This window comes from Streptomyces milbemycinicus (assembly GCF_002154605.1).
Classification (GTDB): Bacteria; Actinomycetota; Actinomycetes; order Streptomycetales; family Streptomycetaceae; genus Streptomyces; species Streptomyces milbemycinicus.
On sequence record NZ_MUNE01000079.1, the window covers coordinates 1 to 43,457 of the forward strand.

General features: G+C 71.4%; 34 protein-coding genes and 2 pseudogenes. 17 read left to right on the plus strand and 19 right to left on the minus strand.

Translation table 11 applies throughout. The features are described from left to right. The first annotated feature begins 1 nt into the window (after position 1). Complete coding sequence (locus CCN51_RS07320; protein ID WP_086859377.1) at positions 2-1,507, plus strand: purple acid phosphatase family protein; 1,506 nt, start codon at positions 2-4, stop codon at positions 1,505-1,507. Between the two features lie 32 nt (positions 1,508-1,539). Here the strand turns inward: CCN51_RS07320 and CCN51_RS59160 are convergent, their stop codons facing one another. The 3 genes from CCN51_RS59160 to CCN51_RS07335 all read right to left on the minus strand — a co-directional run bounded on the left by CCN51_RS59160 (position 1,540) and on the right by CCN51_RS07335 (position 4,771). Beyond that, positions 1,540-1,662, minus strand: a complete 123-nt coding sequence (locus CCN51_RS59160; protein ID WP_014176128.1) for a hypothetical protein — start codon at positions 1,660-1,662, stop codon at positions 1,540-1,542. 472 nt (positions 1,663-2,134) lie between these two features. Next, the gene (gene pruA, locus CCN51_RS07330; protein WP_014176129.1) at positions 2,135-3,766 is read right to left on the minus strand and encodes an L-glutamate gamma-semialdehyde dehydrogenase; all 1,632 of its coding nucleotides are present in this window, start codon (positions 3,764-3,766) and stop codon (positions 2,135-2,137) included. 78 nt (positions 3,767-3,844) lie between these two features. Further along, positions 3,845-4,771: a proline dehydrogenase family protein gene (locus tag CCN51_RS07335; RefSeq protein WP_014176130.1), complete on the minus strand. Its 927-nt coding sequence runs from the start codon at positions 4,769-4,771 to the stop codon at positions 3,845-3,847. Between the two features lie 158 nt (positions 4,772-4,929). Here CCN51_RS07335 and CCN51_RS07340 point away from each other — a divergent pair, with 158 nt between their 5' ends. The 3 genes from CCN51_RS07340 (at position 4,930) to CCN51_RS07350 (ending at position 7,318) form a co-directional block, all read left to right on the plus strand. Next, entirely contained in the window at positions 4,930-6,237 is a 1,308-nt protein-coding gene (locus CCN51_RS07340) for a PucR family transcriptional regulator (protein ID WP_014176131.1), read from the plus strand. A gap of 105 nt (positions 6,238-6,342) precedes the next feature. Beyond that, complete coding sequence (locus CCN51_RS07345) at positions 6,343-6,954, plus strand: hypothetical protein (protein WP_014176132.1); 612 nt, start codon at positions 6,343-6,345, stop codon at positions 6,952-6,954. Between the two features lie 115 nt (positions 6,955-7,069). Continuing rightward, on the plus strand, positions 7,070-7,318 hold the full coding sequence (locus tag CCN51_RS07350; RefSeq protein WP_014176133.1) for a hypothetical protein: 249 nt from the start codon (positions 7,070-7,072) through the stop codon (positions 7,316-7,318). An 88-nt stretch (positions 7,319-7,406) separates the two neighbouring features. On the opposite strand, the gene CCN51_RS07355 is transcribed toward CCN51_RS07350, so the two are convergent. Next, positions 7,407-8,045 (minus strand): TetR/AcrR family transcriptional regulator, encoded by a 639-nt coding sequence (locus tag CCN51_RS07355; RefSeq protein WP_014176134.1) that lies wholly within the window; start codon positions 8,043-8,045, stop codon positions 7,407-7,409. 97 nt (positions 8,046-8,142) lie between these two features. Here CCN51_RS07355 and CCN51_RS07360 point away from each other — a divergent pair, with 97 nt between their 5' ends. The 3 genes from CCN51_RS07360 (at position 8,143) to CCN51_RS07370 (ending at position 12,484) form a co-directional block, all read left to right on the plus strand. Then, positions 8,143-9,825 (plus strand): MFS transporter, encoded by a 1,683-nt coding sequence (locus CCN51_RS07360; RefSeq protein WP_014176135.1) that lies wholly within the window; start codon positions 8,143-8,145, stop codon positions 9,823-9,825. A 242-nt stretch (positions 9,826-10,067) separates the two neighbouring features. Continuing rightward, entirely contained in the window at positions 10,068-11,021 is a 954-nt protein-coding gene (locus CCN51_RS07365) for a glycoside hydrolase family 6 protein (protein ID WP_014176136.1), read from the plus strand. 2 nt (positions 11,022-11,023) lie between these two features. After that, positions 11,024-12,484 (plus strand): pectate lyase family protein, encoded by a 1,461-nt coding sequence (locus CCN51_RS07370; protein ID WP_014176137.1) that lies wholly within the window; start codon positions 11,024-11,026, stop codon positions 12,482-12,484. 56 nt (positions 12,485-12,540) lie between these two features. Here the strand turns inward: CCN51_RS07370 and CCN51_RS60435 are convergent. Next, positions 12,541-12,762: pseudogene (locus CCN51_RS60435) on the minus strand (ATP-binding protein); the annotation flags it as partial. A gap of 89 nt (positions 12,763-12,851) precedes the next feature. On the opposite strand from CCN51_RS60435, the gene CCN51_RS07375 reads away from it, so the two are divergent. The 5 genes from CCN51_RS07375 to CCN51_RS07395 all read left to right on the plus strand — a co-directional run bounded on the left by CCN51_RS07375 (position 12,852) and on the right by CCN51_RS07395 (position 16,969). Further along, entirely contained in the window at positions 12,852-13,703 is an 852-nt protein-coding gene (locus CCN51_RS07375) for a helix-turn-helix domain-containing protein (protein WP_078610435.1), read from the plus strand. A gap of 12 nt (positions 13,704-13,715) precedes the next feature. Further along, entirely contained in the window at positions 13,716-13,913 is a 198-nt protein-coding gene (locus CCN51_RS07380) for a DUF397 domain-containing protein (protein ID WP_014176139.1), read from the plus strand. A gap of 461 nt (positions 13,914-14,374) precedes the next feature. Beyond that, a complete protein-coding gene (locus CCN51_RS07385; RefSeq protein WP_043486684.1) occupies positions 14,375-14,854 on the plus strand; it encodes a MarR family winged helix-turn-helix transcriptional regulator in 480 nt (159 codons plus the stop codon). A gap of 95 nt (positions 14,855-14,949) precedes the next feature. Beyond that, positions 14,950-16,431 carry an MFS transporter gene (locus CCN51_RS07390; protein ID WP_014176141.1) on the plus strand — a complete coding sequence of 494 codons (1,482 nt, stop codon included), beginning with the start codon at positions 14,950-14,952 and terminating at the stop codon, positions 16,429-16,431. Between the two features lie 37 nt (positions 16,432-16,468). After that, a complete protein-coding gene (locus tag CCN51_RS07395; RefSeq protein ID WP_014176142.1) occupies positions 16,469-16,969 on the plus strand; it encodes a TIGR03618 family F420-dependent PPOX class oxidoreductase in 501 nt (166 codons plus the stop codon). A 13-nt stretch (positions 16,970-16,982) separates the two neighbouring features. Here the strand turns inward: CCN51_RS07395 and pdxR are convergent, their stop codons facing one another. Continuing rightward, positions 16,983-18,422: a MocR-like pyridoxine biosynthesis transcription factor PdxR gene (gene pdxR, locus CCN51_RS07400; protein ID WP_014176143.1), complete on the minus strand. Its 1,440-nt coding sequence runs from the start codon at positions 18,420-18,422 to the stop codon at positions 16,983-16,985. A gap of 69 nt (positions 18,423-18,491) precedes the next feature. Here pdxR and CCN51_RS07405 point away from each other — a divergent pair, with 69 nt between their 5' ends. Then, complete coding sequence (locus tag CCN51_RS07405; RefSeq protein ID WP_014176144.1) at positions 18,492-19,100, plus strand: TIGR03086 family metal-binding protein; 609 nt, start codon at positions 18,492-18,494, stop codon at positions 19,098-19,100. Continuing rightward, positions 19,094-19,501 (plus strand): hypothetical protein, encoded by a 408-nt coding sequence (locus CCN51_RS07410; RefSeq protein ID WP_014176145.1) that lies wholly within the window; start codon positions 19,094-19,096, stop codon positions 19,499-19,501. The genes CCN51_RS07405 and CCN51_RS07410 overlap by 7 nt, the downstream gene beginning before the upstream one ends. 73 nt (positions 19,502-19,574) lie before the next feature. On the opposite strand, the pseudogene CCN51_RS07415 reads toward CCN51_RS07410, so the two are convergent. The 9 genes and pseudogenes from CCN51_RS07415 to CCN51_RS07455 all read right to left on the minus strand — a co-directional run. Beyond that, positions 19,575-20,075: pseudogene (locus CCN51_RS07415) on the minus strand (Uma2 family endonuclease); the annotation flags it as partial. Between the two features lie 103 nt (positions 20,076-20,178). Beyond that, a complete protein-coding gene (locus tag CCN51_RS07420) occupies positions 20,179-21,678 on the minus strand; it encodes an MFS transporter (protein WP_014176147.1) in 1,500 nt (499 codons plus the stop codon). Between the two features lie 110 nt (positions 21,679-21,788). Further along, positions 21,789-22,511 carry a TetR/AcrR family transcriptional regulator gene (locus CCN51_RS07425; protein WP_014176148.1) on the minus strand — a complete coding sequence of 241 codons (723 nt, stop codon included), beginning with the start codon at positions 22,509-22,511 and terminating at the stop codon, positions 21,789-21,791. Between the two features lie 287 nt (positions 22,512-22,798). Next, on the minus strand, positions 22,799-24,403 hold the full coding sequence (gene serA / locus CCN51_RS07430; RefSeq protein ID WP_014176149.1) for a phosphoglycerate dehydrogenase: 1,605 nt from the start codon (positions 24,401-24,403) through the stop codon (positions 22,799-22,801). A gap of 247 nt (positions 24,404-24,650) precedes the next feature. Further along, positions 24,651-25,649 carry a ketol-acid reductoisomerase gene (gene ilvC, locus CCN51_RS07435; protein ID WP_014176150.1) on the minus strand — a complete coding sequence of 333 codons (999 nt, stop codon included), beginning with the start codon at positions 25,647-25,649 and terminating at the stop codon, positions 24,651-24,653. Positions 25,650-25,780: 131 nt separating this feature from the next. Next, positions 25,781-26,308, minus strand: a complete 528-nt coding sequence (gene ilvN, locus CCN51_RS07440; protein ID WP_014176151.1) for an acetolactate synthase small subunit — start codon at positions 26,306-26,308, stop codon at positions 25,781-25,783. Positions 26,309-26,342: 34 nt separating this feature from the next. Beyond that, the gene (locus CCN51_RS07445) at positions 26,343-28,199 is read right to left on the minus strand and encodes an acetolactate synthase large subunit (protein ID WP_043486688.1); all 1,857 of its coding nucleotides are present in this window, start codon (positions 28,197-28,199) and stop codon (positions 26,343-26,345) included. Positions 28,200-28,413: 214 nt separating this feature from the next. Continuing rightward, a complete protein-coding gene (locus CCN51_RS07450; RefSeq protein ID WP_014176153.1) occupies positions 28,414-31,398 on the minus strand; it encodes a putative bifunctional diguanylate cyclase/phosphodiesterase in 2,985 nt (994 codons plus the stop codon). A gap of 276 nt (positions 31,399-31,674) precedes the next feature. Further along, positions 31,675-32,685, minus strand: coding sequence for a 2-hydroxyacid dehydrogenase (locus CCN51_RS07455; RefSeq protein WP_014176154.1), 1,011 nt, complete (start codon positions 32,683-32,685; stop codon positions 31,675-31,677). A gap of 73 nt (positions 32,686-32,758) precedes the next feature. Between CCN51_RS07455 and CCN51_RS07460 the strand changes: the two genes are divergently transcribed. The 3 genes from CCN51_RS07460 (at position 32,759) to CCN51_RS07470 (ending at position 35,579) form a co-directional block, all read left to right on the plus strand. After that, on the plus strand, positions 32,759-33,757 hold the full coding sequence (locus tag CCN51_RS07460; protein ID WP_043486690.1) for an aldo/keto reductase: 999 nt from the start codon (positions 32,759-32,761) through the stop codon (positions 33,755-33,757). Positions 33,758-34,130: 373 nt separating this feature from the next. Continuing rightward, positions 34,131-35,312 (plus strand): PQQ-dependent sugar dehydrogenase, encoded by a 1,182-nt coding sequence (locus tag CCN51_RS07465; protein ID WP_014176156.1) that lies wholly within the window; start codon positions 34,131-34,133, stop codon positions 35,310-35,312. Positions 35,313-35,393: 81 nt separating this feature from the next. Then, complete coding sequence (locus CCN51_RS07470; RefSeq protein WP_014176157.1) at positions 35,394-35,579, plus strand: DUF6191 domain-containing protein; 186 nt, start codon at positions 35,394-35,396, stop codon at positions 35,577-35,579. A 182-nt stretch (positions 35,580-35,761) separates the two neighbouring features. Here CCN51_RS07470 and CCN51_RS07475 read toward each other — a convergent pair whose 3' ends face one another. From CCN51_RS07475 to CCN51_RS07495, 4 genes are all read right to left on the minus strand, one after another. Then, a complete protein-coding gene (locus CCN51_RS07475) occupies positions 35,762-38,971 on the minus strand; it encodes a helix-turn-helix transcriptional regulator (protein ID WP_078610437.1) in 3,210 nt (1,069 codons plus the stop codon). A 152-nt stretch (positions 38,972-39,123) separates the two neighbouring features. Continuing rightward, positions 39,124-39,381 carry a hypothetical protein gene (locus tag CCN51_RS07480; RefSeq protein WP_043486694.1) on the minus strand — a complete coding sequence of 86 codons (258 nt, stop codon included), beginning with the start codon at positions 39,379-39,381 and terminating at the stop codon, positions 39,124-39,126. Positions 39,382-39,452: 71 nt separating this feature from the next. Then, on the minus strand, positions 39,453-40,652 hold the full coding sequence (locus CCN51_RS07485; RefSeq protein ID WP_014176160.1) for an MFS transporter: 1,200 nt from the start codon (positions 40,650-40,652) through the stop codon (positions 39,453-39,455). Positions 40,653-41,588: 936 nt separating this feature from the next. After that, on the minus strand, positions 41,589-43,457 hold a 1,869-nt coding region (locus CCN51_RS07495; RefSeq protein ID WP_086859379.1), incomplete at its 5' end, for an MMPL family transporter.

A 43,457-nucleotide genomic window follows, 5' to 3' on the forward strand; every position in this document is an offset into this window, starting at 1 on the left:
GCTGCGCGGCGGCGCCGCGGGGGTGGGGACGGTGGCGGGGGCCGGCCTGCTCACCGGTTCGGCGGGCGCCGTGGAAGCGGGCGCGTCCCCGGCACTGTTCACCGGTCCGTCGCCGACGCTGCTCACCGGCCCGGCCTCGCGGAAGGTGGACGGCGCGCTGGTCGCGCCCTTCGGCCGCCATCTCGCCTTCGGCGCCGACCCCAGGACCCAGATGCGGATCTCCTGGCAGGTCCCCTTCGCCGTCAAGGCGCCGTATGTGCGGATCGGCCTCAAGCCCTGGGAGCTGAGCCGGAAGATCGAGGCCGAGGTCCGCCATCTGCACACGCCCGCGCTCAGCGACAAGCTCCCCGCCGTCGACCAGTACTACCTCCACGCCGCGCTCGACGGGCTGAGCCCTGGCGTCACCTATTACTACGGCGTCGGCCACGACGGCTTCGACCCGGCCGACCCGCGCCACTTCTCCGCCCTGGCCACGTTCCGTACGGCGCCAGAAAAGGCCGAGTCCTTCGCCTTCACGGCCTTCGGCGACCAGGGCGTCAGCTATGACGCGCTCGCCAACGACCAGCTGCTGCTCGGCCAGCACCCCGCCTTCCATCTGCACGCCGGGGATCTGTGCTACGCCGACACCACCGGCCACGGCCAGAAGACGGATGTCTTCGACGCCCGGGTGTGGGACTCCTTCCTCGCCCAGACCGCCTCGGTCGCGGCGAGCGTGCCGTGGATGGTGACCACCGGCAACCACGACATGGAGGCCTGGTACTCCCCCGACGGCTACGGCGGCCAGCTGGCCCGCTGGTCCCTCCCCGGCAACGGCCCCGATCCGCGCAAGGCGCCCGGCGTCTACTCCTTCACCTACGCCAATGCGGCGGTCGTCGCGCTGGACGCCAACGACGTCAGCTACGAGATCACCGCCAACACCGGATACACCGGCGGGGAGCAGACGCGCTGGCTGGACCGGCGGCTCGGACAGCTGCGCGCCCAGCCCGGCATCGACTTCATCGTGGTCTTCTTCCACCACTGCGCCTTCTCGACCACCAGCGCCCACGCCTCGGACGGCGGGGTGCGCGACGCCTGGGTCCCGCTGTTCGAGAAGCACCAGGTGGACCTGGTCATCAACGGCCACAACCACGTCTACGAGCGCACCGACGCCATCCGGGGCGGCCGGGTCGCCAAGCGGGTGCCGGTCGGCGGCAGCGCCGATGCGGTGCGCGACGGCATCGTCTACGCGACGGCGGGCGGGGCCGGGGCGCATCTGTACGAGTTCCCGGTGCCCGACAGCTACGAGGGCCATGTGAAGGACCTCGACGAGGTGAAGACCTTCCACTGGGCGAAGGACGGATCGAAGAACAAGGACACGGTGGAGTGGTCGCGGGTGCGCTACACCGGCTTCTCGTTCCTCGCGGTGGAGGTGCGGCCGGGCCCGAGCCCGAAGCTGACGGTCACGACGCTGGCCGAATCGGGCGAGCGCGTGGACCACTTCGAGGTGGTGCGCACGCCGGGGAAGTGACCGGCGCCTTTCTGCTTGCGTCAGCGCTCTCGTCAGTGGCCGGTGGCGCCGCCGTTGTCGCGGCGGTCGAGGGCGCGCTGCAGCGCGGCAGCGGCGTTCTTACGGTCGGTGTTGTCGGTCTTGCGACGGGTCCTGCGGACAGTCGTCTCAGCCATGGTCGCGTCTCCCTGTGTCCCGAGAGGTGCTGCGGAAGATGCCGGAGGGGCGGGGGCCTGAGTGCGGCAGGGGTCACCTGCGCATGCGCACCGGCCGCGGCCGCCGTCGCTCGATCGAGCGAGACGTTCGGCTTCCACAAAAATAAGGCCTCGGAGGCGGACTGTCCGCACAATTACTCGGACGTCCTACTATCTGAGACGCAGAAACGCGCATGGGCTGGTCGAGGCCAACCCCCGTTCGGCCTCGACCAACCAGTATTCGCGCCGTTCAGAAGGTGCTCACTCGTTGGTTAGCTTCGTAAACTGTCGTGAATAACGACTACTTGGCTGTCAGACGCTAGCACCGCCGCGCCTCCGCCGTCCACGACTTTTCGGCCTGTCACACGCGCCCCTCGTACGCCAACGGCCGCCGCCCGCGCCTTGGCGCGGACGGCGGCCGTTGGGGGTCGGGCCCCAGGGCTCAGCGGGGGTCTCAGCCCATGTGCGGGTAGCGGTAGTCGGTCGGCGGGACCAGGGTCTCCTTGATGGAGCGGGTGGAGGTCCAGCGCATCAGGTTCTGCTTGGCGCCCGCCTTGTCGTTGGTGCCGGAGGCCCGCCCACCGCCGAACGGCTGCTGGCCGACGACGGCCCCGGTCGGCTTGTCGTTGATGTAGAAGTTGCCGGCCGCGAAGCGCAGCGCCTCGCAGGTGGCGGCGGCCGCGGCGCGGTCCTGGGCGATGACGCAGCCGGTGAGGCCGTACGGCGACGCCGACTCCATCTGCTCCAGCATCGCGTCGTACTCGGCGTCCTCGTAGACGAACACCCCGAGGATCGGGCCGAAGTACTCGTCCTTGAAGATCTCGTTGTCCGCGTCGGTGGAGACGAGGACCGTCGGGCGGACGAAGTAGCCCTCGCTGTCGTCGTACGTACCGCCGGCCACGATCTCGATGGTCGGGTCGGACTTCGCCCGGTCGATGGCCGCCTTGGACTTGGCGAAGGCGCGCTCGTCGATGACGGCCCCGATGAAGTGGGACAGGTCCGTCACATCGCCCATCGCCAGGCTCTCCACCTCGGCGGCGAACTCCTCCTTGAAGCCGCTCTCCCACAGCGAGCGCGGGACATAGGCGCGCGAGGCGGCGGAGCACTTCTGGCCCTGGTACTCGAAGGCGCCGCGGGTCATCGCCGTCTTCAGCACCTTGGGGTCGGCCGACGGGTGGGCGACGATGAAGTCCTTGCCGCCGGTCTCGCCGACCAGGCGCGGGTAGGTCTTGTACGTCTCGATGTTGGCGCCGACCGTCTTCCACAGGTACTGGAAGGTCCGGGTCGAACCGGTGAAGTGGATACCCGCGAGGTCCGGATGGGCCAGCGCCACCTCGGAGACGTCCTTGCCGTCGCCCGTGACCAGGTTGATCACGCCCTTGGGCAGCCCCGCCTCCTCCAGCAGCTCCATCAGCAGCACGGCGGCGTGGGTCTGCGTCGGCGACGGCTTCCAGACCACCACATTGCCCATCAGGGCGGGGGCGGTCGGAAGGTTGCCCGCGATCGCGGTGAAGTTGAAGGGCGTGATCGCGTAGACGAACCCCTCCAGCGGCCGGTGGTCGCTGCGGTTCCAGACGCCCGGGGAGTTGGTCATCGGCTGCTCGGCCAGGATCTGGCGGGCGAAGTGGACATTGAAGCGCCAGAAGTCGACCAGCTCACAGGGGGTGTCGATCTCGGCCTGCTGCACGGTCTTGGACTGGCCGAGCATGGTCGAGGCGGCCAGCGTCTCGCGCCACGGGCCGGAGAGCAGATCGGCGGCCTTGAGGATGATCGCGGCCCGGTCGTCGAAGCTGAGCGCGCGCCACGCCGGGGCGGCGGCCAGGGCCGCGTCGATCGCGTCCCGCGCATCGGCCTGGGTGGCATTGGCGTAGCTGCCCAGGCGCGCCGCGTGGTTGTGCGGCTGCACCACGTCGAAGCGCGTCCCCCCGCCCATCCGCTTCTCGCCGCCGATGGTCATCGGCAGGTCGATGGGGTTCTGGGCGAGCTCCTTGAGCTTGGTCTCAAGGCGTGCGCGCTCGGGGGTGCCGGGGGCGTAGGTGTGCACCGGCTCGTTCACCGGCACGGGGACCTGGGTCACGGCGTCCATGGTGGCCTTTGTCTCCTTCGAGCGTCGGGGTCGATCGTCGTGTACGCGAGGGGGCGGGGGGAGGAGCGTTCCGGCTGGTCAGCCGCGGCCGACCAGCGAGCGCAGGAAGAACGCCAGGTTCGCGGGGCGCTCCGCGAGGCGCCGCATGAAGTACCCGTACCAGTCTGTTCCATACGGAACATAAACCCGCATACGGTGCCCCTCGGCGGCAAGCCGCTCCTGCTCGGCCGGGCGGATCCCGTACAGCATCTGGAACTCGTACTCGTCGAGCTTGCGGCCGAAGCGGCGCGCCAGCTCCTGGGTGATGGCGACCATCCGGGGGTCGTGGGAGCCGATCATCGGGTAGCCCTCGCCCGCCATGAGGATCTTCAGACAGCGCACATAGGCCAGGTCGACCTCGCGCTTGTCCTGGTACGCGACGCTCGCCGGCTCCTTGTACGCGCCCTTCACCAGCCGCACCCGCGAGCCTTCCCCGGCCAGCGCCCGGCAGTCGTCCTCGGTACGGAAGAGATACGACTGGAGGACCGCGCCGGTCCTCGGGAACCGCCGGCGCAGCTCGGCGAGGATCGCGAGGGTGGAGTCCACGGTGGTGTGGTCCTCCATGTCCAGGGTGACGGTGGTGCCCGCCGCGTCCGCCGCCTCCACCACCGGGGTCACATGGGCCAGGGCCAGATCATGGCCGCCGGACAGCGCCTGCCCGAAAGCCGACAGCTTCACCGACATCTCCGCCCGCCCGGCCAGGCCCTCGGCGGCCAGCGCCTCGGTCAGCGCGAGATAGGCGTCCCGGTTGCGCAGCGCCTCCGCCGGGTCGGTGATGTCCTCGCCCAAGTGGTCGAGCGTGACCTCCAGGCCGCGCTCCGCCAGGGCGCGGACGACCGGGATCGCCTCGGCCAGGCGCTCACCGGCGACGAACCGGTCCACCGTCGGGCGGGTCACCGGGGCGGCCGAGACGATACGACGGATGGCGGCACTGCGGGAAGCGGCAAGCAGCACGGGACCCAGCACGGGGCACCTCCACGATGACGGCCGTCGGACGGCTTTGTTGACTCACCGTGAAACTTAAGGATCGCTCGCATCCCCGGCCATCGACAGCTGTCACGCATCCGTGTCCGGGATCTCAGACAGATGTATGAGAATGGGAGCCGTGGAACGGAGGCGGGCCGGTGCTCGACGACTATCAGCAGCTTGTGGACGAGATCTCGGCGGCACTCGGCGCGCCCACGACGCTGGAGAACCGTGACTTCGAGCTGATCGCCTTCGGCGCCCACGACAGCGGCGCGTACTCCACCAAGGCCGACGAGGCGGACGAGCTGGCGCTCGACCCGGTGCGCACCCGCTCCATCCTGCGGCGCCGGTCCACGGCGGCGGTGCGCGCCTGGTTCGAGGGCTTCGGCATCGCCCGCGCCCAGGCCCCGCTGCGGATCCCGCCGGACCCGGGGGCGGGAGTCTTCATGGGCCGGATCTGTCTGCCGGTGCGCCACCGGGGCGTGGTGCACGGCTATGTATGGCTGCTCGACGACGGCCATCTCTCCGACCTGGAGCTCGGCGGACCGTCCGGCCCGCCCGACCCCCGGCTCGCCCGCGCGATGGAGACGGCGGCTCGGATCGGGGCGCTGCTGGCGGCGGAGGCTCAGGCCGACGAGGAGCTGGGCGGGCAGCTGCGCGATCTGCTGACCGGGCCGCCGGGCGGCCGCGACACCGCGCGTACGGCCCTGCGCGCCGCGCTGCGCGGGGCGGCCGACGGGCCGCTGGCGCTCGTCGCGGTGACCCCGTGGGCCCCAAGGGATGCCTCGAACGCCGAGGACGCTGAGGACTACCCCTCCGCCCGGCTGCCCAGCCCGCCCGGGGTGGCCGCCGTCTGCGTACTCCCGGTGCCCCCCGGACCGGGCCCGGCGGCGGGTCCCGCGGCGGGCCCGGCGGCGGGGCGCTCCCCGGCCGCGGGCCTGGCCGCGCTGGTCCGGCTGCGCGCCTCGACGGCCCTGGACCCGGCCCGTACCGCGGCCGAACATCTGCTGCGCTCCGCCGGGGGCGGTCCGGAGCGCTCCGGGACCGTACGGGACAGGGGGTTCGCGGGCGTCAGCGCGCCGCGCCGCGGCCTGGACGACTTGCCCGCGGCCTGGCCCGAGGCGCTGGCCGCCGCGCGGGCGGCCCGGGCGGACGCGCGGCTGGGCCCGGTCGCGGAGTGGTCCGCCATCGGTCCGTACCGGCTGCTGGCCGCGCTGCCCGCGCAGGCCGGCCCCGACCCCGTCGTACAAGCCCTCTTGAAACCCTCGCACGCCGAACTCGCCCGCACCGCCGAGGCGTTCCTGGACTGCGCGGGGCAGGCGAGCCGCACCGCCCAGGCGCTCGGCATCCACCGGCAGACGCTCTACTACCGGCTCTCCCGCGTCGAGCAGCTGACCGGGCTGGACCTCGACGCGGGCGAGGACCGGCTGCTGCTGCACATGGCGCTCAAGTCCGCGCGCCTATGACTGTCAGCCTGAGACTGTCGGAGGGGGATGTCACAGTGGGTGCCACCGATCGAACAGGCGATCGGGAGATCCCAGGACGATGAGCGATGGGCACGGGGGCCGGCCATGGGTGACTACTTTCAGCGGATCGTGGACGTGGAGGCGGACGAGCAGGAGGCCGGGCCGCTCGCCGAGCGGATGGTCGACTGGCTGGTCTCCGAAGGCGTGATCACGCGCGAGACGTCCGGCGAAGGGGTGTACAGCCAGACCGCGGACGAGGGGTATGTGCCGGGCCCCCGCTGGGACCGGGCCGTGGTGGGTTCGGCGGAGACGACGTGGCAGCCCGGCCCGGTGGCGGTGATGGTCGGGCGGGACTACTACGTCGGGGGCCAGGGTCAGGACGAGCCGGACTCGGCGAGCTGTCCGCGCTGCGACGCCACGACGGTGATCATCGACTATCCGGAGGAGTTCGAGGCGGACGAGGAAGTCTGGCGGCCGTACCGGGAGGCCATCGCCGCCTGGAAGGAGACCAGCGAGGAAGGAAGCGTGGTCTGTTCCGCGTGCGCGGCGGCCGTCCCGGTCACCGAGTGGCGGTTCGGCTCCGGCTTCGGCTCCAGCTTCGACCTCGGGGCGCTCGCGTTCGACTTCTGGGGGTGGCCGCCGCTGGACGACGCCTTCCTCGCGGAGTTCTCCAGGCGGTTGGGGCACCGCACCGGGGAGCAGATGGGCAAGTTCTGAATGGCCGTTCGCCGGGTCGGCCGGTGTCGACGGGCGCGCCGAGTACAGGAGGAAGTCGACCAGGGTCGGGGCCGATCTGCACCGGCGTAAGAAGTCCCTGCCGGTCGTCGCGGCCTTGCGCAGCGGTACGCCCGCCGGGCGGCGGCTGGCCGAGCTGTACCACGACGAACGTCCCTTGAAGTCCACCGGCGTCGCCCGCGCGACCACGCTGGTCGAGCAGGCCGGCGGGCGCGACTGGGCCCTGGCGGAGGCAGCCCGGCAGCGGTCCATGGCGCTGGGCCGGCTGGCCGAGGCCACCCTCGATCCGCAGGCCGCCCACGGTCTGCGGTCGTTGGCGGACCTGGCCATGCACCGCAGCAGCTGACCGGCCGGGCGCCGGCCGGACCGCCGGCCGGCGCCCGCCCCGCGACGCCCGTCGGCACCGGCCATCGGGGCCCGAGGGTGACGCGGGGTCAGTCGGCCGGGGCGGAGGTCGGGCCGGTGACGATACGGCGCATCGCCTCGGTCAGCTCCCCGGCGCCGGGCGTGCCGTCGGGGTCGATGGCCATCTGCACGGCCATGCCGCCCACCAGGGTCATATAGAACGAGCCCAGGATCCGCGCACTCTCCTCGTCGACCTCGTCCTCCAGGATCCCGTGGAAGAGGGCCACCAGCCCCTTCCGCCCCTCCGGCTGCGCCTGCCCGAACGCCGCGCGCAGCTCCGGGTCGCCCTCCGCCCGCATGACCGCCTCCAGTTGCGCCCGCCACAGCGCCTGGTGCTTGCCGAACAGTTCGAGCATCCGGGTCCACCCCACCTCGAACCGCGCCACCTGACCGGCCTCGGAACCCTCGGCGGCGGAACCGGCCGCGGCACCCGGGCCCTCGGGGCTCCGGACCTCTTCTCTCAAGGACCGCTCGACGTCGTCCGCCCATTCGCCCATGGCCGCGAACAGGGCCTCTCGCATCAGGGCGTCCTTGGAGCCGTAGTGGTAGCCGATGGACGCCAGATTGGCACCCGAGGCCGCCACGATGTCCCGCGCGGTGGTGCGCGACCAGCCCTTTTCCAGCAGGCAACGTTTGGCGCCCGCCAACAGATCCTCTCGATGTCCCATGGCGTCAGCCTATCCCGACACCCATACAACCGTCCAAGACGTGCGTCTTATACGGCCGTACTAGACAAGCGTTTAAGACGCTCGTATATTCCTCGGCATGACTTCGACCCCCGCCAATTCCCGTGCCGGCCGCAGGGAATGGACCGCCTTCGCGGTCCTGATGCTTCCGCTGCTCCTGGTGTCCATGGACGTATCAGTGCTGTACTTCGCGCTCCCGGAGATCAGCGCGCAGCTGCACCCCAGCTCCACCCAGCAGCTGTGGATCTTCGACATCTACGGCTTCGCCCTCGCTGGACTGCTCATCACCATGGGCTCGCTCGGCGACCGGATCGGGCGCCGGAAGCTGCTGATGCTGGGCGCCACGGCCTTCGGCGCCGCCTCGGTCGCCGCCGCGTACGCGAACAGCGCCGAGATGCTGATCGCGGCCCGCGCGCTGCTGGGCATCGGAGGGGCGACCCTGATGCCCTCGACGATGGCGCTCAGCCGCAATCTGTTCCAGGACCCGAAGCAGCGCGCCACCGCGATCGGCATCTGGTCCGGCGCCATGGCCGGCGGGGTGGCGCTCGGCTCGGTGCTGAGCGGGGTCATGCTGTCCCACTTCTGGTGGGGCTCGGTCTTCCTCATCAACACCCCGGTGATGGCGCTGCTGCTGGTCCTCGTCCCGGTCCTGGTGCCCGAGTTCAAGGACCCGGCCCCGGGGAAGTTCGACCCGCTGAGCGTCCCGCTGTCCATGGGCGCGGTGCTGCCGGTGATCTACGGCCTGAAGGAGTCGGCGGCGCACGGGTTCAGCGGGCCGCGGGCGCTGTGGATCGCGGCCGGGCTGCTGATCGGCCTGGCCTTCGTGCACCGCCAGCGCACCCACGCACACCCCATGATCAGCCCCGAGCTCTTCCGCCGCCGCGGCTTCGGCTCCTCGATCGGGCTCAACCTCATGGCCTCGTTCGCGATGATGGGCTCCGCTCTCTTCACCACCCAGTACCTGCAGTCGGTGCTCGGCAAGGGCCCGCTGGAGGCCGCGCTGTGGAGCCTGCTCCCGTCCGTCATGGTGGGCGCCGCCGGCCCCGCGTCGGCCGCGATCGCGCAGAAGGTGAACCGCGCGTACGTCATCGGCGGCGGATTCCTCGTCGCGGCCGCCGGGTTCGGGCTGCTGACCCTCGCCGGCACCGACTCGCTGTGGCTGGTGCTGATCGCGGCGGGCGTCCTCGCCTCCGGCATCGTGACCGTGATGTCGCTGGTCACCGACATGGCGATGGGCACCGCCCCGGCGGAGAAGGCCGGTTCCGCCTCCTCCCTGCTGGAGACCGGCCAGGAGTTCGGCGGGGCGCTCGGGATGGCGCTGCTCGGCGTCGCCGGCAACGCCGTCTACCGCCACGACATGAGCGACAAGCTGCCCGCCGACCTGCCGTCCGGCCTCCCGGCCGAGGCGCTGGACGCGGCTCGCGAAACTTTGGGCGGCGCGGCGGCGGTGGCGGACCGGCTGAGCGGACGGGCCGGTGACGAGATGCTGGGCGCGGCGCGCGAGGCGTTCACCCACGGCATGCAGGTGGCCGCGGTGGCCGGGGCGTTGGTCCTGGTCGCGGCCGCGACCCTGGCGGCCGTCGCCCTGCGCCATGTACGGGTCGAGGCCCCCGCGGTGGAAGAGGCCGGCATGGACGCGGAGCCGGACGCGGAGCCGACCGCTGGGCCGGCCGCTGGGCCGACCGACGGACCGTACGGGATCGGTGCCGAGCCGGGGACGGCACCGGGCGAGGTCCAGCCGGAGCCGGTGGCGAGCCGCTGACGGACCCCCACCCCTCACCGTCGCGACCCCGCCCGGGACCCGGGCGGGGTCGCGTCATGCCGGGGCGCTGCCAACGACCGGAAGATCTCTCGAACTTGACTCGAATTCTCGCCCATCCGACGGCAACCTTCGGCCCGCTCGGCGGCAACCAGAAGCAACAGAGCGCTACTCGTTTCGCACTGTCACCTCACATCACAGAAGTACCCAAAGTCCCCTAATCCCCCCGAGAGGACTGATGCACCGTGCGCCTCCCCCGAGCGTTTGTGACCGCCGCTCTCGCCACCGCGTTCCTGGTGGGGGCGGGCCATGCGCCCCAAGCCGTCGCGGGTGAACTGCCCGGCGGCACCACGTTCTTCACCGACTCCCAGTCCCAGGTCAACAAGTGGGTCGCCGCCAACCCCAGCGATTCGCGCCAGCCGCGCATAGCCTCGCGCATAGGCAGCCAGCCGCAGGCCGTCTGGTTCGCCAACTACTCCCCCTCCACCGTCACCGCGGACGTCCGCAGGGTGACCGCCGCGGCCGCCGGCAAGAACCAGGTCCCCGTCCTCGTCGCGTATATGATCCCCAACCGTGACTGCGGCGGCGCCTCCGCGGGCGGCGCCCCCGACCTCGCCGCCTACGACGCCTGGGCGCGCAACTTCGCCGCCGGACTGGGCAGCGGGTCCTCGATCGTCATCCTCGAACCGGACTCGATCGCGCTCATCACCTGCCTGTCCTCCAGCGAGCTGAGCGGCCGCTACGCCTCGCTCGCCCGGGCCGCGAGCGCCATCCACGCCGCGAACCCCAAAGCCCGGGTCTACTTCGACGCCGGCCACTCCGCCTGGAACAGCGCCGCCACGCAGGCCTCGCGGCTGCGCTCGGCGGGCGTGCTGACCAGCGGCGACGGCATCTACAGCAATGTCTCCAACTACAACCGCACCGCCAACGAGGTCGCCTTCGCCAAGAGCGTGCTCAGCCAGCTCGGAGGCTCGGGCCTGACCGCGGTCATCGACACCAGCCGCAACGGCAACGGCCCCGCCCCCGACAACGCCTGGTGCGACCCGCACGGCCGCAAGCTGGGCGAGAACCCGACGGCGAACACCGGCGACCCGGCCATCGACGCCTATCTGTGGATCAAGCTGCCGGGCGAACTGGACGGCTGCGCGGGCGCCGCGGGCAGCTTCTCCCCGGACTACGCGTACGAGCTGGCGGGCTAACCGTGCGCGAACGCACCTCGTACGCCGTGGCGGCGGCACTGCTGTGCGGGCTCCTGTCCGCACCCGGCGGTGCCGCCGCCGCACGCGAGGGTCTGCCCCAGGAGCGCCCTACCGGCTGGGCCACGGCGGGTCCGGGCACGACGGGCGGCGCGGGCGCCGCGCCCGACAGCACATATGCCGTCCGCACCCGGGCCGAGCTCAAGGCCGCCCTGGCCAACCACGGCGACCCCACCGCGCCCAAGGTCATCACCGTCCGCGGGACCATCCACGGCAACCAGACCGACGACGGCCGCCTCCTCGGCGCCCAGGACTACGCCCCCGGCTGGGACCTGACCCGCTACATGGACTGCTTCGGCCCCGACGGCACCGCCTGGAGCGATGACCGCTACGAGTGGTGCAAGCGCATGCGTACGCTCCGGATCACCGGCTCGAACGCCCAGAAGCAGCAGATCCAGCTGACCGTCCCCAGCAACACCACGGTCCTCGGCGCCGGCGACGACGCGGCGCTCCTCGGCGTCGACCTCACCGTCAACACCGGCCAGAACATCATCATCCGCAACCTCGGCTTCGAGGCGCCCATCGACCACTTCCCCAGCTGGGACCCCGGCGACGGCGACCAAGGCGCCTGGAACGCGCGCTTCGACGCCATGTCGGTGGTCACCGGCCGCAACCTCTGGATCGACCACTGCGCCTTCGGTGACGGCCGCTACCCCAACAGCCAGGCCCCCACCGACTTCCACGGCAAGCCCGTCGAACGCCATGACGGACTGCTCGACATGGAGGACGCCACCGACTTCGTCACCGTCTCCTACAGCCGCTTCACCGACCACGAGAAGACCGTCCTCATCGGCTCCGGCGACGGCAAGGGCGACCGCGACCGCGGCCATCTGCGGATCACCTTCCACCACAACCTCTTCGCCGACACCGCCCAGCGCTCCCCGCGCGTGCGCTTCGGCCAGGTCCACGCGTACAACAACTACTTCCGCGGCGCCACCGACGACCCCGACTACCCCATGCGCGGCCCAGGGCTCGGCGGCAGCTCGTACTTCCTCGGCGTGGGCCTCGAATCGAAGCTCGTCTCCGAGTACAACGCCTTCGACCACACCGGCCCCGGCGCCTCCCCGGACATCGTGCTGGCCAACTTCCACGGCCACCAGTTCACGGACACGGGCTCCTGGTACCGGGGCCGCCGGATCGATGTGAACGCCCTCGCCCGGCGCACCTTCGAGACCGCCGCGGCCAAGGCCCGGGACGAGGCGCAGTCATCGGGCACCGAACCGCCGGAGTGGGCGACCCGCACCTTCACCACGGACGTCGGCTGGTCCCCCGCCGACGTCTACCGCTACCGCCCGCTGAGGTCGGCGGCGGCCGTCAGACATACGGTGCTGCGTGATGCGGGCCCGACGATCTCGAACCAGATCAACTTCCCGCCGACCCCGAACAGTTCCTCGCCAATCGCGTAGCCGTCCCAGGCGTCGGCACACAGCTGGACGAGCGCCAGGCCCCGCCCACGGTCCTCGTCGTCCCCCGCGACCTGCGCGCCGTCCAGCACCGGCAGCTTGGGGTTCGTGTCGCACACGCTGATGCGCAGTCGCCCCCTGGCCCAGAGCACCCGGACCGACGCCGGGCCGTCGGAGTAGCGCACGGCATTGGTGACCAGCTCAGACGTCAGCAGTTCTGCGGTGTCGATGAGTTCGTGAAGCCCGTGACACGCGACACACCGTAGAGGTTCCGGCTGCATACTTTCCACTCGATCGGCAAAATTCACTATTCCGCTGGACCCTGTGGCGGCAGGACGACAGACTGAGCGAGATCGGGAAGAGAGAGTCCATGGCGCAGAGAACCGCACCAACAGCCCGTCAACAGCGCCTGGGAACGGAGCTGCGCAAGCTCCGCGAGAGAGCCGGAATGACCGCCCGCGAGGCAGGCGAACTGCTGGGCGGCAACCAAGCGCGGATCAGCAACATCGAAGCAGGGCGCTCGCCCGTGAGCGCAGCCATGGTTCGCACCCTCGCGTGTAACTACGACTGCTCGGACGAGCCGCTTCTTGAGGCGCTGGCAGGGATGACTGGTGAGCGCAGGCGCGGCTGGTGGGAGGAGTATCGCGGCATCCTCCCGACGGGGCTGCTCGACCTCGCCGAACTGGAACACCACGCCACGGGTTTGCGCATCGGGCATACCGTGCACATCCCTGGGCTGTTGCAGACCATCGACCACGCGCGAGTGGTCTTCCAACAAGGCGTGCCCGCTCTCCCGCCGCCGGAGGTGGAACACCGGCTCTCACACCGGATCAAACGGCAGGCCGTCCTGTACCGCGACGAGCCACCCACCTTCACCGCTGTCCTGCACGAGGCCGCCCTCAGGATGCAGTTCGGCGGCCCGGCGACAACGCGGGCGCAACTTCGGCACATTCTCGACATGAGCGAGCGCGATCACATCACGGTTGTGGTCATCCCCTTCGCCTCCGGCGCGTTCCCCGGGTCCGGACAGTCGGTCTGCTACGCCTGCGGGCCAGTACCGCAGCTCGACACCGTGCAACTCGACCAATCCCATGGGTCCGCACTGCTCGACGCAGAAGCACAATTGGTCAAGTACCGAACACTTCTTGACCGGATGGAAGCCGCAGCCCTCAAGCCCAACAAGTCACGCGACTTCATCCACGAGATCGCACGCAGCCTCTGAAAGGCAGGAACGTTGTCCACGCTGGCCTGGCAGAAGTCCTCCTACTGCGCCGAGGGGAACAGCTGCCTCAACCTCGCCGTCGCCCCCGACCGCACCATACGACTCCGCGAGAGCGAAGACCCGGACATCACCCTCACCACCACCCCCGCCCACCTCGGGACGTTCATACGCGCCGCCAAAGCCGGGGCCTTTGACCATCTCGCGCCCTGAGTCCCGCAGAAGAGCGGTGCGCTCGACCGGAGGTGGGAGCCCTACGAACGGGCCAGCGCCACTGGACGGCATGGTCCGGTCGCCGCGTGCGGGCATCATCTCGCGCCTTCGGCGCACAGCGGCCAGTAGCGGGAAAGGGAGGGGGCGCTGGAGGCATCGTCGCCGTCCTGCCCCCAGGGGGCCGTCACCGGGTGGCGGGTGGCGGAACGGCGGATGGTCGCCAGGAGCGGTGGAGGTCGGTCCGCTTGGGCCCTCCCCCCCCCACCTGCTCTCAAAAAAATGCTTGCTCTGCATCAAGCATTGCATCAACCATCCGTCGCGCTCCCGCGCCCCCGACCCAGCGCACCGCTGGACTGACCGCTCGGCCACCGCGCGGCAAGTTGCCCCGCCGTCCGGCCGCCCCACCCAGAAGCTCCCCTTCCGGATAATCCGCCACGGATCGAATTGTTACCCTGGCACCCATGACCGCCATGGCACCCAAGCGCAACGAACCGGACCTGTCGTTCCTGCTCGATCACACGAGCCACATCCTGCGGACCCAGATGTCGGCGGCGCTCGCCGAGATCGGACTGACGGCGCGCATGCACTGCGTACTGGTCCACGCCCTGGAGGAGGAGCGCACCCAGGCCCAGCTCGCCGAGCTCGGCGATATGGACAAGACCACGATGGTGGTGACCGTGGACGCCCTGGAGGCGGCCGGGCTCGCCGAGCGCCGTCCCTCCAGCCGGGACCGGCGGGCCCGGATCATCGCGGTCACCGAGGAGGGCGCCCGGATCGCCGGGCAGAGCCAGGAGATCGTCGACCGGGTGCACCGGGAGGCGCTGACGTCACTCCCCGAGCCCGACCGGGCCACCCTGCTGCAGGCCTTGAATCAGCTGACCGAAGGACATCTGGCCACACCGGCGGAGAGCCCCCGGCCCGCCCGGCGGGCGCGCCAGTAGACCAAGTAGAACCGAAAGAGATCGTCTACAACAGAACTATCTGCTACGGTCTTTCCTGTCGCCATCGCTCGATGCCGCCCGACAGGAGAGCCCGTATGTCCGTCATAGCCAGTTCCAAACCAGCCCTTTCCCGCTCACGTTGGCTGGCCCTGGGCGTCATCGCCACGGGAATGCTGATGGTCGTCCTGGACGGCTCCATCGTGACCGTGGCCATGCCGGCCATCCAGGACGACCTGGGCTTCTCCCCCGTCGGCCTGAGCTGGGTGGTCAACGCGTACCTGATCGCGTTCGGCAGCCTGCTCCTCCTCGCGGGACGGCTCGGCGACCTGATCGGCCGTAAGCGCATGTTCCTGGCCGGTGTCGCGGTGTTCACCGCGGCCTCGCTGCTGGCAGCCGCCGCCACCTCCCCCGCGGTGCTGATCGCCGCCCGGTTTCTGCAAGGGATCGGCAGCGCCATGGCCTCCGCGGTCAGCCTGGGCATTTTGGTGACACTGTTCACCGAGCCCCGGGAGCGCGCCAAGGCGATCGCCGTGTTCAGCTTCACCGGAGCGGCCGGCGCGTCGATCGGCCAGGTGCTCGGCGGTGTGCTGACCGACGCACTCAACTGGCACTGGATCTTCTTCATCAACCTGCCGATCGGGCTCGCGGCCCTCGCGGTCGCCGTGCCCGTTCTGCCCGCCGACCGAGGGCTCGGCCTGGCCGCCGGAGCCGATGTCATCGGCGCCCTCCTCGTCACGGCGGGGCTGATGCTGGGGATCTACACCGTCGTCAAGGTCGAGGAATACGGCTGGACCGGGGCGCCCACCCTCGGCTTCGGCGCCCTCTCGCTCCTCCTGCTCGCCGCGTTCATCGCCCGCCAGGCCACGGCCCGTACCCCGCTGATGCCGCTGCGGATCTTCCGGTCGCGCAGCGTCGTGGGAGCCAACCTGATCCAAGTCCTGATGGTGGCCGCCCTGTTCTCCTTCCAGATCCTCGTCGCCCTCTATCTGCAGAAGGTCCTGGGGTACGGCGCCGCCAAGACCGGCCTGGCCATGCTCCCGGCCGCCGCCGTCATCGGCGCGGTGTCCCTCGGCGTCTCCGCCCGGCTCAACGCCCGCTTCGGCGAGCGCAAGGTGCTGCTCACCGGGATCGTGCTGCTGATCGGCACCCTCGGACTGCTCATCCGCGTGCCCGTGCACGCGAACTACCTCACCGACCTCCTTCCCGTGATGCTGCTCGCAGCCGGCTTCGGCCTCGCGCTCCCCGCGCTGACCACCCTCGGCATGTCCGGCGCGAAGGAGGACGACGCCGGGCTCGCCTCCGGACTGTTCAACACCACCCAGCAGATCGGCATGAGCCTGGGCGTCGCGGTGCTCTCCACCCTGGCCGCCTCCCGCAGCGACGGTCTGCTCGCGCAGGGCAAGAGCCGGGCCGAGGCGCTGACCGGCGGCTACCACCTGGCCTTCACCGTCGGCACGGGGCTTCTGGTCGCCGCCTTCGTGGTCGCGTTCACGGTGCTCGCCCAGCCCGCCCCGAAGCCCACCGCCATCGTACGGAAGAACGCCGACCCCGCCGCCTCGCCCGCCACGGTTGCCTGACCCCTCCTCCCGTCACCACCAGTGAAAGGCCCGACCCATGAACACGAACGTGGCGAACGAAGAAGAGCAGAAGCCGGGCGCCGGACCCGCGCCGCGGGCGCTGGCGGACGAGGAATTGTCCCGGCTGCTTCAGGAGCAGCAGTTTTCGGTGCTCGCCACGGTCAAGCGCAGCGGTCACCCCCATCTGTCGACCGTGCTCCACCGCTGGAGCCCCGAGGAGCGCATGGTTCGGATCTCCACCACGGCCGACCGCCTCAAGGTGCGCCAGCTGCGCCGCGATCCGCATGCCGCCCTGCACGTCCACGGCCCGAACGTCTGGTCGTTCGCCGTCGCCGAGGGCGACGCGGAGATCTCCGAGGTGACGACGGTGCCCGGTGACGCGGTCGGGCGGGAACTGCTCTCCCTGACGCCCGGCTTCGACGATCCGCGGGACGAGGCGGCGTTCCTGGAGCAGATGGTCGCGGACCGGCGGGTGGTGATCAGGATCCGGGTGTCCCGCCTGTACGGAACGGCCCTCGACATCCCCGGCTCCGACTGATCAGACGCCCCGATCAGACGGCCGCCAGCCGCCGCAGCGCCGGACCGATGTCCGGCGCTGCGATCGCGCCGTATCCGAAGACGAGGCCCGGACGTACGGATTGGCTCATGGCGACCTCGGACAGGGTGTAGAGCGCCACGCCCGAAGCACGGGCCCGGGCCGCCAGCTCTGCCGGGTCACCGCCGGTGGCGTAGGCGGTGATATGCAGACCGGCCGAGGACGGAATGACGTCGAGCCGGTCCGCGAAGGGGGCACCTCCCAGCGGTAGCTGGGGGAATTCGGCGAGCCCGGTCGTGATCAGCTCATGCCGGGCCGCGTACTCCTGTCGCATCCGGCGGATGTGGCGGGCGAGCAGACCGTCGTCGATGAACCTGGCCAGCGCCGCCTGGGTGGGGAAGGAAGTGCTCCAGTCGGTCACGTACTTGGCCGCGCGCAGCGCATCCCGCAGCGGGGCGGGCGCGACGAGAAAGCCGATCCTCAGCGAGGGCAGCATGACCTTGGAGAAGGAGCCCACGTAGATCACATGTCCGGCCCGGTCGACGCTCTGCAGGGGGTCGATCGGCCGGCCGCCGAAGCGGAACTCGCTGTCGTAGTCGTCCTCGATCACCACGGCACCGTGACGTTCGGCCCATTCGACGAGGGCCATCCGGCGCCGCAGCGACATCGGCATGCCCAGCGGGAACTGGTGGGAGGGCGTCACATAGACGACGCGGACGTGGTCCGGGAGGGCGTCCACACACAGGCCCTCGTCGTCCACCGGGACATCCACGACCGTGGCGCCCAGCGAGCGGAAGAGCATCCGGGCCGGCGGATAGCCGGGGTCCTCGACCGCGACGCCGTCGCCCGGCTCGACCATCACGCGGCAGATCAGATCGAGGGCCTGCTGAATGCCGTTGGTCACGACCACATCGTCGGCGGCGGCCCGCACCCCTCTGAACAGGCCGATATGGCGAGCGATCGCCGCACGCAGCCCGCGGTGGCCCGCCGGATGGCCGGAGCCCCGCGCGATCGCGGCCGCAGGGCGCAGCTCACGCGCGACCAGCCGCCGCCATGTCTGGTACGGGAACAGCCGGGCGTCCGGCAGGCCCACCCGCAGGTCATACGTGACGGAGGTCAGCTCGGCGTCGATCGGGCCGAGCCATGGGGTGACCACCCCGTCCCAGACGGCGCGCGGCTTGAGCGCGGAACGGGTGCTCGGGGCACCCGGCGTACGGCCGACCGCCCCTACGAACGTGCCCGCGCCGACCCGGCTCTCCAGATAACCCTCGCTCGCCAGCCGGTCGTAGGCGACGCCGACCGTGTTACGGGCCACCGCGAGCCGCCGGGCCATCTCCCGGGTCGGCGGCAGCGGATCGCCCGGGCGCAGCCGCCCGTCGAGGATGGCGGCACGGACTTGTCGGTAGATCTGGCCGGACAGGTCGCGATGCCCGTCGAGGCTGACGTGGACCTCCATATTGGCTCAATCATATGTGGGGTTATTGGACCTGGTGTTGGGCCATTGCCGGTTTCTAGGCTTCGGATCATGGATATTCAAGAGCTGGACATCCAAGAGCTCGACCGCCGGTCTCTGGCGCTGTTGGGCGATGTCGTCGCCCAAGTCAAGGACGATCAGCTACGTCTCCCGACGCCGTGCCCGGACTGGACCCTGCACGGCCTGATCCGCCATCTCGTCAGCCAGAACGAGGGGTTCGCCGCGTCGGCGCGCGGCGGGGGCGAAGCGCTGTCCGACTGGCGCGGCGGCGACCTCGGCGCCGATGCCCGCGCCGCGTTCGAGGCGTCGGCGGCGCTGGTCAACGATGCGTTCGCACAAGACGGCGTGCTCGACCGCGCGTTCGCCCTCCCGGAGGTCCGAAACGGCGGCGCCTTCCCCGCGTCCCTCGCGATCAGCTTCCACTTCGTCGACTGCGTCGTCCACGCCTGGGACGTCGCGGCCACGATCGGCGTCCCCTGGGAGCCCGACGACGAGCTGACCGCCGCCGCGCTACGGGTCGCCGAACAGGTCCCCGACAAGGGCCGCGGCCCCGGCGCCGCCTTCGAACAACGCGTCCCACCCCCGACCGACGCAACCCCGCATCACCGGCTGCTCAGCCTGCTCGGCCGCGTCCCCTCCTGGTCGGGCACACCGTGCTGAGATCGCACTGGCGCCCGGGCCCGGCGGCGGACACGGACGGCCCGGTGCTCGTCAGCGTCACCGACTTCACCTTCACCAAGCGGCTGGACCTCCCCGGCATCGCCCGCGCGGCCATCGGCCTACGCCGCACCTGGCCTGCGCTCGACGGGGCGGTCGGCCTATGGCTGTGGACGGCCCCGCGGTCCCGGCGCTGCGGCGCGGTGTCCGTGTGGACCGGTGAGGAGGCCCTGCACGGATTCGTGGCGCGACCGGACCACGTCGCGATCATGCGCAAGTACCGCGCCCGCGGCGTGGCCAAGGCGACGACCTGGGTGTCGCCTGCGCTCGACGAGACCGCCATCTGGCGGGACGCCTATCGCGTACTCATGGGATCCGGCACTACAGCCGGTCGATCTCGGTGAGGTCGATATCGATGGTGAACGGCGCCGGGAGCTTGAGGCGATCGTGGTAGATGCCGGTCGGCACGTACGTGCGCGTCACCGAGTTCAGCTCGAAGACCTGGACGACCGGGCGCCGGACCTCACCCTTCTCGACCAGCCAGAAGTGAGGGATTCCCGCCTCGGCGTAGAGCTGCGGCTTGCGCTGCCGGTCGCGATCCTCCGACTCGGGCGACACCACCTCCACCGCAAGCACGACGTCAGCCGCCTGGAAGCCCGTCTCCTCCGCCTCGGCTGACACAGCCTCTGCACGCAGGACCAAGATGTCAGGCTCAGGGCGGTTCTTCTTGTTGAGGACAACGCTCATCTCGCGACGCACCCGCAGCGACATTGGTGCGAACGCTCGTAGAGCTGGCACAAGCACGTCCATGACCAGCGAATGGAAACTCCTCTGCGGGCTCACGAAAACGAGGCTCCCGTCGATCAGCTCAGTGTGCGGCGGGAGATCCGGGATGCGGTCGAGGTCGTCCGCGGTGAATCCGCCCGGGGGCGGAAAGGCCCAGGCCGGCAGCGGTTCAGCAGTCATGGTTCCTCCCATGGACGGGATTCTGGCCGCGCAGCCAAGCGTAGCGGGCCCGAACGTGGGAGCTGCCCCTCACACGGGGGAGGGGCGGCTCCCACGTTGACCGCCGTGCGTGGGCCTAGCCCAGGTGCACCGGAAGCGGCTCCGTCTGCTCCGCGCCGGGCTGGCGGCTCGGCCGCGGGGTGTTCATCAGGAGGCCGACCAGGACCGCCGCCGCCGCGAGGATCACCGAGGACCAGACAAATGCCTCCGAGAAGCCTTCGACCAGCCCCTCCTTGGCCAGTTGCGGGGTCACCTCATTGGCGCGGACCGCCGGGGCCAGGTAGTCCTTGGTGGTACTGGCGGCGATCGTGTTGAGCATCGCCGTGCCGACCGAGCCGCCGATCTGCTGGGCGGTGTTGACCGTGGCGGAGGCGATGCCCGCGTCCTGGGGCTGGACGCCGTGGGTGGAGTAGTTCATCGACGGCGCCATCGTCAGGCCCATGCCGAAGCCGACGAGGAGTTCGGCGGGCAGGACGCCCGCCGCGTACGAGCTGTCGGGCTCCAGGGGGATCAGCAGCGCGACGCCGACGGCCGCGATGAGCAGGCCCGGGACCATGAGGACGCGGGGTGGCACCTTGGGGAGCAGCCGGGTGCCGACACCGGCCGCCGAGACCAGCACGGCCGCGGTCATCGGCAGAAAGGCCACGCCGCTGACCAGCGCCGAGTAGCCCTTGACGCGCTGCATGTAGTACGTGAGGAAGAGGAACATCGCGAACATGCCGACCACCGCCAGCCCGACCGCGAGGTAGGCGCCGCCGCGCGTACGGTCCGTGATCACCCGAAGGGGCAGCAGCGGGCGCGGGACGACGCGCTCGGTCAGGACGAACGCCGTCAGCAGGACCACGCCCAGGGTGAGCAGCCCGGTCACGGTCAGCGAGTCCCAGCCTTCGGACTCCGCCTCGCTGCATCCGTACACCACCGCGACCAGACCGGATACGGCCAGCAGCGCGCCGGGCAGGTCGAAGCGGACGCGGTCGCCCTCGGCGCGCTCGTCGGCGGGCAGCACGTACCAGCTGAAGACGGCGACGGCGGCGACGGGCACATTCACATACAGGCACCAGCGCCAGTCCAGATACTCGGTCAGCAGCCCGCCGAGGACCAGGCCGATCGCGCCGCCGCCCGCCGCGATGGCGCCGAAGACGCCGAAGGCCTTGGCGCGCTCGCGCGGCTCGGTGAAGTTCACCGCGAGCAGGGAGAGCACCGTGGGGGCGAGCAGCGCGGCGAACACGCCCTGCAGCGCGCGGGCCGCGAGGAGCATCTCGAAGCCGGAGGCCGTGCCGCCGAGCGCGGAGGCCGCGGCGAAGCCGATCAGACCGATGAGGAAGGAGCGCCGGCGGCCGGTGTAGTCGGCGATCCGGCCGCCGAGCAGCAGCAGGCTGCCGAACGCCAGGGTGTAGGCGGTGATGACCCACTGCCGGTCGCCGTCGGTGATCCCGAGGTCCTGCTGGGCCGAGGGCAGGGCGATGTTCACGACGGTGATATCGAGGACGATCATCAGCTGGGCCAGGCCGATGAAGAGCAGTGCCAACCAGCGCCGTGGGTTGACCGCGGGCTGCGTGTCGAGGGGCTGGGCCATGATGGTGCCTTTCTGAGGCTTATCTGGAGATTTCAGGCTTTGAGAGGCCTTCCCCGTCCGGGTTTGCCGGGCGGGGGGATTCCTCCGGAAGCGGCCGGACGGGTCATCCGTCAGTCGGATCCGGCACCCATCGCCCCTCCTCTGAGGCGCTTGAACATGGCGGCGTCCAGGGCCGGCCCGGACAGCCGAGTGTTGGGCCGGGCGCCGCCTTCGGGGCGTAGGCCGTCGATGTATACGTCCAGGTGGCGGTGTGCCAGCGCCTCGTCGTCCGGCATGACCCCGCCAGGCAGCGGGCGGGACAGCCGGATGATCATCAGGGTGATGTCGCCGAAAACGGCGTCGGGGCGGATCAGCCCGGCCTCATGGGCCCGTCCGAGCAGTTCGTCCACGGGGTCGGCGGCGTCGTGGCGGACGGCGTCCAGGATCTCGTCGACGGTGACCCGGCCGAGGAGAGCGGGCACCACCGAGCCGAGCTTGAGGTCGAGGGCCGCGTGCATAAAGCGGCGGAGCGCGTCCATCGGATCGCGCTCCGCCTCGGTCGCCTCGTGCGCGGCCTCGACCAGGGCGGTGAAGACGTCGATCGCCACCGCGCGGATCAGGTCGGCACGCTTGGGAAACCGCCGGTAGAGGGTCGCGATGCCGACGCCCGCCCTGCGGGCGATCTCGTCGAGGGGGGCGTCAGGGCCCTGGTCGGCGAAGACCGCGCGGGCGGCACGCAGGATCTGCTCGCGGTTCTGCCGGGCGTCGGCCCGCATCCGGGGCATCCGGGACGCGGGCCCGTCGGAGGCGTCGGCCGGATCGGCCTCGTCGGCGTCGGGGGTGATGGTGGACACGGCGAACCTCCCGCGAACAGGGCGGCGGCGCAGCACAACAGTGCTAGGTGGAGAGTTTTTCTCCACTTAGTGATATCAGCGTATCCACTGCGGCCAGGATATTCAACACGTGATGAAAAAGATCGGACGGGTCCCGAACGCAGACGCGGTCACGTACGCACACAGGCGGACGCACACACGACGAAGCCCGGCCCCCGCCGAAGCGGGGGCCGGGCCCTGTGCTGCTGCTCTGCTGTTCCGTACTGCCGTAAGACCGCGCCGTACTGCGGTCAGAACGCTTCTCGCGCTCAGTCCACCAGGTTGACCGAGCGGGCCGACGACGCCCCGATCTCCTCGGCGATCTCGGTGAGGACCGGCTGGGGGATCGTGTCGTCCACGGTCAGCGCCACCAGCGCCGCCCCGCCCGCCGCCGAACGCGAGACCTGCATACCGGCGATGTTGATCTCCGCCTCGCCGAGGATGCGGCCGAGCGTGCCGACCACACCCGGGCGGTCGGTGTAGCGCAGGAAGGCCATGTGGTCGGCGAGCGCCAGGTCGACGTCGTAGTCGCCGACCGCGACGATCTTCTGCTGGTTCTTGGGACCGGCCAGCGTGCCGGAGATCGAGACCTCGTCACCGCCGGAGAGGGTGCCGCGCACGGTCACCACATTGCGGTGCTCCGAGGACTCCGAGCTGGTGGTCAGGCGTACCTCGACGCCGCGCTCCTGCGCGAACAGCGGGGCGTTCACATACGACACGGTCTCGTCGACGATGTCCTCGAACACACCCTTGAGCGCGGAGAGTTCGAGCACCTTGACGTCGTGCTGGGTGATCTCGCCGTACACCTCGACGTCCAGCCGGACCGCCACCTCGCCCGCGAGCGCGGTGAAGATCCGCCCCAGCTTCTCGGCCAGCGGCAGCCCGGGCCGGACCTCCTCGGCGATGACGCCGCCCTGCACATTCACCGCGTCCGGGACCAGCTCGCCCGCGAGGGCCAGGCGCACCGAGCGGGCGACCGCGATGCCCGCCTTCTCCTGGGCCTCGCCGGTGGAGGCGCCCAGGTGCGGGGTGGCAACCACGTTGTCGAACTCGAAGAGCGGGGAGTCCGTGCACGGCTCCTTGGAGAACACGTCCAGGCCGGCCGCCGCGACCCGGCCCTCCTTGAGGGCCGCCGCCAGCGCCTCCTCGTCGACGATCCCGCCACGCGCGGCGTTGACGATCCGGACCTCGGGCTTGACCTTGTGCAGCGCCTCGTCGCCGATCAGGCCGACGGTCTCGGGGGTCTTGGGGAGGTGGACCGTGATGAAGTCGGAGACCTCGAGCAGCTCGTCGAGCGACAGCAGCTTGACGCCCATCTGGGCGGCGCGCGCGGGCTGGACGTAGGGGTCGTACGCGACGATCTTCATGCCGAAGGCGGACATCCGCTGGGCGACCAGCACGCCGATGCGGCCGAGGCCGACGACGCCGAGGGTCTTCTCGCTCAGCTCCACGCCCGTGTACTTGCTGCGCTTCCACTCGCCGTTCTTCAGCGCCGCGTTCGCCTGCGGGATGTTGCGGGCCGTGGCGACCAGCAGGCCGCATGCCAGCTCGGCCGCGGTGACGATGTTGGACGTCGGGGCGTTGACAACCATGACGCCGGCCTTGGTGGCGGCGGAGACGTCCACATTGTCGAGGCCGACACCCGCGCGGGCGACGACCTTGAGGTTCTTGGCCGCGGCGATGGCCTCGGCGTCGACCTTGGTGGCGCTGCGCACGAGGATGGCGTCCACGTCGGCGATGGCGGGCAGCAGCTCGGCCCGGTCCGCGCCGTTGCAGCTGCGGATCTCGAAGTCCGGGCCCAGGGCCTCCACCGTGGCGGGCGAGAGCTCTTCGGCGATGAGTACGACGGGTTTACCCGTGGAAGCAGTGCTCACGTGGTCTTCAGTCCTCACTAGTCCTATGCGGACGGCCGTCCCGACGGCCGCAGGCGTGAAGGGGGGGCAGCCGCGTGAAAGACGCACGACGCTGTGAGCCCTGACGCGCTTATTCCCTGCAGTGTAGTGGCGTCCGGGAGGCGTTTTGCGCCATAGCGGCGGGATCACCCGCACGTGGTCTTGCATGATGGACAAGTCGCGGACCGGGCCCCCGAGGTGCGGGCTCGGGGGCCCGGTCCCAGAGGGCTTACGCCTCGTCGTCGACCCAGCTCATCAGCTTGCGCAGCTCCTTGCCGGTGGTCTCCAGCAGGTGGTTGGCGTCGGCCTTCTTGTACTCGTTGTACTTCGGCAGGCCCGCGTGGTACTCGTCCATCCAGTTCTTGGCGAAGCTGCCGTCCTGGATCTCGGCGAGGACCTTCTTCATCTCGGCCTTGGTCTGGTCGGTGATGATCCGCGGGCCGGTGACGTAGTCGCCCCACTCGGCGGTCTCGGAGATCGACCAGCGCATCTTCTCCAGGCCGCCCTCGTACATGAGGTCCACGATCAGCTTCAGCTCGTGGAGGCACTCGAAGTACGCGATCTCCGGCTGGTAGCCGGCCTCGACCAGGGTCTCGAACGCGGCCTTGACCAGCGCGGAGGTGCCACCGCACAGCACCGCCTGCTCGCCGAAGAGGTCGGTCTCGGTCTCCTCGGTGAAGGTGGTCTTGATGACGCCGGCGCGCGTGCCGCCGATGCCCTTGGCGTACGACAGGGCGAGCGCGAAGGCGTTACCGGTGGCGTCCTGCTCGACGGCCGCGATACACGGCACGCCGCGGCCCTCCTCGTACTGGCGGCGGACCAGGTGGCCCGGGCCCTTGGGGGCGACCATGCAGACGTCCACACCGGCCGGGGGCTGGATGAAGCCGAAGCGGATGTTGAAGCCGTGGCCGAAGAACAGCGCGTCGCCGTCCTTCAGGTTGGCCTTCACCGACTCCTCGTAGACCTGGGCCTGGATCGGGTCCGGGACCAGGATCATGATCACGTCGGCCTCGGCGGCCGCCTCGGCCGGGGTGACCACGCGCAGGCCCTGCTCCTCGGCCTTGGCCTTGGACTTCGAGCCCTCGTGCAGGCCGACCCGGACGTCGACGCCCGAGTCGCGCAGCGACAGCGCGTGGGCGTGGCCCTGGCTGCCGTAGCCGAGGACCGCGACCTTGCGGCCCTGGATGATGGACAGGTCGGCGTCGTCGTCGTAGAACAGCTCGGCCACTTCGGGATTCTCCTAGCGTTTTCGGGTTGTGCGTCCCACCGTATGACGGGCGGGCGGGTGAAGGTTTCGGGGTCTCGCCATACGGGCCCCGGATCGGCCATGATCGGCCGCCGGGTGCCCGGTGCCGCTGGTCAGGCGGTCCGGTCGAGCGCGCGCAGGCTCCGGTCGGTGATGGAGCGGGCGCCACGCCCTATGGCGATGGTGCCGGACTGGACCAGCTCCTTGATGCCGTACGGTTCCAGCATCTTGAGCATGGCCTCGAGCTTGTCGCTGCTTCCGGTGGCCTCGATGGTCACGGCCTCCGGGGAGACATCCACGGTCTTGGCGCGGAACAGCTGGACGATCTCGACGATCTGGGAGCGGGTCTCGTTGTCGGCGCGCACCTTCACCAGGACCAGTTCCCGCTGGATCGCATGGCTGCCTTCCAGCTCGACGATCTTCAGGACGTTGACCAGTTTATTGAGCTGCTTGGTGACCTGCTCCAGCGGGAGCTCATCGACATTGACCACGATGGTGATCCGGGAGATGTCGGGGTGCTCGGTGACGCCGACCGCGAGCGAGTCGATGTTGAAGCCGCGGCGGGAGAACAGCGCGGCGATCCGGGCCAGGATGCCGGGGGTGTTCTCCACCAGGACGGAGAGCGTGTGCTTGGTGGACATGGGCTGAAGTCTCTCTTCTCTCTCGGTCCCGGCCTCAGTCGTCTTCGCTGTCGCCGAAGTCCGGGCGGACGCCGAGCGCCGCCTGGATCTCGTCGTTGGAGGTGCCGGCCGCGACCATCGGCCAGACCATGGCGTCCTCGTGGACGATGAAGTCCACGACCACCGGCCGGTCGTTGATCGAGTTGGCCTTCTCGATGACGGCGTCGAGGTCGGACGGGTCCTCGCAGCGGAGGCCGATGCAGCCCATGGCCTCGGCGAGCTTGACGAAGTCGGGGACGCGGGTGCCGGCGCTGGTCTGGGCGGGGGTGTCCGGGCCCGAGTGCAGCACGGTGTTGGAGTAGCGCTGGTTGTAGAACAGCGTCTGCCACTGGCGGACCATGCCCAGCGCGCCGTTGTTGATGATCGCGACCTTGACCGGGATGTTGTTCAGCGCGCAGGTGACCAGCTCCTGGTTGGTCATCTGGAAGCAGCCGTCGCCGTCGATCGCCCAGACCGTGCGGTCCGAGGCGCCGGCCTTGGCGCCCATCGCGGCCGGGACGGCGTAGCCCATGGTCCCGGCGCCGCCGGAGTTCAGCCAGGTCGCCGGCTTCTCGTAGTCGATGAAGTGGGCGGCCCACATCTGGTGCTGGCCGACGCCCGCGGCGAAGATCGTGTCCTCCGGCGCCAGCTGGCCGATGCGCTGGATGACCTGCTGGGGGGACAGGCTGCCGTCGGCGGGCTGCTCGTAGCCCAGCGGGTAGGTCTCCCGCCAGCGGTTCAGGTCCTCCCACCAGCCGGAGTAGTCGCCGGTGTGGCCCGCGTCGTGCTCGGCCTGGACCGCGACGACCAGGTCCGCGATGACCTCGCGGGCGTCGCCGACGATCGGCACGTCGGCGGCGCGGTTCTTGCCGATCTCGGCCGGGTCGATATCGGCGTGGACCACCTTGGCGTTGGGGGCGAAGGAGTCGAGCTTGCCGGTGACGCGGTCGTCGAAGCGCGCGCCAAGGGCGATGAGCAGATCGGCCTTCTGCAGGGCGGTGACGGCGGCGACGGTGCCGTGCATACCCGGCATGCCCAGGTGCTGGTGGTGGGTGTCGGGGAAGGCGCCCAGCGCCATGAGGGTGGTGGTGACGGGCGCGCCGGTCAGCTCCGCCAGCACCTTCAGCTCGGCGGTGGCCTGGGCCTTGATGACGCCGCCGCCCACGTACAGCACCGGGCGCTCGGCCTGGGTGATCAGGCGGGCGGCCTCGCGGATCTGCTTGGCGTGCGGCTTGGTGACCGGGCGGTAGCCGGGCAGGTCGGTCTGCGGCGGCCAGGAGAAGGTGGTCTGCGCCTGCAGGGCGTCCTTGGCGATGTCGACCAGGACCGGGCCGGGGCGGCCGGTGGAGGCGATGTGGAACGCCTCGGCGATCGTCCGCGGGATGTCCTCGGCCCTGGTGACCAGGAAGTTGTGCTTGGTGATCGGCATGGTGATGCCGCAGATGTCCGCCTCCTGGAAGGCGTCCGTACCGATGGCCTTGGAGGCGACCTGGCCGGTGATCGCGACGATGGGGACCGAGTCCATATGCGCGTCGGCGATCGGGGTGACCAGGTTGGTGGCGCCGGGACCCGAGGTGGCCATGCAGACGCCGACCTTGCCGGTGGCCTGGGCGTAGCCGGTGGCGGCGTGGCCCGCGCCCTGCTCGTGGCGGACGAGCACGTGGCGGACCTTGGTGGAGTCCATCATGGGGTCGTAGGCGGGGAGGATCGCGCCGCCGGGGATGCCGAAGACGGTGTCGGCACCGACCTCTTCGAGTGAGCGGATGAGGGACTGCGCGCCCGTGACGTGCTCGACGGGGGCGGGATGGGAACCGCCGTTTCGGGGCCGCGGCTGGGGATGGTGGGCCCCGGTGGCCTGCTCGGTCATCGGCATTCTCTTCTCGGATGAGGGTCTGTGCGGGGAGTGGGAGAGCGGTACGGCATGTGCCAGTGCAACAAAAAACCCCTCGTGCCGTAAGGCAAGCGAGGGGAGCGCGCCGGAGAGGTCCGCAGGGCTTATGAGGTGGCCCTGCTCAGCCGACGCGCTTTCCAAGTACGAGAATTCGGGTGCGCATGGCTCCGACCCTCCCCCCGGCGCGTATCAGGTGTCAAGTGGGTGGGACGGGCGTCTCAGTATTTGAGCGGGACGGCGGATGTGTGTGGGACTCCGCCCGCCGCGGCCCGTGACCCGCACCATGCCCGGCGCCATGTCCCGCCGGGTGCGGCGCGCCATGCGCGGCGATATGACCGAGGTGGCGGGTCGGCAGCGGGCCACCCACCAGTACGGGGCTTTCCGAGCGCGACACGGGGTACGAGCCGCGGTTGAGCGCGCGGCGCAGCCGGTGCTCGTCGAGCGGCCCGGAGAAGGCCGTCCCCTGGGCGTGGGTGCACCCCATGGCCCGCAGGGCGACGATCTGCTCGGGCAGATCGACCCCCTCCGCGAGGGACTGCATGCCCAGGTCACCGGCGATCCGCAGCATCCCCGAGGTGATCTTGTGCAGCCGGGAGGACTCGACCACGCCCTCGACCAGCCCCCGGTCCAGTTTGAGCATGTCGATGGGGAGCCTGCGCAGTGCCCGGATCGCGGCATATCCGCTGCCGAAGCCGTCGAGGGCGATACGGACGCCCAGCCGCCGCAGCGCGCTCAGCCGGTGCTCCAGCTCGTCGAGCGACACCCGCGGATCGCTGTCGGTCAGCTCAAGGATCAGCGCGCCGGAGGGCAGGCCGTGTCGGGCCAGCAGGGTCTCGACGCTCTTCGGCGGCATGGACTTGTCCACCAGGCGGCTCGAAGGGAGCCGTACGCACACCGGGACCGGAAATCCGTCACGGCGGCGCTCCGCGGCCTGCTCGACGGCCGCCTCCAGCGTCCAGCGGGCCAGCTCGGCGGTGCGGGCCGCGTCCTCGCCGCCGCCCCGGCCCCCGTCGCGCGCGCTGTCGCGACCGCTGTCGGCGACCCGCAGGAACTCGGCCGGGGTGAACAGGATGCCCTGCGCCGAACGCCAGCGGGGCTGGGCGGCGACGGCGGTGATCCGGCCGCCGCCGAGCTCGACGACGGGCTGGTGCAGCAGGACGAACTCGCCGTCGTGCAGGGCGGTGCGCAGCCGGGTGGCGAACTCGGCGCGGCGCGTCACATCGGCCTGCATCTGCGGTGCGTAAAGCTCGACCCGGTTCTTGCCCGCGGACTTGGCGCGGTACATCGCCAGGTCGGCGTTGCGCATCAGTTCTCCGGGGCCGATGCCGGGCTCGGCGAAGGCGACGCCGATGCTGGCGGCCACCCGGACCTCGGTACCGCCGACGACCTGATAGGGCTGGGAGAGCCGGGCGCGCAGCCGGTCGGCGATCTCCAGGATGCGGCATTCGCGGGCGGCGGGGTCCCGGTCGCCGTCGCCGAGGATCAGCGCGGCGAACTCGTCGCCGCCGAGCCGGGCCGCGCAGTCGCCGGACCCGGAGCGCACGGACTCCTGGAGCCGGCGGGCCGCCTGGACCAGCAGCTCGTCGCCCGCCTGGTGGCCGACGGTGTCGTTGACGGCCTTGAAGCCGTCGAGGTCGATGAAGAGCACGGCGGTGCCCGCGTCGGTGCGCCGCCGCCCGGCCAGCGCATGGCGGACCTGCTTGGTGAACAGGGAGCGGTTGGGCAGGTCGGTGAGCGGGTCGTGCTCGGCGCTGTGCTGGAGCTGGGCCTGCAGGCGCACCCGCTCGGTGACGTCCCGGCTGTTGAAGATGAGGCCGCCGTGGTGGCGGTTGATCGTCGACTCCACGTTGAGCCAGTCGCCGGAGCCGGAGCGGAAGCGGCACTCGATGCGCGTAGTGGGCTCCTCCCCCGGCGAGGCGGCCAGGAAGCGGCGGACCTCGTGGACGACCGGGCCCAGGTCCTCTGGGTGGATGAGGGAGGCCAGCTCGGAGCCGACCAGCTCGTCCGCTTCGCGGCCGTAGACCCCGGATGCGGCCGGGCTGACGTAGCGCAGGATGCCGGTGGGCGCGGCGATCATGATGACGTCGCTGGAGCTCTGCACCAGGGAGCGGAAGTGGTTCTCCTTCTCCGCGAGCTCCTGGGTGAGCGTGATGTTGTCCAGCAGCATGATGGCCTGACGGACGACGAGGGCGAGCACGACCGCGCAGGCGGTGAAGAGCATCACCCCGTCGATCGGTCGGCCGTCCATCACGTTGAAGAGGATCCCCAGGGTGCAGACGGCGGCGGCCAGATACGGCGCGAGGGCGGCGAGCGAGCCCGCGCTGCCGCGGCTGGGCTGCGCCGGACGGCGGAGCGCGGCGGCGGGCGGGGCCTGAGCGGCCTCGCGCCGGGCCACCCAGGGGGCGTACGCGAGCAGTATGGAGCCCGCGAACCACCCGGCGTCAAGGATCTGTCCGGAGCGGTAGTGCTCGCGCAGCAGCGGCGAGGTGAACAGCGCATCGCACAGCACGGTCAGCGCGAAGGCGGCGATCGCGGTGTTGATCGCGGAGCGGTTGGCCGAGGAGCGCCGGAAGTGCACCGCGACGACCATGCTGATCAGCACGATGTCCAGCAGCGGATAGGCCAGCGAGAAGGCCCTGCGCGCCACGGGCTCGCCGCCCCCGCCGAACTGGGCGGCATGCGCGAGCGCCAGGCTCCAGGACAGGGTCAGCAGCGAACCGGCGATCAGCCAGGCGTCCAGGGCCAGACAGATCCAGCCGGCGCGGGTCACCGGGCGCTTGGCGAGCACCAGCATGCCGACGATGGCGGGCGGGGCGAAGAGCAGGAAGCAGAAGTCGGCGGCCGAGGGGCTGGGCACGGGACGGCCGAGCACCACCTCGTACCAGCCCCATACCCCGTTGCCCAGGGCGGCCATGAAGGAGGACGCCGCGAACAGCAGCCAGGCGGGGCGCAGCCGCCCGGAGCGCACACGCCCGTACCACAGGCAGGACACGGCGGCGGCCAGGGCGGCGGCGCTCAGGCCGAAGTCGCCCATGAACAGGGCCAGTTCGGGGGAGCCCCAGCCGAGCGCCGCACCCGCCGCGTACGCGCCGCACACAACGACGAGCAGGACCTGGGGCAGCAGCCCCGCCCCGCCGCCGGACACCGACGGCCGGGCGAGCACCGCTCCGGTGGCGCTCACCGGACGGCCTTCGAATGCCGCGCGGAAACGCGGGAAGCTACCAATCGACGCCTGAGTCGCGTCGGGTCGTCGGTCCATCGGCCATACATCGCCCGTCGCCCCCCTCGAGTTCCGGTCCATCGCTGACGCCGTCAGGTCAGTGGCGCAGCCCCCGCTCGGGACGATACACCAGACTGGTCACTCAGGGACATAGGCCATCTACGCACCGTAACCGACAACGGCGTTGTTTATACGGAGTGCAGTCATACCGTGTCTGTATGTGGCGCCACGGGCATTTCATCCGGTCGTTGTGACGATATGACTGAGCGGTTCACCGGCCGCGAATCGGCGCAGCTGGTCGCGCAGCAGCCGCTTCGCGCGGGGCAGGAAGGCCGACGACGGACCGCCCACGTGCGGGGTGATGAGCACTCCTGGAGCGTGCCACAGCGGATGCCCGGCGGGCAGCGGTTCGGGGTCGGTCACATCCAGCGCGGCCCGCAGCCGGCCCGTCTCCAACTCCGCGAGCAGCGCCTCGGTGTCGACCACCGGACCGCGCGCGACGTTCACCAGCAGCGCGCCGTCCTTCATCCGGGCCAGGAAGTCTGCCCCGGCCAGGCCGCGGGTGGCAGGGGTGAGCGGCGTGACGAGCACCACCACATCGGCTTCCGGAAGCAGTCGGGACAGATCGTCGATCGGGTGCACCGGACCGCGCTCGGTCGTGCGCGGGGAGCGCGCGACGCGTAGTACCCGCTCGCACTCAAAGGGCACAAGCCGGTCCTCGATCGCACTGCCGATGGATCCGTAGCCGACGATCAGCACGGACTTGTCCGCGAGCGCGGGACGGAAGCCCTGCTTCCACTGCCCGGCGTCCTGGGCGCGTACGAAGCCGGGGATGCCGCGCAGCGAGGCGAGGATCAGGGTCAGGGCCAGCTCTGCGGTGCTCGCATCGTGCACCCCGCGCGCGTTGCACAGCCGTACGCCGGGGGGCAGCTCCGCGATCGCGGGCTGCACATGGTCTATGCCGGCGGTGAGGGTCTGCACGACGCTCAGGTTCTTCATGGCCGGCAGCGGCCGCACGCCCTCCTTGTTCTTCATGTACGGCAGGCAATAGAACGCGCAGCGGGCGGGGTCGGTGGGGTAGTCGGACTCGCCGTCCCAGTGGGCGTATTCCAGGCCGTCGGGGAGCCCGTCGATCTCGTCCGCGGGGAAGGGCAGCCACGCGAGGGGGCGCGAGGTGTCGGACGGCGGGCCGGACAGCGGGCTGTCGGGGTGCGGCTTGTCGGGGTTGTCGCTGTGATCTGCGCTCATGCCTGGAGGCTATTGGATCAGGGGGCGCACTCAGACGTTAGTTTGGTGCGGGAAACGGGAGGGGTCAGGCCAGGTGGAGCGCAGGAGAATCGGAGCGGGGTCGCTCGAGGTGGGCGCGATAGGCCTCGGGTGCATGCCCATGAGCTGGGCTTACACCGCTTCGCGGCGCAGCGGCGAGGACTCGGTACGCGCCGTGCACGCCGCGCTCGACGCGGGCGCGAGCCTGCTGGACACCGCCGATATGTACGGGCCGTTCACCAACGAGCGGCTGGTGGGACGGGTACTCAAGGAGCGGCGCCGGGACGCCTTCGTGTCCACCAAGTGCGGGCTGCTGGTGGGCGAGACGCATATCGTGGCCAACGGCCGCCCCGGCTATGTGAAGCGCGCCTGCGACGCCTCGCTGCGCCGGCTGCAGACCGACGTCATCGACCTCTACCAGCTGCACCGGGCCGACCCGGAGGTGCCGATAGAGGAGACCTGGGGCGCGATGGCGGAGCTGGTCGCGGCGGGCAAGGTGCGGGCGCTGGGGCTGTGCGCGCTGGGGGCGCGGGCGCAGCGGCGCGCCGGGGCCGGGATGCACGACGCCACGGTGCGCCAGCTGGAACGGGTGCAGCAGGTCTTTCCGATCAGCTGTGTGCAGGCGGAGCTGTCGGTGTGGTCGCCGGAGGCGCTGGAGGCGCTGGTGCCGTGGTGCGCCTCGCGCGGGGTGGGGTTCCTGGCCGCGATGCCGCTGGGGAACGGCTTCCTGAGCGGGACGCTGACGCCGGGGCAGGGCTTCGAGCCGGACGACGTACGGGCCAGACATCCGCGCTTCACGGCGGAGATGATGGCGGCGAACCAGCCGATCGTGGCCGGGCTGCGCCGGGTGGCGCGGCGGCACGGGGACTCGGTCACGGCGGCGCAGGTCGCACTGGCGTGGCTGCTGGGGCAGGGGCGTCATGTGGTGCCGGTGCCGGGGACCAAGCGGGAGCGGTGGGCGGCGGAGAACTGCGCGGCGGCCGAACTGCGGCTGACGGACGAGGACTTCGCGGAGATAGCGGCGCTGCCCCCGGCGCAGGGGTCGTGGGACTAGGCCCTGTCGTCAAAGGGGGCGCCCTGCTCCCGACGCCTGGCACGGCGCCTCGCTGCGTTGTCGCACCGCCCGAGTACGCCCAGTACGAGGACGATGCTCCGCCTTGCGATCCACCGCGCCAGACGCCGCTCGCGGCCGGACGCCCCCTTTGACGACAGGACCTAGCGGTGGTGTGGCCGGGGCTTGTTGTGGCTGTGGGGCGGATGGCGGGAGGCGCGTGGCCGGGGGCCTGTGCGGCCCGGGAGTTTGTGTGGCGGGGGCTGACGGGGGCTTCGCCTGCGGGAACCGGCGGCGGGGCTGCGGTGTATAAGAATCAGTGCCGTGCCGAGGCACATGTGCCCACGGAGAGGAACCGAAGGTGCGACGTCCTGGTGTGACCACTGTGCTCGCCTCCGCTGCCGCGTTGCTGCTCGCGGCGGGCTGCTCGTCCGGTGATGGCGGGCCGAACCCCTTCGGGGGCCGCACAAGCGCCTCCGGCCCCTCGAAATCCGGGTCCGGTGGCGACTCCCCGCCCTCGGGAGGGCTTTCCTCCTCCCCCTCTTCCGCGCCGGCCGCCCCCAGCAAGGGCACGGCGAAGGTGGTCCGCACGCTCACCACCAAGCTGGACTCACCGTGGGGGCTGGCCCCGCTGCCCGATGGAAATCTGCTGGTCGCCTCGCGCGACACGGGCAAGATCTTCAAGGTCGACGGGACCAGCGGGCAGAAGACGGAGGTGGGCTCGGTCCCGGGCGTCTCCCCCAGCGGCGAGGGAGGGCTGCTCGGCCTGGCGGTCTCCCCCGACTACGGGGCGAATCCGATGGTGTACGCGTACTTCACCACCGCATCGGACAACCGCATCGCCCGCATGTCCTACGACGACAAGCGCCCCGCCGGCGCCCAGCTCGGCGCCCCGGACACGATCTTCAAGGGCATCCCCAAGGGCGCGATTCACAACGGCGGCCGGATCGCCTTCGGCCCCGACAAGATGCTCTATGCGGGCACGGGCGAGACCGGCGACCGCGAGCTCGCCCAGGACCAGGATTCGCTCGGGGGCAAGATTCTGCGGATGACCCCGGAGGGCGAGCCGGCCCATGGCAATCCTCAGGCCGACTCGGTGGTGTATTCCTATGGCCACCGCAATGTGCAGGGCCTGGCCTGGGACATGGACAAGCGGCTGTGGGCCGCCGAGTTCGGGCAGGACACCTGGGACGAGCTCAATCTGATCCAGCCCGGCAAGAACTACGGCTGGCCCGAGGTCGAGGGCAAGGCCGACAAGGAGGGGTTCGTCGATCCGGTCGAGCAGTGGAAGCCGAAGGACGCCTCGCCCAGCGGTATCGCATACGCCAAGGGCTCGATCTGGGTGGCGGGGCTGCGCGGGGAGCGGCTGTGGCGCATTCCCTTGGACGGCGCCCGGCCTGCGGGGAAGCCTCAGTCGTTCTTGGACGGGAAGTACGGGCGGCTGCGGTCGGTGGTGGCGACGGACGACGGCGGGCTGTGGGTGACGACAAGCAATACGGACGGGCGCGGGAAACCAGGGAAGGAGGACGACCGGATTCTGAAGCTGAAGATCTCCTGACGGGAAGGTCCGCTGGGCGGAAGGTCACACAACGGACCCGGGGGGGATCAGCGGGGCAGCGCTTAGACTGGCGGGAGTCGTTTGCCCCTGGGGGTCGCCGTGTTCAACATCATCGAGGAACTGTTCTCGCCGGGCCGTAAGAACACCGAAGAAGAGCGCAACCGGCTGGAGTTGACCGTGGACGACGTGGGCAACGGCGACAACCCGTGGAAGGGGCCGATCGACCTGGATTCCGGCCAGGTGATCATCCGCCCCCGCCAGGGCTGAGACCCGCCGAGTCTGAGCCCGGCCTGGTCAAGCCTGAGCCCGGCCCGGCCAGACCTGACCCCGGATCCGCCGGGCCTGCCCCAGCCCGACCCCGACCAGAGCCCAGTCAGCCAGAGCCCGGTCGGAGCGCAGCCGCCACGCCCCCGGCGCGCGCCCTCGGGAGCGGGTCGGTGCGCGTCGGCTCAGCGTGCGGCCGCCTCGTCCGCCAGACCGTCCACCAGCCTCAACCGGTGTGCCACCGCCGCCGCCTCGCCACGGCCCGAGACCTCCAGCTTGGCCAGGATGTTGGACACATGCACGCTCGCCGTCTTCGGCGAGATGAACAGCTCCTCGGCGATCTGGCGGTTGCTGCGCCCCAGGGCCACCAGCCGCAGCACATCACGCTCGCGAGGGGTGAGCCCAAGGGCCTCGGCGGGGTCGGTGGGCTCGGCGGCAGGGTCCGGCCGGCTGGTCGCGGTCGCGGGGAGGGCGGCGAGCGGGGTGGATACGGGGCCGGAACCGGGGCCGGCGCCGGATCTGGGGCCGGAGCCAGGGCTGGAACCAGGACCGGCGGGCAGCGGGAGCCGGGCACGACGGGCCAGCAGTTCGATCCCCTCGCGCAGCGGGCGCGCCCCCAGCCGGGTCGCCGTGGTGTGTGCCGCCGCCAGCGGCTCGGCGACCCGCTCGCGGGCCGCGCCGGAGCTCAGCAGCGCCTCCGCCCAGCGGAAGCGGGCCCGGGCCAGGGGGTGCGGGCGGTCGAGCCGCTGGAAGGCGGTCACGGCGCCCGCCCAGCGGTCGGCGTCGTCGTGGCCCTCGGCGCGCGCCAGTTCGGCGTCCAGCAGCAGGCCGTAGGCCCGCCACACCGGCACCGGCTGCGCCAGCCGCTTGGCGGCCGCCCGGATCCGGGCCAGCGCCTCGGCCCGGCCGGGCTCGGCGGCGGGCAGCCCGCGGGCGTCCGCCTCGGCCGCGGCGGCGGCCACCAGCAGCGGCCAGGTGTAGCGCTGCATGCCGATGCGGAGGCCGTCCTCCAGTGTCTGGTCGACAAGCTCGCGGACCTCCAGGATCCGGCCACGGGCCGCAGCGAGTTGGAGGAAGAGATGGGTCAGCGGAATGGAGAACTGCGGCTCGGGGATGAGGTCTTCCTGCTGCGCCCGGGCCACCGCCAGCTCGCGCTCCGCGGTGTCCCAGTCGCCCCGCGCCAGCGCCAGCCGGGCGAAGCGGTTCAGTGCGATACGGCACGACTTGTTGCCGATCGCCAGGCGCCGGGTGGTGACCGCGGCCTCCTCCGCCTCGGCCCAGCGGCCCAGCGACAGCAGCGACTCGGCCATGTTCCCGAACACCCACGCCAGGGAGTCCGGCAGTCCGAAGCGGTCCAGTATCCGCACGCCCTTCTCGGCGACCTCGACCGCCTCGGCCGACCGGCCGAGCCCCTCGAGCCCGGAGGTCAGATTGACGAAGCAGCGCCCCACGATGCTCACATCGCCCATCTCGATGGCGGCCTCACTGACCTCCCGCATCTCGGCGAGGCCGCCCTCTGTGTCCCCGGACTCGGCCTTGAAATAGCCCAGCGTCAGCCGGGCGTGGAGCTCGGTGCTCCGGGCGCCGACCAGCCGGGCCAGCTCCACGGCCCGCTCGGCCACCGCGAAGCCGTCCGGCCCGTGCTTGCGGACCATGCTCCAGCCCGCCGCCTGCGCCAGCACATCGGCGTGCACGGCGGACGGTGGCAGTCCGCGCACCAGCTCCTCGGCCCGGCCGAGCTCGGCCCAGCCGTCGGCGCGCCCCAACGACCCCACCAGCTTGGACTTCTGGGTCCAGAACCATGCGGCCCGCAGCGGGTCCTGGCGCTCGTCCAGCGTGCGCAGCGCCCGGTTGGTGACGGTCAGCGCCCGCTCCCGCTGCCCGGACCTGTTCGCCGCCACCACGAGCTCGGCCAGCAGGTCCAGATGGCGCAGCGCCTCGTCGTCGCAGCCGCACGCCGGGTACGCCTCGGCGTAGTCGAGGGGGCGCTGCGCCTGGCGTATCTGCTCGGGGACGTCCTCCCACAGCTCCATGGCGCGCTCCAGCAGCCGCACCTGCTCGGCGTGCGCATACCGCCGCCGGGCCTCGACGGAGGCCCGCAGCACGGCGGGCAGGGCCTTGGCCGGGTCGTGGGCGTGGTACCAGTAGCTGGCCAGCCGGGCGGCGCGCTCATCGCACCGCACCAGCGCGGGCTCGGCCTCCAGCGCCTCCGCGTAGCGCCGGTTGATACGGGAGCGCTCGCCGGGCAGCAGATCGTCGGCCACCGCCTCGCGGACGAGGGCGTGGCGGAAGCGGTAGCCGCTGTCGTCGCCCGAGGGCCGCAGGATATTGGCGCCGACGGCGACGCGCAGCGCGTCGATGAGGTCGTCCTCGCCGAGCCGGACGGCCGCGCGCAGCAGTTCGTACTCCACGGTGGAGCCGCCCTCGGCGAGGATGCGCACCACCTGCTGGGCCTCCTCGGGCAGCGCCTCGACCCGCACCAGCAGCAGATCGCGCAGCGATTCGCTGAGCCCCGTGGAGCAGCCCTCGCTGATGCTGCGGGCGATCTCCTCGACGAAGAAGGCGTTTCCGTCGCTGCGCTCGAAGACGCGGTCGACCAGCGCCCGGTCGGGCCGGGCGCCGTAGATCCCGGCTATCTGGGCGCGGACTTCGGAGCGGTTGAAGCGCGGCAGCTCGATACGGCGCACGGCCCGCATCCGGTCGATCTCAGCGAGGAAGGGGCGCAGCGGGTGGCGGCGGTGGATGTCGTCGGAGCGGTAGGTCGCGACGACCAGCAGCCGGGCGCTGATCAGGGAGCGGAAGAGATAGCCCAGCAGCTCGCGGGTGGAGCGGTCGGCCCAGTGCAGATCCTCGACCACGACGACCAGCGTCCGGTCGGCGGCCAGCCGCTCCAGCAGCCGGACGGTGAGCTCGAAGAGCCGGGCGCGGCTGTCCTCCTCGCGCGATTCGCGGGCCGTCTCGCCCAGTTCGGGCAGCAGCCGGGCCAGCTCGCCCTCCTGCCCGGCGACGGCCCGGTCCAGTTCGTCCCCCAGCTTGCGGCGCAGCGAGCGCAGCACGGTGGACACGGGGGCGAACGGCAGGCCGTCCACGCCGATTTCCACGCATCCGCCGACCGCGGCGATGGCCCCGGCGGCGGTGGCCCCGATCAGGAACTCGTCCACGAGCCGGCTCTTGCCGACCCCCGCCTCCCCTCCGACGAGCAGCACCTGCGGCTCGCCCGCGGCGGCGCGGGCGAGCGCGTCGGTAAGGGTGGACAGTTCCTCGGCGCGGCCGACGAACACCGGGCTGACTGAGGTGTGGTGCACGCCGTCGAGGATCGCACAGGGGTCCGACAGCGGGGTAAGGGTTTGAGCTGCGCCTTGCGCCACAGTCGCGGCCGCGACTGTGGCGCCCATGGCAGTGGTGGCCACGACGTGAGCGATATCACGAACCCCCGCGGTACGCGGCACCCCCGCAGTAGGCGGGACCCCTGCGGTACGCGGCACCCCCGCAGTGCACGGCACCCCCGCGCTACGCGGTACGGGCAGCACGGCGCGCGGCCAGGCCGTCAGGCCACGGTGCCGTACGCCCGCGGCGTACGGCCGCCGTCCTGCCGGTCCGCACTCCTCACCCGCCTCCCGGGTTCATCGGCGGCGGATCGGCCCCTGCCCTCGCGCCGGGCCTCGCGGGCCAGCCGGTACGCGGCGGCCTCGCGCAGCGCCTCGGCCTCGCGGATCTTGAACAGTTCGTGGTGGAACATGGTGTTCTCCTCGGTGACGTAGGTGGCTCGGTGACGGATTCCCGTATGTGACGGGGTCTTCAGCACCCCTCCACCTTCGCCCTCAAGGGGGGTCCCCCACATCGGGCGAGTGCCCGATCTTCGCCCGCCCCGGGGCCTTAGGCCTCCAGGGCCTCACCCTCCGCAGGGGCCTTAGGACGTCCCTCCGGCCTTAGGCCCGGCGCCAGCGCCAGGGTGACCGCGAGGGAGGCCGCCGCCATGACGGCCATCGCCGTCGCGGGCGAGGTGTGCTGGGCGACGGCGCCCGCGAGGGCGGCTCCGACGCCCTGCATGGTGAGCATGCCCGAGGAGTGCAGCCCGAGCGCGTGCCCGCTCAGCTCCTCGGGCGTCAGCGCCATCAGCCGCTCCTGGAGCAGCAGGCTCGCCGCGTAGCCGACCGAGGCGAGGGTGACCGCGGCCACGGCGAGCGGCAGCGCCGGGTGCAGGGCGAAGACCAGGTACGGGGCGGCGAGCAGCAGCCGCAGCGGGGCGCCCAGCCGCTCTCGCCACCGGGGCGGTACGAACCGGCCGGTCACGGTGTCACCGATGAGCATGCCGAGGGCGGCGCAGGCCAGCAGCAGCCCCGCGTTCCGGGGCGCGTAGGGGACGAAGAGGGATTCACAGCCGACGATCAGCCCGTTGGGCACCCACAGCGCGAGATAGACATAGCGGCGCGGTACGGAGGACCACAGCCGGGCGTTGTCGCGCCAGGTCGCGGCGATCGACGGCCGCCCGGCGGCGCGCGGCGGCCGTCGGCTGAGCCCGAAGCGGGCGACGGCCGCGGCGGCGAGGTAGAGGGCGGCGGCGGTGAGCAGGGTGCCGCGCGGCGACACAGCCGTCACCAGTACGCCGCCGACGGCGTAGCCGCAGATCTGCGTGGTGCCCGCGGACATGTTGAGCACGGAGCGGCCGAGCAGATAGCCCTCCCGCGCCAGGATCTCGTTGAGCAGCCCGGACCGTACCCCGCCGCCCAGCGAGGCGGTCGCCCCGAGGGCGAGGAGGACCGCGAAGAGGGCCGCCGTCGGCAGGCCGGGGACGGCCTGAAGGGCGGTGCCGAGGGCGAAGAACAGCGACAGGCCGCAGATCGCCGCGCGCGGCGGCAGCCGGTCGGCGGCCGACAGCAGCAGCGTCGCGCCGACCACCTGGGCCAGGTTGGGGCCGAACATGCTGAGGGCGGACAGCAGCGGTGAGCCGGTCGCCGCGTAGACCAGCGTGCCCAGGGCCAGTCCGCTCACCGTCGAACCGGCCACCTGCAGGGTGCTGGTGAGGAAGAGCGGGGTGAACTCCGGTGCGGCGAAGAGCTCTCGGTAGGTGCGCATGGCCCGGAGTCTCAGCGGTCCCCGCCCGGGGCCGTTACAGTTTCGCGCGGACGCGAAACGATGGGCTGGGCGAAACCATGGGCTGGTGGCTGGTCAACGCGGACACGCTCGCCGGGAGCCGGTTCGTCGTCTCACCGCTCGCCGAGGCCACCGCGGGCCTGATCTCCCTGGAGCGGGGCGTGGCCGGGCACCCGGGCGAGCGCGCCTGGCTCGACGCCCATCTGCCCGCCTACCGGGCGCGGCTGTCCGGCGATCCGCTCACCGCGCTGACCGTACGGGCCGCTCTGGGGCACCGCTGGCTCGCGGACTTCCTCACCCCCACACCCACCGGCGAGGGCGAGCCGGGCTTCGAGGAGGAGCTGGTGCGGATCCGCGAGACCCCGCCCGAGACCGCCCGCGCCAATCTGGCCGTATCGCTGCGCGGTCCGCTCCCCGACCCGCTGCGCCGCTCCGATCTCGCGGAGCGCTGCGCCGATGTCCTGGAGTGGGTGTGGACCGAGACGGTGCTGCCCACCTGGCCCCGGCGTCGGCGGATCATCGAGGCGGATGTGGTGGCGCGTACGGCGCGGCTGAGCCAGGGCGGCTGGGCGGCCGTGCTGAACGCCATGCGGCCGGGGATGCGGTGGCTCGGGGAGAGCCGGCTGCAGATCAATCTCTACGACAACCCGCCGCGGGAGATCTCGGGGGCGCGGCTGCTGTTCGTCCCGGTGACCCCGTACCAGGGCTGGGTCTCCTGGGACGCTCCGCACCGTTATGCGGTGGTCTATTCCTGTTCGGGTGCGCTGGCCGAGGCGGACCGGGCCTCGGTGCCCGAGTCACTGGGCCGACTGCTCGGCCCGGCCCGGGCGGCCGTCCTCGTCCTGCTCGACACCCCGAAGAGCACGACGCAGCTCGTCGCCCTGACCGGTCAGGGGCTGGGGTCGGTGGGCCGCCATCTCAAGGTGCTGCTCGATGCCCGCCTGGTGCGGCGGCGGCGTGCGGGGCGGTCGGTGCTCTACTACCGGACGGCCGCGGGTGAGGTACTGGTGAAGGCTCAGGGGCAGGGTCAAGGGCAGGGGCAGGATCAGCGGGGCGCGGCGCCTCGATGCTGATCCTCGGCAGCCAGCGGTCCAGCCGCCGCGGCAGCCACCAGTTGGCCCCGCCCAGCAGATGCATCAGGGCGGGCACGAGGAGCGTACGGAGGACGAAGGCGTCCAGGGCGACGGCGGCGGCCAGGCCGATGCCGAACATCGCGATGATCCGGTCGCCGCTGAGTACGAAGGCCGAGAAGACGGCGATCATGATCACGGCGGCGGAGTTGATGACCCGGCTGGTCTCGGCGAGGCCGACCCGCACCGCGACCCGGTTGTCGCGGGTGCGCCGCCACTCCTCGTACATCCGGCTGACCAGGAAGACCTGATAGTCCATGGACAGCCCGAAGAGCACCGACACCATGATCACCGGCAGGAACGGCTCGATCGGACCGGCTCGGCCGAGCCCCAGCAGCTCGCTCCCCCAGCCCCACTGGAAGATGGCGACGACGACGCCGAAGGACGCGGCGACGGCGGCCACGTTCATGACCGCCGCCTTGACCGGGATGCCGATGCTGCGGAACGCGAGCAGCAGCAGGACGCTGCCGAGGCCCACGACCACGCCCACGAACAGCGGCAGCTTTCCGACGATCACCCTCGCGAAGTCGTCGTAGCCCGCGGTCAGCCCGCCGACGTACACCTTGAGCGAGGTGGCCTCCGCGGCCTTCGGCAGCACGTCATCGCGTAGCCGGGCGACCAGTTCCGAGGTGGCGCGCGACTGCGGGGCGGTCTCGGGGACCACCGTGATCAGCGCCGTATCGCCGCTGGTGCTCAGGACGGACCCGCTCACCGAGGCGACGCCCTCGATGCCGCGCAGGGTCTCGGGGAGCTTGCCGAAGGCGACTCGGTCGGCGGCGTCGTCGATGCGGCCGACGAGCGTCAGCGGACCGTTGAAGCCGGGCCCGAACCCCTCGGCGAGCAGGTCGTAGGCGCGCCGGGTCGTCGTGGAGGCCGGATCGTTGCCCTGGTCGGAGGTGCCCAGGCGGAGCGAGAGCGTGGGCAGCGCGAGGACCAGCATCAGGACGACCGCGACGGCGGCGAGCAGCTTCGGGCGCCGCTCGACCAGGGCCGACCAGCGGGCCGCGAATCCGCCGCGGGCCCTGGTCCGCGGCCCGTGCGCGGCCAGCCGGCGCCGCTCGCGGCGGCTCAGGGCGCGGGGGCCGATCAGCCCGAGCAGCGCGGGCAGCAGGGTGACCGAGGCGGCGACGGTGAGCAGAACGGTCAGCGCGGCGGCGACCGCCACCCCGTTCAGGAAGCTCAGCCGCAGCACCAGCATCCCCAGCAACGCCATGCACACGGTCGCCCCGGCGAAGATCACCGCGCGCCCCGAGGTGGCCACCGCGCGCCGGGCCGCCTCGTCGACCGGCAGCCCGGCCTTGAGCCCCTGGCGGTGCCGGGTGACGATGAACAGCGCGTAGTCGATCCCCACGCCGAGCCCGATCAGCGTGCCGAGCATGGGCGCGAAGTCGGCGACGGTCATGGCGTGGCCGAGCAGCCCGACGCCCGCGTACGCGGTGCCCACGCCGACCACCGCGGTGGCGATCGGCAGCAGCGCCGCCGCGAGCGAGCCGAAGGCGAGGAAGAGTACGACGGCGGCCGCGGCAACCCCGATGGCCTCGCTGAGGTGGGCCGAACCCGTCTGCTGGGCCGCGCCGATGCCCGCGCCGCCCATCTCCACCTCGAGCCCGTCGGCCGCCGCGGCGCGGGCGGTGTCGAGGACCTGGCGGACCTGGGA

Bases quoted from the DNA above. Each gene is read 5' to 3' on its own strand.
- CCN51_RS07445 (WP_043486688.1), bottom strand. From the start codon at position 28,199: ATGCCGATGACCGAGCAGGCCACCGGGGCCCACCATCCCCAGCCGCGG.
- CCN51_RS07455 (WP_014176154.1), bottom strand. From the start codon at position 32,685: ATGAGCGCAGATCACAGCGACAACCCCGACAAGCCGCACCCCGACAGC.
- CCN51_RS59160 (WP_014176128.1), bottom strand. From the start codon at position 1,662: ATGGCTGAGACGACTGTCCGCAGGACCCGTCGCAAGACCGACAACACC.
- CCN51_RS07375 (WP_078610435.1), top strand. From the start codon at position 12,852: ATGGCGCAGAGAACCGCACCAACAGCCCGTCAACAGCGCCTGGGAACG.
- CCN51_RS07390 (WP_014176141.1), top strand. From the start codon at position 14,950: ATGTCCGTCATAGCCAGTTCCAAACCAGCCCTTTCCCGCTCACGTTGG.
- pdxR (WP_014176143.1), bottom strand. From the start codon at position 18,422: ATGGAGGTCCACGTCAGCCTCGACGGGCATCGCGACCTGTCCGGCCAG.
- CCN51_RS07355 (WP_014176134.1), bottom strand. From the start codon at position 8,045: ATGGGACATCGAGAGGATCTGTTGGCGGGCGCCAAACGTTGCCTGCTG.
- CCN51_RS07420 (WP_014176147.1), bottom strand. From the start codon at position 21,678: ATGGCCCAGCCCCTCGACACGCAGCCCGCGGTCAACCCACGGCGCTGG.
- CCN51_RS07385 (WP_043486684.1), top strand. From the start codon at position 14,375: ATGACCGCCATGGCACCCAAGCGCAACGAACCGGACCTGTCGTTCCTG.
- pruA (WP_014176129.1), bottom strand. From the start codon at position 3,766: ATGGACGCCGTGACCCAGGTCCCCGTGCCGGTGAACGAGCCGGTGCAC.
- CCN51_RS07395 (WP_014176142.1), top strand. From the start codon at position 16,469: ATGAACACGAACGTGGCGAACGAAGAAGAGCAGAAGCCGGGCGCCGGA.
- CCN51_RS07345 (WP_014176132.1), top strand. From the start codon at position 6,343: ATGGGTGACTACTTTCAGCGGATCGTGGACGTGGAGGCGGACGAGCAG.
- CCN51_RS07485 (WP_014176160.1), bottom strand. From the start codon at position 40,652: ATGCGCACCTACCGAGAGCTCTTCGCCGCACCGGAGTTCACCCCGCTC.
- CCN51_RS07475 (WP_078610437.1), bottom strand. From the start codon at position 38,971: ATGGGCGCCACAGTCGCGGCCGCGACTGTGGCGCAAGGCGCAGCTCAA.
- CCN51_RS07360 (WP_014176135.1), top strand. From the start codon at position 8,143: ATGACTTCGACCCCCGCCAATTCCCGTGCCGGCCGCAGGGAATGGACC.
- CCN51_RS07405 (WP_014176144.1), top strand. From the start codon at position 18,492: ATGGATATTCAAGAGCTGGACATCCAAGAGCTCGACCGCCGGTCTCTG.
- ilvN (WP_014176151.1), bottom strand. From the start codon at position 26,308: ATGTCCACCAAGCACACGCTCTCCGTCCTGGTGGAGAACACCCCCGGC.